Annotated in this window: 56 protein-coding genes, 2 tRNA genes, 1 other RNA gene and 9 pseudogenes (2 of these 68 running past the window's edge); 31 read left to right on the top strand and 37 right to left on the bottom strand. The window is 70.0% G+C overall.

Going from position 1 to position 55,634, the window contains the following annotated elements; genetic code table 11:
* Positions 1-83 carry the 5' portion of a hypothetical protein gene (locus OH809_RS20810; RefSeq protein ID WP_406421010.1) on the bottom strand. The gene continues 82 nt to the left of window position 1, outside the view, so 83 of the gene's 165 nt are visible here — the first part of the coding sequence; the start codon lies at positions 81-83; its stop codon lies beyond the left edge, outside the window.
* 80 nt (positions 84-163) lie between these two features.
* On the opposite strand from OH809_RS20810, the gene OH809_RS20805 reads away from it, so the two are divergent.
* Positions 164-1,063 carry an ATP-binding protein gene (locus tag OH809_RS20805; protein ID WP_406421011.1) on the top strand — a complete coding sequence of 300 codons (900 nt, stop codon included), beginning with the start codon at positions 164-166 and terminating at the stop codon, positions 1,061-1,063.
* Here OH809_RS20805 and OH809_RS20800 read toward each other — a convergent pair.
* The 5 genes from OH809_RS20800 to OH809_RS20780 all read right to left on the bottom strand — a co-directional run bounded on the left by OH809_RS20800 (position 1,021) and on the right by OH809_RS20780 (position 3,300).
* The gene (locus OH809_RS20800) at positions 1,021-1,233 is read right to left on the bottom strand and encodes a hypothetical protein (RefSeq protein ID WP_406421012.1); all 213 of its coding nucleotides are present in this window, start codon (positions 1,231-1,233) and stop codon (positions 1,021-1,023) included. The genes OH809_RS20805 and OH809_RS20800 overlap by 43 nt on opposite strands.
* A 408-nt stretch (positions 1,234-1,641) precedes the next feature.
* A tRNA-Ser gene (locus tag OH809_RS20795) sits at positions 1,642-1,726 on the bottom strand.
* Between the two features lie 91 nt (positions 1,727-1,817).
* On the bottom strand, positions 1,818-2,246 hold the full coding sequence (gene tadA / locus OH809_RS20790; protein ID WP_406425077.1) for a tRNA adenosine(34) deaminase TadA: 429 nt from the start codon (positions 2,244-2,246) through the stop codon (positions 1,818-1,820).
* A 93-nt stretch (positions 2,247-2,339) separates the two neighbouring features.
* Positions 2,340-2,897: a hypothetical protein gene (locus OH809_RS20785; RefSeq protein ID WP_406425079.1), complete on the bottom strand. Its 558-nt coding sequence runs from the start codon at positions 2,895-2,897 to the stop codon at positions 2,340-2,342.
* Positions 2,898-3,084: 187 nt separating this feature from the next.
* The gene (locus OH809_RS20780) at positions 3,085-3,300 is read right to left on the bottom strand and encodes a hypothetical protein (protein WP_406421013.1); all 216 of its coding nucleotides are present in this window, start codon (positions 3,298-3,300) and stop codon (positions 3,085-3,087) included.
* 104 nt (positions 3,301-3,404) lie between these two features.
* Between OH809_RS20780 and upp the strand changes: the two genes are divergently transcribed.
* Positions 3,405-4,040: a uracil phosphoribosyltransferase gene (upp, locus tag OH809_RS20775; protein WP_350988165.1), complete on the top strand. Its 636-nt coding sequence runs from the start codon at positions 3,405-3,407 to the stop codon at positions 4,038-4,040.
* Between the two features lie 93 nt (positions 4,041-4,133).
* Here upp and OH809_RS20770 read toward each other — a convergent pair whose 3' ends face one another.
* Both OH809_RS20770 and OH809_RS20765 read right to left on the bottom strand, forming a co-directional pair.
* Positions 4,134-4,733, bottom strand: coding sequence for a LytR C-terminal domain-containing protein (locus OH809_RS20770; RefSeq protein WP_406425081.1), 600 nt, complete (start codon positions 4,731-4,733; stop codon positions 4,134-4,136).
* A 160-nt stretch (positions 4,734-4,893) separates the two neighbouring features.
* Positions 4,894-5,190, bottom strand: a complete 297-nt coding sequence (locus OH809_RS20765) for a type II toxin-antitoxin system VapB family antitoxin (RefSeq protein WP_003955420.1) — start codon at positions 5,188-5,190, stop codon at positions 4,894-4,896.
* A gap of 103 nt (positions 5,191-5,293) precedes the next feature.
* Between OH809_RS20765 and OH809_RS20760 the strand changes: the two genes are divergently transcribed.
* Entirely contained in the window at positions 5,294-5,449 is a 156-nt protein-coding gene (locus OH809_RS20760) for a hypothetical protein (RefSeq protein WP_406425486.1), read from the top strand.
* Here the strand turns inward: OH809_RS20760 and OH809_RS20755 are convergent.
* A pseudogene (locus OH809_RS20755) lies at positions 5,433-5,814 on the bottom strand (M28 family peptidase); the annotation flags it as partial. The gene OH809_RS20760 and the pseudogene OH809_RS20755 sit on opposite strands and share 17 nt — an antisense overlap.
* Positions 5,813-5,884 (bottom strand): annotated as a pseudogene (locus tag OH809_RS20750) (Fe-S cluster assembly protein HesB); the annotation flags it as partial. The pseudogenes OH809_RS20755 and OH809_RS20750, both read right to left, overlap by 2 nt.
* 98 nt (positions 5,885-5,982) lie before the next feature.
* On the opposite strand from OH809_RS20750, the gene OH809_RS20745 reads away from it, so the two are divergent.
* From OH809_RS20745 to OH809_RS20725, 5 genes are all read left to right on the top strand, one after another.
* A complete protein-coding gene (locus OH809_RS20745) occupies positions 5,983-6,777 on the top strand; it encodes an alpha/beta fold hydrolase (RefSeq protein ID WP_406421014.1) in 795 nt (264 codons plus the stop codon).
* Positions 6,774-8,060, top strand: coding sequence for a cytochrome P450 (locus OH809_RS20740; protein ID WP_406421015.1), 1,287 nt, complete (start codon positions 6,774-6,776; stop codon positions 8,058-8,060). The genes OH809_RS20745 and OH809_RS20740 overlap by 4 nt, the downstream gene beginning before the upstream one ends.
* Before the next feature lie 124 nt (positions 8,061-8,184).
* Positions 8,185-8,430: a hypothetical protein gene (locus tag OH809_RS20735; protein WP_406421016.1), complete on the top strand. Its 246-nt coding sequence runs from the start codon at positions 8,185-8,187 to the stop codon at positions 8,428-8,430.
* Positions 8,427-9,128 carry a response regulator transcription factor gene (locus OH809_RS20730; protein WP_406421017.1) on the top strand — a complete coding sequence of 234 codons (702 nt, stop codon included), beginning with the start codon at positions 8,427-8,429 and terminating at the stop codon, positions 9,126-9,128. The genes OH809_RS20735 and OH809_RS20730 overlap by 4 nt, the downstream gene beginning before the upstream one ends.
* A complete protein-coding gene (locus tag OH809_RS20725) occupies positions 9,125-10,756 on the top strand; it encodes a sensor histidine kinase (RefSeq protein ID WP_406421018.1) in 1,632 nt (543 codons plus the stop codon). The genes OH809_RS20730 and OH809_RS20725 overlap by 4 nt, the downstream gene beginning before the upstream one ends.
* Before the next feature lie 29 nt (positions 10,757-10,785).
* Here OH809_RS20725 and OH809_RS20720 read toward each other — a convergent pair whose 3' ends face one another.
* The 6 genes and pseudogenes from OH809_RS20720 to OH809_RS20695 all read right to left on the bottom strand — a co-directional run bounded on the left by OH809_RS20720 (position 10,786) and on the right by OH809_RS20695 (position 17,894).
* On the bottom strand, positions 10,786-11,997 hold the full coding sequence (locus tag OH809_RS20720) for an ABC transporter permease (protein WP_406421019.1): 1,212 nt from the start codon (positions 11,995-11,997) through the stop codon (positions 10,786-10,788).
* Positions 11,994-12,704: pseudogene (locus OH809_RS20715) on the bottom strand (ABC transporter ATP-binding protein). The gene OH809_RS20720 and the pseudogene OH809_RS20715 overlap by 4 nt, the downstream one beginning before the upstream one ends.
* Positions 12,705-12,718: 14 nt before the next feature.
* A complete protein-coding gene (locus OH809_RS20710; RefSeq protein ID WP_406421020.1) occupies positions 12,719-14,095 on the bottom strand; it encodes a peptidoglycan-binding protein in 1,377 nt (458 codons plus the stop codon).
* A gap of 23 nt (positions 14,096-14,118) precedes the next feature.
* Positions 14,119-14,532, bottom strand: coding sequence for a hypothetical protein (locus tag OH809_RS20705; RefSeq protein WP_406421021.1), 414 nt, complete (start codon positions 14,530-14,532; stop codon positions 14,119-14,121).
* A gap of 475 nt (positions 14,533-15,007) precedes the next feature.
* Positions 15,008-16,954 (bottom strand): YncE family protein, encoded by a 1,947-nt coding sequence (locus OH809_RS20700; RefSeq protein WP_406421022.1) that lies wholly within the window; start codon positions 16,952-16,954, stop codon positions 15,008-15,010.
* 238 nt (positions 16,955-17,192) lie between these two features.
* Positions 17,193-17,894 carry a YcxB family protein gene (locus tag OH809_RS20695; protein ID WP_406425488.1) on the bottom strand — a complete coding sequence of 234 codons (702 nt, stop codon included), beginning with the start codon at positions 17,892-17,894 and terminating at the stop codon, positions 17,193-17,195.
* Here OH809_RS20695 and OH809_RS20690 point away from each other — a divergent pair.
* Positions 17,801-18,043 carry a BBE domain-containing protein gene (locus tag OH809_RS20690; RefSeq protein WP_406421023.1) on the top strand — a complete coding sequence of 81 codons (243 nt, stop codon included), beginning with the start codon at positions 17,801-17,803 and terminating at the stop codon, positions 18,041-18,043. The two genes, OH809_RS20695 and OH809_RS20690, sit on opposite strands and share 94 nt — an antisense overlap.
* A gap of 141 nt (positions 18,044-18,184) precedes the next feature.
* Here OH809_RS20690 and OH809_RS20685 read toward each other — a convergent pair whose 3' ends face one another.
* From OH809_RS20685 to OH809_RS20675, 3 genes and pseudogenes are all read right to left on the bottom strand, one after another.
* Entirely contained in the window at positions 18,185-19,276 is a 1,092-nt protein-coding gene (locus OH809_RS20685; RefSeq protein WP_406421024.1) for a hypothetical protein, read from the bottom strand.
* A gap of 428 nt (positions 19,277-19,704) precedes the next feature.
* Positions 19,705-19,803: pseudogene (locus OH809_RS20680) on the bottom strand (type II toxin-antitoxin system VapB family antitoxin); the annotation flags it as partial.
* Positions 19,804-20,033: 230 nt separating this feature from the next.
* Positions 20,034-20,810: a calcium-binding protein gene (locus OH809_RS20675; protein ID WP_406421025.1), complete on the bottom strand. Its 777-nt coding sequence runs from the start codon at positions 20,808-20,810 to the stop codon at positions 20,034-20,036.
* A gap of 148 nt (positions 20,811-20,958) precedes the next feature.
* On the opposite strand from OH809_RS20675, the gene OH809_RS20670 reads away from it, so the two are divergent.
* The gene (locus OH809_RS20670; protein WP_406421026.1) at positions 20,959-21,432 is read left to right on the top strand and encodes a hypothetical protein; all 474 of its coding nucleotides are present in this window, start codon (positions 20,959-20,961) and stop codon (positions 21,430-21,432) included.
* Between the two features lie 187 nt (positions 21,433-21,619).
* Here the strand turns inward: OH809_RS20670 and OH809_RS20665 are convergent, their stop codons facing one another.
* Positions 21,620-22,297 carry a sensor histidine kinase gene (locus OH809_RS20665; protein ID WP_406421027.1) on the bottom strand — a complete coding sequence of 226 codons (678 nt, stop codon included), beginning with the start codon at positions 22,295-22,297 and terminating at the stop codon, positions 21,620-21,622.
* A 529-nt stretch (positions 22,298-22,826) separates the two neighbouring features.
* On the opposite strand from OH809_RS20665, the gene OH809_RS20660 reads away from it, so the two are divergent.
* Both OH809_RS20660 and OH809_RS20655 read left to right on the top strand, forming a co-directional pair.
* Positions 22,827-23,918: a PP2C family protein-serine/threonine phosphatase gene (locus OH809_RS20660; RefSeq protein ID WP_406421028.1), complete on the top strand. Its 1,092-nt coding sequence runs from the start codon at positions 22,827-22,829 to the stop codon at positions 23,916-23,918.
* An 84-nt stretch (positions 23,919-24,002) separates the two neighbouring features.
* Positions 24,003-24,171: pseudogene (locus OH809_RS20655) on the top strand (site-specific integrase); the annotation flags it as partial.
* A gap of 36 nt (positions 24,172-24,207) precedes the next feature.
* Here OH809_RS20655 and OH809_RS20650 read toward each other — a convergent pair.
* From OH809_RS20650 to OH809_RS20640, 3 genes are all read right to left on the bottom strand, one after another.
* Positions 24,208-24,633: a hypothetical protein gene (locus tag OH809_RS20650; protein WP_406421029.1), complete on the bottom strand. Its 426-nt coding sequence runs from the start codon at positions 24,631-24,633 to the stop codon at positions 24,208-24,210.
* On the bottom strand, positions 24,630-24,911 hold the full coding sequence (locus OH809_RS20645) for a CopG family transcriptional regulator (RefSeq protein ID WP_406421030.1): 282 nt from the start codon (positions 24,909-24,911) through the stop codon (positions 24,630-24,632). Before OH809_RS20645 ends, OH809_RS20650 begins: the two co-directional genes overlap by 4 nt.
* 78 nt (positions 24,912-24,989) lie before the next feature.
* A complete protein-coding gene (locus tag OH809_RS20640; RefSeq protein WP_406421031.1) occupies positions 24,990-26,240 on the bottom strand; it encodes a plasmid pRiA4b ORF-3 family protein in 1,251 nt (416 codons plus the stop codon).
* Between the two features lie 116 nt (positions 26,241-26,356).
* Between OH809_RS20640 and OH809_RS20635 the strand changes: the two genes are divergently transcribed.
* From OH809_RS20635 to OH809_RS20615, 5 genes are all read left to right on the top strand, one after another.
* Positions 26,357-27,079, top strand: coding sequence for a hypothetical protein (locus OH809_RS20635; protein ID WP_406515440.1), 723 nt, complete (start codon positions 26,357-26,359; stop codon positions 27,077-27,079).
* Between the two features lie 256 nt (positions 27,080-27,335).
* Positions 27,336-27,461 carry a hypothetical protein gene (locus tag OH809_RS20630; protein WP_406421033.1) on the top strand — a complete coding sequence of 42 codons (126 nt, stop codon included), beginning with the start codon at positions 27,336-27,338 and terminating at the stop codon, positions 27,459-27,461.
* A 158-nt stretch (positions 27,462-27,619) separates the two neighbouring features.
* Positions 27,620-28,621 (top strand): DUF2231 domain-containing protein, encoded by a 1,002-nt coding sequence (locus OH809_RS20625; RefSeq protein ID WP_406421034.1) that lies wholly within the window; start codon positions 27,620-27,622, stop codon positions 28,619-28,621.
* Between the two features lie 508 nt (positions 28,622-29,129).
* Positions 29,130-29,414, top strand: coding sequence for a hypothetical protein (locus tag OH809_RS20620; protein ID WP_030973973.1), 285 nt, complete (start codon positions 29,130-29,132; stop codon positions 29,412-29,414).
* Positions 29,396-29,809, top strand: a complete 414-nt coding sequence (locus tag OH809_RS20615; RefSeq protein ID WP_359109520.1) for a DNA-binding protein — start codon at positions 29,396-29,398, stop codon at positions 29,807-29,809. Before OH809_RS20620 ends, OH809_RS20615 begins: the two co-directional genes overlap by 19 nt.
* 131 nt (positions 29,810-29,940) lie before the next feature.
* On the opposite strand, the gene OH809_RS20610 is transcribed toward OH809_RS20615, so the two are convergent.
* From OH809_RS20610 to OH809_RS20600, 3 genes and pseudogenes are all read right to left on the bottom strand, one after another.
* Positions 29,941-30,216 carry an IS1096 element passenger TnpR family protein gene (locus tag OH809_RS20610; protein WP_406421035.1) on the bottom strand — a complete coding sequence of 92 codons (276 nt, stop codon included), beginning with the start codon at positions 30,214-30,216 and terminating at the stop codon, positions 29,941-29,943.
* A 106-nt stretch (positions 30,217-30,322) separates the two neighbouring features.
* Positions 30,323-30,898, bottom strand: a complete 576-nt coding sequence (locus OH809_RS20605; RefSeq protein WP_406515439.1) for a plasmid pRiA4b ORF-3 family protein — start codon at positions 30,896-30,898, stop codon at positions 30,323-30,325.
* 365 nt (positions 30,899-31,263) lie between these two features.
* A pseudogene (locus OH809_RS20600) lies at positions 31,264-31,497 on the bottom strand (protein kinase domain-containing protein); the annotation flags it as partial.
* Positions 31,498-32,056: 559 nt separating this feature from the next.
* Here OH809_RS20600 and OH809_RS20595 point away from each other — a divergent pair.
* Positions 32,057-32,764, top strand: a complete 708-nt coding sequence (locus tag OH809_RS20595) for a response regulator transcription factor (RefSeq protein ID WP_359109529.1) — start codon at positions 32,057-32,059, stop codon at positions 32,762-32,764.
* On the opposite strand, the gene OH809_RS20590 is transcribed toward OH809_RS20595, so the two are convergent.
* Positions 32,750-34,393 (bottom strand): sensor histidine kinase, encoded by a 1,644-nt coding sequence (locus tag OH809_RS20590; protein ID WP_406421037.1) that lies wholly within the window; start codon positions 34,391-34,393, stop codon positions 32,750-32,752. The two genes, OH809_RS20595 and OH809_RS20590, sit on opposite strands and share 15 nt — an antisense overlap.
* A 354-nt stretch (positions 34,394-34,747) precedes the next feature.
* Between OH809_RS20590 and OH809_RS20585 the strand changes: the two genes are divergently transcribed.
* Positions 34,748-35,113: an SH3 domain-containing protein gene (locus tag OH809_RS20585; RefSeq protein WP_359109527.1), complete on the top strand. Its 366-nt coding sequence runs from the start codon at positions 34,748-34,750 to the stop codon at positions 35,111-35,113.
* Between the two features lie 210 nt (positions 35,114-35,323).
* Here OH809_RS20585 and OH809_RS20580 read toward each other — a convergent pair whose 3' ends face one another.
* From OH809_RS20580 to OH809_RS20565, 4 genes are all read right to left on the bottom strand, one after another.
* Positions 35,324-36,505 (bottom strand): ABC transporter permease, encoded by a 1,182-nt coding sequence (locus OH809_RS20580; RefSeq protein ID WP_359109652.1) that lies wholly within the window; start codon positions 36,503-36,505, stop codon positions 35,324-35,326.
* A gap of 164 nt (positions 36,506-36,669) precedes the next feature.
* Positions 36,670-37,380, bottom strand: a complete 711-nt coding sequence (locus OH809_RS20575) for an ABC transporter ATP-binding protein (RefSeq protein ID WP_359109526.1) — start codon at positions 37,378-37,380, stop codon at positions 36,670-36,672.
* Complete coding sequence (locus OH809_RS20570; protein ID WP_359109525.1) at positions 37,377-38,663, bottom strand: peptidoglycan-binding domain-containing protein; 1,287 nt, start codon at positions 38,661-38,663, stop codon at positions 37,377-37,379. Before OH809_RS20570 ends, OH809_RS20575 begins: the two co-directional genes overlap by 4 nt.
* Positions 38,664-38,665: 2 nt before the next feature.
* Positions 38,666-39,253 (bottom strand): hypothetical protein, encoded by a 588-nt coding sequence (locus OH809_RS20565; protein ID WP_359109523.1) that lies wholly within the window; start codon positions 39,251-39,253, stop codon positions 38,666-38,668.
* 399 nt (positions 39,254-39,652) lie between these two features.
* Between OH809_RS20565 and OH809_RS20560 the strand changes: the two genes are divergently transcribed.
* Both OH809_RS20560 and OH809_RS20555 read left to right on the top strand, forming a co-directional pair.
* Complete coding sequence (locus OH809_RS20560; RefSeq protein WP_406421038.1) at positions 39,653-40,162, top strand: hypothetical protein; 510 nt, start codon at positions 39,653-39,655, stop codon at positions 40,160-40,162.
* Between the two features lie 25 nt (positions 40,163-40,187).
* Positions 40,188-40,556 (top strand): annotated as a pseudogene (locus tag OH809_RS20555) (transposase); the annotation flags it as partial.
* On the opposite strand, the gene OH809_RS20550 reads toward OH809_RS20555, so the two are convergent.
* A complete protein-coding gene (locus tag OH809_RS20550; RefSeq protein ID WP_406515438.1) occupies positions 40,553-40,750 on the bottom strand; it encodes a hypothetical protein in 198 nt (65 codons plus the stop codon). The pseudogene OH809_RS20555 and the gene OH809_RS20550 overlap by 4 nt on opposite strands.
* 6 nt (positions 40,751-40,756) lie before the next feature.
* On the opposite strand from OH809_RS20550, the pseudogene OH809_RS20545 reads away from it, so the two are divergent.
* Both OH809_RS20545 and OH809_RS20540 read left to right on the top strand, forming a co-directional pair.
* A pseudogene (locus OH809_RS20545) lies at positions 40,757-41,101 on the top strand (putative immunity protein); the annotation flags it as partial.
* Positions 41,102-41,150: 49 nt separating this feature from the next.
* Positions 41,151-41,693, top strand: a complete 543-nt coding sequence (locus OH809_RS20540) for a hypothetical protein (RefSeq protein WP_406515437.1) — start codon at positions 41,151-41,153, stop codon at positions 41,691-41,693.
* An 818-nt stretch (positions 41,694-42,511) separates the two neighbouring features.
* Here the strand turns inward: OH809_RS20540 and OH809_RS20535 are convergent.
* The 4 genes from OH809_RS20535 to OH809_RS20520 form a co-directional block, all read right to left on the bottom strand.
* The gene (locus OH809_RS20535; protein WP_406515436.1) at positions 42,512-42,730 is read right to left on the bottom strand and encodes a hypothetical protein; all 219 of its coding nucleotides are present in this window, start codon (positions 42,728-42,730) and stop codon (positions 42,512-42,514) included.
* 410 nt (positions 42,731-43,140) lie between these two features.
* Entirely contained in the window at positions 43,141-43,710 is a 570-nt protein-coding gene (locus OH809_RS20530; protein ID WP_406515435.1) for a hypothetical protein, read from the bottom strand.
* A gap of 686 nt (positions 43,711-44,396) precedes the next feature.
* Positions 44,397-45,077 (bottom strand): YdcF family protein, encoded by a 681-nt coding sequence (locus tag OH809_RS20525; RefSeq protein WP_406515434.1) that lies wholly within the window; start codon positions 45,075-45,077, stop codon positions 44,397-44,399.
* Positions 45,074-45,868 (bottom strand): GntR family transcriptional regulator, encoded by a 795-nt coding sequence (locus OH809_RS20520; protein ID WP_406515433.1) that lies wholly within the window; start codon positions 45,866-45,868, stop codon positions 45,074-45,076. The genes OH809_RS20525 and OH809_RS20520 overlap by 4 nt, the downstream gene beginning before the upstream one ends.
* Before the next feature lie 384 nt (positions 45,869-46,252).
* Here OH809_RS20520 and OH809_RS20515 point away from each other — a divergent pair.
* A pseudogene (locus tag OH809_RS20515) lies at positions 46,253-46,453 on the top strand (site-specific integrase); the annotation flags it as partial.
* Positions 46,454-46,517: 64 nt separating this feature from the next.
* Here the strand turns inward: OH809_RS20515 and OH809_RS20510 are convergent.
* Positions 46,518-46,605: transfer RNA gene (locus OH809_RS20510), tRNA-Ser, on the bottom strand.
* 109 nt (positions 46,606-46,714) lie between these two features.
* Here OH809_RS20510 and ffs point away from each other — a divergent pair.
* From ffs to OH809_RS20475, 7 genes are all read left to right on the top strand, one after another.
* Positions 46,715-46,811: signal recognition particle sRNA small type (gene ffs / locus OH809_RS20505), an RNA gene on the top strand.
* A gap of 115 nt (positions 46,812-46,926) precedes the next feature.
* The gene (locus tag OH809_RS20500) at positions 46,927-49,095 is read left to right on the top strand and encodes a DNA polymerase III subunit gamma and tau (RefSeq protein WP_406515432.1); all 2,169 of its coding nucleotides are present in this window, start codon (positions 46,927-46,929) and stop codon (positions 49,093-49,095) included.
* An 81-nt stretch (positions 49,096-49,176) separates the two neighbouring features.
* Positions 49,177-50,427 carry a phosphoribosylamine--glycine ligase gene (gene purD, locus OH809_RS20495; RefSeq protein ID WP_406421060.1) on the top strand — a complete coding sequence of 417 codons (1,251 nt, stop codon included), beginning with the start codon at positions 49,177-49,179 and terminating at the stop codon, positions 50,425-50,427.
* 273 nt (positions 50,428-50,700) lie between these two features.
* Positions 50,701-52,470, top strand: a complete 1,770-nt coding sequence (locus tag OH809_RS20490) for a hypothetical protein (protein ID WP_406515431.1) — start codon at positions 50,701-50,703, stop codon at positions 52,468-52,470.
* A gap of 348 nt (positions 52,471-52,818) precedes the next feature.
* The gene (locus OH809_RS20485) at positions 52,819-54,282 is read left to right on the top strand and encodes a N,N-dimethylformamidase beta subunit family domain-containing protein (RefSeq protein WP_406421062.1); all 1,464 of its coding nucleotides are present in this window, start codon (positions 52,819-52,821) and stop codon (positions 54,280-54,282) included.
* Between the two features lie 198 nt (positions 54,283-54,480).
* Positions 54,481-54,894, top strand: coding sequence for a hypothetical protein (locus tag OH809_RS20480; RefSeq protein WP_406515430.1), 414 nt, complete (start codon positions 54,481-54,483; stop codon positions 54,892-54,894).
* 110 nt (positions 54,895-55,004) lie between these two features.
* A protein-coding gene (locus tag OH809_RS20475; RefSeq protein ID WP_406515429.1) for a hypothetical protein crosses the window boundary here: on the top strand, positions 55,005-55,634 show its 5' portion. It continues 228 nt past the right edge of the window; 630 of the gene's 858 nt are visible here — the first part of the coding sequence; it begins with the start codon at positions 55,005-55,007; its stop codon lies beyond the right edge, outside the window.

The raw sequence follows: 55,634 nt of genomic DNA, 5'->3' as shown, positions 1-55,634 counted from the left end.
GCGGCCCGTTTGGGGGAGTGGATGATCGTGTACAGCACGAAGACGACAACCATGTAGAGCGCGATTTTCTTCGCTTGCGCCATCAGCCCCTACCTCCCCTTCGATCCCCTGTGCGATCGCGCGATTCTATCCGCACGAATGGCCGTATCCGAGGGGGGTTTCGATGAGGTTTCCGATCACACCCCCGACCCGATGCCTCGGCCTGGCCGAACCCGAACGTGCCGCCCGGCACGGGGTCATACCGCCGCGCGCCATCACGCTGTTCGGTCCGCCGGGGACGGGCAAGACCACCCTCGCCCGAGCCATCGCCTCCCGCATCGGCTGGCCCTTCGTCGAACTGCTGCCGTCCCGACTGGCGGACGAAGGCAATCTCGCCGCCGCTCTGCGCACGGCCTTCGCCCGGATCGGGGAACTGCAGCGGGTGCTGGTCTTCATCGACGAGGTCGAGGAGATCGCTCCCGTACGCGGCGCACGCCCGGAGCCCGGGATGCACGGCGTCACCAATGAACTCCTCAAGCTCATCCCCGGCTTCCGCGAGCGCGACGAGCGGCTGCTGGTCTGCGCCACCAACTCCATCCGCTCCCTCGACCCGGCCTTCCTGCGTCCCGGACGGTTCGACTACCTGATCCCCATCGGCACCCCGGACCCGGCTGCCCGCGCGGCGATCTGGTCGCGCCGCTCCGCCCGGCGCGACGATGTCGACCTGGACGCGCTCGTCGCGGCCGGCGAGCTGTTCACCCCGGCCGACATCGAGCACACGGCCCGGATCGCGGGCCCAGGCTGCCTTCGAACGCGACTTCGCCGAGGCGGGCGCGCACACCGACGACTACCGCGCCGCGCTCCGCCAGTGCCGTCCGACAGTGACCCCCGCCGTCATCGCCGAGTTCACCGCCGACATCACCACGCACGCCCGAGTCTGAACCCGCAGCGCCCCATCGAGGCACTTCTGCCGGGAGGAGCGTCTTTCCGGTCTCGCTCCACCGTGCACCATGACGGCGTGGATCTCCGGCCCTGGTGTCGTCAGTGCGGGTGCCGGTCCCGCTTGCTCGTCCACGAGTCGTAGGCTTGGGCGCCGATTTCGGGATGGACCTGCTCGATCCTGATCCTTCGCTGGTCGAGCGGCTTCATGAAGTCCTCGTACTGATAGCCGTCGTCGAAGCCGATCCGGCGTGTGTCTTCCAGGTCGCAGCTGAAGTACACCGCATCGATCCGGGACCAGTAGATGGCGCTCATGCACATCGGGCAGGGAGCGCCGCTGATGTAGATCGAGCAGTGATTCCTGTCCGGCCGCCGGGGGTGAGGCCGGGGAAATGACCGGGACGGCGTGTCGGTGGGAGGGAGGGTTCGATGTCGGGGAACGCCGGCGATCCTCCACGAGAGCCCCGACAGGGCGACGGAGACCGTCAAGGAAGGCAACCGCCAGGGGCGCACGGATCGGCCGTGGGCTGGATACCGCATCCGGTGTGTCGCTGCCCCGGAGCGATCCTGGCCCCACTGGCCGACCGTCGGCGTCGGGCACGCCGGCAGGCGGTCCGACGTGCCGCCTTCCTCGCGCAGGGTGTGGCACGGCGTGTTGCACACAGGGACACAAAAAAACCGCCCCCGATCTGCTTTCACAGGATCAGAGGCGGTCTTTTGAAGCGGTAGCGGAGGGATTTGAACCCTCGGTGAGTTTCCCCACACTCGCTTTCGAGGCGAGCTCCTTCGGCCGCTCGGACACGCTACCGAGAGAGAGTTTAGACCATCCCGGCCGTGGGTTGAAATCCGATTCTCCCGCGTGTGCGGAAGCCGGGTCGGAGGCTGGGCGCGCCGCCGGGTCAGCGGTCGCGGAAGAAGGCCGTCAACTGGGCGGAACAGGCGTCCTCCAGAACTCCGTGGATCACTTCGGGGCGGTGGTTGAGCCGCCGGTCCCGTACGAGGTCCCAGAGCGAACCGGCCGCGCCCGCCTTTTTGTCCCGTGCCCCGTAGACGACCCGGGCCACCCGGGACTGCACGAGTGCGCCCGCGCACATGGTGCACGGCTCCAGGGTGACCACCAGCGTGCAGCCGGTCAGCCGCCATGCGCCGAGCGCCTCGGCGGCCCGGCGGACGGCAAGGATCTCGGCGTGCGCGGTCGGGTCGCCGGTCGCCTCGCGTTCGTTGTGTCCCGTGGCGAGCAGGGTGCCGTCCGGGCCGAGGACGACGGCGCCGACCGGCACATCACCGGCCTGCGCCGCGCGTGCGGCCTCGTCCAGGGCGCGGCGCATGGCCGCCCGCCATGGGTCCCGTACGGGATCGTTCGTCGGGGCGTGGGGTTCTTGCGGTCCGTGCGGGCCCGGTGGTGCGGTCACCCGCGGACCCTAACGGACGGTCTCCAGGACCTCGGCCGCGCCCAGCGCGTCCGCGATCTCCACCAGGGCGTCCGTGCGCAGCATCAGCAGCTCCTTCTCGGGAAGTCCGAGATCGGACAGGATCCCGGTGTCTCCGAGCGGACCCGTCGGTACGGCGTCGGCGTCGAGCCCGTCGTTGTCGTCGGCGTCGGTCTGATTGTCGGTGGCGTGATCCGGCTCGCCGTCCTCCGTACCGTCGAGGCCGACGAGCTCTTCGAGGGCGGCAATCGAGTCCTCGGCCTCGGGTTCGCGGCCGAGCAGTTCATCGGTGAGCAGGATCTCCCCGTAGGAGGAGCGGGCGGCGGCGGACGCGTCCGAGATGTAGATACGGGGGTCCTCCTCACCGTCCACCCGGATGACGCCGAACCAGGCGTCCTCCTGTTCGATGAAGACGAGCACCGTGTCCTCGTCCACCGAGGCCTCACGGGCCAGATCCGTCAGATTGGACAGGGTCTCCACATCGTCGAGCTCCGTGTCGCTCGCTTCCCACCCGTCTTCGGTGCGCGCGAGCAGTGCGGCGAAGTACACCGTGACTCTCCCACTGGTCATAGGGGTGTCGGTCCGGCGGGAGGGCATCCGGTGATCCGGCTGCCCTGCGTCCCGCCCATCGGAATCGTGGCAGAAACCTAGCGTTCACGAGAGTAGTTCGACCGTTGCGTCGTGGATCAGTTGTCGCGGACACTGCTCCGAAGGGGCTGTCCGGCTGCTCGGAGCGCTACCAGCGGAAGGTCCGCATCCGCATGGCTTGGCGCATTCGGGCGGCCCGGGCGCGGCGCGGCTTGACCCGGTCGCGCAGCGCCTTCGCCTCATGAAGCTCGCGGAGGAAGTGGGCGCGCCGTCTGCGGCGCTCCGCTTCGGTCTCGGTCTCCGGCGCGTCCTGCGCGTCCCGCGGGGCCGGCTGGTCCCGCTGCTGCTGCTCCCCGTCCGCCATTCGCACATCACCCCAAGCCTGGGTCCGTATGCCCCCACCTTCCCTCCGAACGTGCGGTTGATGCCAGCGCACAGGTGCGAGGGAGCCCGGTTACTGTTGAACCCATGCGGATCCACGTCGTCGACCACCCGCTGGTCGCGCACAAACTCACCACCCTGCGCGACAAGCGCACCGACTCCCCGACCTTCCGGCGGCTCGCCGACGAGCTGGTCACCCTGCTCGCGTACGAGGCCACCCGGGACGTGCGCACCGAGCAGGTCGACATCGAGACCCCGGTCACACCGACGACCGGGGTCAAGCTGTCGCACCCGCGGCCCCTGGTCGTGCCGATCCTGCGAGCCGGTCTCGGCATGCTCGACGGCATGGTGCGGCTGCTGCCGACCGCCGAGGTGGGCTTCCTGGGCATGATCCGTGACGAGGAGACGCTCCAGGCGTCCACGTACGCGACGCGCATGCCGGAGGACCTCTCGGGCCGCCAGGTCTACGTCCTGGACCCGATGCTGGCCACCGGCGGCACGCTGGTCGCGGCGATTCAGGAGCTGATCAAGCGCGGTGCGGACGATGTCACCGCCGTCGTGCTGCTCGCGGCGCCCGAGGGCGTCGAGGTGATGGAGCGCGAGCTGGCGGGTACGCCGGTGACCGTGGTCACCGCCTCGGTCGACGAGCGGCTGAACGAGAACGGCTACATCGTGCCGGGGCTCGGCGACGCGGGCGACCGGATGTACGGAACCGTCGGCTGAGTCGCGGTTTCGACCAGGGCTTTCGGCCCGTGCGCCCCGAGGCCCTGTCGTCGAACCGGCGTCTGCTGCGCGGCGTGACGACGGGACAGCCTCTCAGCGGCAGGAGGAGGGCGCCGGGGCCGGCTTGTTGAGGGCGGCGAGGGCCGCGGCGGCTTCCTTCGGTGTGTTCAGCTTCTTGAACGCCGTACCGATGATCAGATCGACGTCCGCCGTCCTGCGCGCGTCGGTCTTCGGCGTGGCGCCCGTCAGCTGCGTACCGAGGACAGGGAACGTGCCGTTCGTGGCCGTCGGCGCCCCCAGCAGTACCCCGGGCCCGGGGACCTTCTTGTCGTACGCGGCCGAGGCATTGCCCACCTTGCCGATGCGGAAGCCGCGCTTCTTCAGCTCGTCGGCGGCGGCCTTCGCCAGTCCGCCGCGCGGCGTCGCGTTGTAGACATTGACGGTGATCTTCGCCGGTGCCGGCAGTGCCCTGGCGGGCGTGGATGGCTTGGGCGTGGGGCAGTCGGCCCTGCGGTCCGCGGCGCTGGCCTGCTTGTCGCCGCCCGTGAAGACGTCGATGAGCTGCATCGTGCCCCAACCGGCCAGCCCTAGGGCCACCACGGAGGCAATGGACGCGAGGACCAGTGTGCGGCGGTGCCGGGGGCGGCGCATGCGCGGGTACTTGTCACCCGTGATGCGGTACTTTCCGCCCATGCCGGGGGGAGTGAGCATGCTCATGGGCGCAGCGTAGTGCGACCCGGTGAAGATACGTACTAAATGATCAGCGGATGGCGCCCGTCCGGGTGTGAATGCACCCGAAAGCACCCGGTGCGGCGAAGTACGCGGACCGTCGGCTCACCGAGCCGCTGGACCGTCAGCCGAGTTCCAGGACGCGGGCGTGCAGCACCTGGCGCTGCTGGAGTGCCGCGCGGACCGCGCGGTGCAGCCCGTCCTCCAGATAGAGGTCGCCCTGCCACTTCACGACGTGGGCGAACAGGTCGCCGTAGAACGTCGAGTCCTCGGCGAGGAGGGTTTCGAGGTCCAGCTGACCCTTGGTCGTCACCAGCTGGTCGAGGCGGACCGGGCGCGGCGCGACATCCGCCCACTGCCGGGTGCTTTCCCGGCCGTGGTCGGGATATGGCCGCCCATTTCCGATGCGCTTGAAGATCACACGGAAAGCCTACCGGTCAAGAGCCTCCGGGCGCAGCCATGGAGCGGTACTGCGATGCTGGCCAAAACGTCATGAATGCAGGCATTTCGGAATAGGGGCCGCGATGAGTGACAGCGACGGCACGGGCGGGGGTACCGAAGCGGGCACGGGAGCGGGCGCCGGCGAGGGTGCCGGCGTACTGCCGCAGCAGGCCCGGGAGATCGCCGACGGGTACGCCGTCGGCGCGCCGACGGCGGTCGCCGGATGCCGACGTCGATGAACGGTCCGTAGTCGGAGCGTCCGGTGAAGTCCGTGCCCTCGTGCGGCGTGCCGGTCCGGTCGAGGAAGTCCGCTATGTCGCACTCCAGTTGGGCGGAGCCCTCGGGGCCGGGGCCCGAGCCGACCCCGTCCGAGTCGTCACCGTCGAAGACGAACTGGGCGCCGTTCGGCGAGGCGATCATGTCGAAGTTGAGGTAGAGCGATCTGCTTCTGCTGGGCCGGGTCGAGCTTCGCGACGTACGCCTCCGATCCCTTGAGCCCGTTCTCCTCCGCCGACCACCAGGCGAAACGCACCTTGTTGGCCGGGGTGCGGTGGGTCTTGGCGAGCTCCAGGGCGACTTCGAGGAGACCGGCCGAGCCGGACCCCGTACGGACCCGCCGCGGCGCGCCAGCCGGTCGGCCGGACATCCAGCTGCTTGCCCAGCAGCGCGAGGCACTTGCGTGGGGCCTTGCGCGAAAACGGGGTTGCCTCCACCGTGGGCGGGGTCGGGCCGGTGACCGACCGGTCCGATCCGTACGGTGACGGGAGTCAGCGTGACCGCATTGCCTGTTCTGCCGCATGGACTGCACGGCGACGGCCCGCACAAGGTGATCGCGGTACACGGCTGGCTGGCCGACCGCTCCGCGTACGACCCGGTGGTGGCAGACCTCGACCTCGGTTCGTTCCAGTACGCGGTCGTGGACCTCCGGGGATACGGCGAGGCCAAGGACGCGAGCGGTGCGTACACGACGGCCGAGGGCGCCGCGGACGTGGTCGCGCTGGCCGACCGGCTCGGCTGGGAGCGGTTCTCGCTGATCGGCCATTCGATGGGCGGCTCCGTCGCTCAGCGGACGCTGGCCATCGCGCCGCAACGGGTGCGCAGAATCGTCGGGGTGTCGCCCGTCCCTGCGTCCGGCCTGCCGCTCCCGCCCGACCAGTGGGAACTCTTCTCCGCGGCGGCGCACACCCCTCAGAACCGTCGGACCATCCTCGACATCACCACGGGAGGCCGGCGCCCTGCCGGCTGGCTGGACCGCATGGTGCGTCGCTCGCTCGAACGCAGCGATGCCAAGGCGTTCCGCGCGTGGCTGGATTCCTGGGCGGGGGAGGACTTCCACGACCGGATCGACGGTTCGCCCGTGCCGGCCCTGGCGGTCGTGGGCGCGCTGGACCCGGCACTGTCGGCCGAGTTGCAGCGCGCCACCTGGATGCGCTGGTTCCCCCGGGCCGAACTGGTGGAGCTGCCCTCGTGCGGCCACTACGCAATGGACGAGGCCCCGCTCGACCTGATCCGCGTGGTGGAGGACTTCCTACGGGCCGATACGGAGGACGGTGGGGCGAGGGCATGAGCGGGCCCGCCCCCGAAGCGCCGGAGCGGACGCCCGTACCGGACGTCTTCGACCCGAGGCAGTACGCGCAGGGCATCCCCCACGACCGCTACCGCCACCTGCGCGATCACCACCCCGTGGCGTGGCAGGAGGAGCCGGAGGTACTCGGCTGGCCGGCGGGCCCCGGCTTCTGGGCGGTCACCCGGCACCGGGACGCTGTCCGGGTACTGAAGGACTCCTCGACGTACTCCTCGTACCTGGGCGCCACTCAGATCCGTGACCCGGACCCCGCCGACCTGCCGTTCATCCGCCGCATGATGCTCAACCAGGACCCACCGCACCACCGGCGACTGCGTGTGCTCGTCAGCCGCGCTTTCACGCCGAAGCGCGTGGATCGCTTCGAGACAGTCGTCCGTGAACGTGCTCGTTCCCTGCTCACCCGGGCGGTCGCCCAGGCGCGGGCCACCGACGGCACCTGCGACCTCGTCGCACACGTCACCGACGACTACGCCCTGCTCAACCTCACCGACCTGCTGGGCGTGCCGGACAGCGACCGCGGACTCCTCCTGCACTGGACCCGGCGTGTCATCGGCTACCAGGACCCCGACGAAGCCGGAACACCGGTACTGGGCCCGGACGGCAAGCCGGTCAACCCGCGATCCCCGGCATCTCTGCGTGACATGTTCGACTACGCGCACGCACTGGCGGCACACAAGCGCCGACACCCCGGCGACGACGTGATGACGGCCCTGGCCACGGACCCCGAACTCGCCGAGCCGGAGTTGGAGATGTTCTTCTTCCTGCTTGTGGTGGCAGGAAACGACACGGTACGCAGCGCAGCCCCCGGCGGCCTGCACCTTCTGGCGGGAAACCCTGACGCCTACCGCCGCCTGCGCAACGGCGAGGTGGAGCTGACCACCGCCATAGACGAACTGCTCCGCCGCCACCCCCCGGTCCTGACCTTCCGCCGGACCGCCACCCGGGACACGGATCTGGCAGGCACGCGCATCCGTACCAGCGACAAGGTGGTCGTCTTCCACGCCTCCGCCAATCACGACGAACGCGTCTTCCCGGACCCGTGCGCCCTGGACCTCTCCCGTACCCCCAACCCCCACATCTCCTTCGGCGACGGCCCCCACGTCTGCCTGGGCGCCCACTTCGCCCGCCTCCAGCTGCGTGCCCTGTACGACGAGGCCTGCCGCACCCTGCCTGCCCCACTCCACCTCGCGGCCCCACCGCGCCGCCTGGTGTCGAACTTCATCAACGGCCTGAAGTCGCTGCCCGTGCGGCTGTCCGACGTCTGACGGCCGTCGGTCCTGATGGCGCACGTCCGGGGACGCCGTCGGGTCAGGCGGTCGCCGCCGTCGCCGCTCGGGCCCGGCGGCGGAGAGTGGCCACGCCGGTGCCGCAGGACGCAGAATCGACCGTATGACGACGCAGGAGACCTCGGCCGCGCCTCTCGGTCTGCGCGAACGCAAGCAGCAGAGGACGCGGGAGCGGATTCGACGGGAGGCGTACCGGTTCTTCGCGGGGGACGGGTACGAGGCGACCACGGCGGACCGGATCGCGGACGCGGCGGAGATCTCGCCGGATCCGGCTGGGCTGTACGGCCGTCACCTGTCGCCGCTGTCACGCAGGCTTCACGTGACGTTCCAGCCGGAGGAGTCTCGTTGACCGCTCGCATTCTGGTCGCCGAGGATGACGTGAAACAGGCGCGACTGATACGGATCTACCTGGAGCGGGAGGGGAACGAGGTCCAGATCGTCGCCGACGGCCGCTCGGCGGTCGACCGGGCCAGATCCTCCCGGCCCGACCTCATCGTGCTCGACGTGATGATGCCGAACGTCGACGGTCTCGACGTGTGCCGCATCCTGCGCGCCGAGTCCCAGGTACCCATCCTGCTGCTCACCGCGCGCGCCACGGAGGAGGACATGCTCCTCGGCCTCGACCTCGGGGCCGACGACTACATGACCAAGCCGTACAGCCCACGGGAGTTGACCGCGCGGGTCAGGGCGTTGCTGCGGAGGGCGAAGGCGGCCGGGCGCACGGAGTCCGCTGTGCTCACGGCCGGGGACCTGGAGGTCGACACCTCCCGCTTCGAAGTTCGCGTGGTGGGGGAGCCGGTGGTGCTGACCGGCAAGGAGTTCGCGATCCTGACCGTGCTCGCGGGGGAGCCGGGGCGGGTGTTCACCAGGGCACAGATCATCGACCGGGTCTTCGGGTTCGACCAGAACGTCCTGGAGCGCACGGTCGATGCCCATGTGATGAATCTGCGGCGGAAGCTGGAGAAGGGCCGTGGGGGCACGCGGTATGTGGAGACCGTCTACGGGCGGGGCTACCGGCTGTCGAACGAGTCCGGTGAGGTGCGGTGAGTTTCCGGCTTCGGGTCCTTGGCCTGCTGATGCTGGTCGCCATGGCCGCCACGGCGGCCACAGCGTGGCTGACATTACGTCAGATCACCAGTCAGGTACGTGAGTCCGACCGTGCGGGGCGGCAGGAGGTGTCCCGGATCACCGGCGAGCTCCGTTCGTACGGATTCGAGCACGGCACCTGGGAAGGTGTCGCGCCGACGGTGGGTGAGCTGGAGAGGGACACCGGGCAACGCATCCGGGTCACCACGGAGTCCGATGTACTGCTGGCCGATTCCGACGCCCTCGCGGGCCGCGAGCCGCGCGCGGTGAGCAGTCGGCCCCCGGTCCTGGTCGACCCCCGCCCCGGGCTGCGGTTACCCAAGGGGAAAGTGCCGCTGGCCTCGGTCAAGCTCACCGTGGCCGCGATCGGTGAGTACCGTGCCGTGGCGGCGTACCAGGCCTGTCTGACCCGGGCGGGCGTCAAGGTGACGTCCCGGCCGAACAGCATCGGCATCCCCCGGATCATCAGCACGGACCGTCGTTCACCCCAGTGCAGGGAGCCGACAGCCGAGGTGAATCCGCGCGCCGCCCAGGATCACGACGCCGCCTTCAGGTGCGTGTCCGAGGAGCGTCTCGCCGCGTGTCTGCAGCGCGTTTTTGACGAGCGGACCGTCTCCGTCGCGCCGTCGCGCCTTCAGGTCCGCCTCGGCGTACGGGACGAGTCGCCGCCCACTTTGGCCGCCGCGCCCACGGTGGTCGTCGCGGTGGGCGTCAGCCTTGCCGTCATCCTCGGCGGGCTGCTCCTGAGCAGGGCCGTGCTGCGCCCGATACGTGCCCTGACCCTGGCCGCCCGGGGGCTGGGGGAAGGAGATCTGGAGCGACGGGTTCCCGTCTCCGGCCGGGACGAAATCGCCGAACTCGGGCGTGCCTTCAACAGGATGGCCGACTCCGTCCAGGCCGGCGAGGAGCGTCAGCGCCGCCTCACCGGCGACATCGCACACGAGCTGCGTACCCCGCTGGCCAACCTGCGCGGCTATCTGGAAGCGCTGCAGGACGGGTTTGTCGAGCCGACCCCCGAACTGCTCGACTCCCTCCACGAGGAGGCGATGCTGCAGCAGCGGATCGTGGACGATCTGCAGGACCTGGCGCTCGCCGAGGCCGGTGCGCTCACCTACCACCACGCTGTTGTCGATCTGCGCGATTGCCTGGAAACCTGCCGTGCGGCCCATCGGGCCCAGGCCGAAACAGCCGGCGTGGTCCTGGAGCTGGAGGCGCCGCAGCAGGTGTTCGTGGTCGCCGACACGGACCGGCTACGTCAGGTCGTCGGCAATCTCGTCGGCAACGCGCTACGGGCCACGGCACCGGGCGGCACCGTGAGGCTGGTTCTGGTCCGGCACGGCGACTCGGCGGTCCTTCAGGTGCGGGACACCGGCAAGGGGATACCGGCCGAGCATCTGCCCCACCTCTTCGACCGGTTCTGGCGGGCGGATGCGGCCCAGGGCCGCGCCACCGGCGGCAGCGGTTTGGGGCTCTCCATCGCCCGGCAGATCGTGACCGATCACCGGGGGACGATCGACGTGGAGAGCACGGTGGGTGTCGGGACGATCTTCACCGTCGTGCTCTCCACGGCTCCGGCAGACGCGCACTGACCTGCCCGGCCCGGGGTGCTGCGGTGGGGTCAGGAACCCGCGAGCGCCTGTGTGGGCGCCAGGCGCCCGGCCCGCACCGCCGGGTACAGCCCGGCGATCGCCCCGATCAGCAGCGTGACGGCGATCCCGGCTGCCGCCGCCCACACCGGCACCTCGGTCGGCCATTCTCGTACGTATGCGTACCCGGCGGTGATGGCCGTGCCGAGGACCGTTCCGCCGAGCCCGCCCAGTGCGGACAACAGCAGCGATTCGGAGACGAACTGGCCACGGATCTGGCCGCTGGTGGCGCCGAGCGCCCTGCGCAGGCCGATCTCCGGGCGGCGTTCGAGCACCGAGATGACCATGGTGTTGCCCACGCCGACCCCGCCCACCAGGAGCGCGACCCCGCCGAGGCCGAGCAGCAGTCCGGTCAGCGCCGACTCCGTGGCCTCCCGTGCGGCCAGCGCGTCGGAGGGCCGGGAGACCAGCACGCCACTTGGCTTCTCGGGGTTCGCCGTCGCCGCGAGCACCCCCCGCACCGCCGCCACCTGGTCGTCCCGAGCGCGCACGTAGACGGTCGACGGGTGGCCGTCGAAGCCCAGATACGTCTCTGCGGCCTGCCAGCCGACCAGCGCCGAGCTGTCGACCTCCGGCGCCAGCGGCATCGGTTCGAGTACTCCGACCAGGGAGAACCACTTCCCGCCCAGCCACAACCGCGTCCCCGGCGTTTGGACGTCAAGCCTCCGGGCCGCCTGAGCGCCGAGCACCACGGCCGGATACTCCTCGGTCGCCGACTCGAGCCACCGGCCGGTACGCACCCTTCCGCCGATCGCCGGCAGCAGCTGCGACCCGGCTGCGGCGACCTCTACGCTGCTGGTCCGCCCGACCGGCACATGCTCGTTGCGGTAGACCGCGGCGCCTTTGACCGTGCCGGTCGCCGCCACCTGCTGCACCGGGCCGATACGCCCGATCATGGGCACCGCTTCCTTGGGAAGGCGGGTCGTTTCGCCCTCGGGGGTCTGCCCCGGGGCGACGCGCAGCATGTTGGTGCCCAGCTGGTCGAGTTTGCGGTCGACCTCGGCCCGGCTGGAGCTGGAGATGCCGACGACGGCGACCATCGCCGCCACGCCGATCGCGATGCCCAGCGCGGACAGGAACACACGCAGCGGCCGGGTCCGCAGCCCGGTCCCACCGAGCCGGACGATGTCGGCGGGGCGTAGCCGGGCGGGGCGCAGCACGGCTGCCCGGCGCCTGCGGCTCATTTCGGAACTCCGGTGCCGGGCACCGGGGGGAGACCGCTGTCGGCCACGATCCGGCCGTCGCGCATTTCCACCTTCCGGTCGAGCGCCTCGGCCATCTCCCGGTCGTGCGTGATGACCACCACCGTGGTGCCGGCCGCGTGCAACTCCCGCAGCAGCTCCAGGACCGCCGCGCCGGAGGCCGAGTCAAGGTTGCCGGTGGGTTCGTCGGCGAGCAGCAGGGCCGGTTCACCGATCACCGCGCGGGCGACCGCGGCCCGTTGCCGTTCGCCCCCGGAGAGCTGGTGGGGGAGGTGGTCGAGCCGGTGGTCGAGCCCGACTCGGGTCAGTGCCTGCGCGGCCTTGCGCCGGCGTTCCCGCAAGGGCACGCCCGCTTACAGCAGGCCGTCGGCGACCGTGTCCAGCACCGGCACGCCGACGGCCAGGTGGAACTGCTGGAAGACAAAGCCGATCCGCTGTGCTCGGTGCGCGGAGACCTCACGGTCGGACAGCTCGGCGATCTCGTGACCGTCAATGGCGATCCGGCTGCTGGACGGCCTGTCCAGGGTGCCCATCAGATGGAGCATCGTCGACTTGCCCGACCCGGAAGGGCCGACGACACAGGCCAGTTCTCCGTACGGGATGGCCAGGTCGACCCCGCTGACCGCCGATACACGGCCGGGGTAGGTCTTCGACACGGCGGTGAACTCGACGACAGGGGTATCGAGCATGCCTGGAGGCGAGGTCACTCGGGGATCCTCACCTTCATGCCTTCGTGGACCCGGGGGCCGCTCACCTCGACCTTGCCTCCCGCGTACAGACCGGTCTTCACGGGCGCGAAGCGGCCGGCACCGCTGTCTCCGCCACCACCGTCCTCACTTCCTCCGGCAAGTTCCAGGCCGTAGCCGCCCTCGGCCAGAGCCACCAGGGCAGCGACCGGAACGGTCAGCACCCCCTTGCGCTCCTTGACCACGTGGCGGACCGTCACCGGGCCGCTCTCCAGGCTGCCCAGCGCGTCCTGGTCATCGAAGGTGATCACCACGGACACGGTGGCCGCCTTGCCCGCCGAGCCGCCGCCACCGTCGGCGCCGCCCCCTCCCGCGCCGTCCACGCCGCCCGAGGCGCCGGACGACGACGCATCCTTGCCCACGCTCGCGATCTCGCCCTTGACCGAACGCCCGTCCGGAAGGTCCACCGCGACCTCGCTGCCCCGCTGAGCCCAATTCGTGTCCGTGGCAGGCACGTTCACGGTGACCATGCGCGACGTGGTGGTGTACGTGAGCGGATTGCCGGAAGCTGCGGCTCCGACCAGCGCACTGGTGCCCGCGATCCGGACAGCGCCGGGCGCGTAGACGATGTCGCCGGCACCGACCCTGCCTGTCTGGGGCAGGTCGAGGTCCTTCTGCCAGCGCTTGACCGCGTTGGCCGTCAGCGCGGTGTACGACTCGTCCACGGTGAAGCCGGAGTAGCCGAGGGCGCTGAGGTTGCTCTCGAACTGCTTGACGTCCATGCCGTGCAGCGGCGTCGGCTGCCGCGGTGTCCCGGCTGCTTGAACCGTCCCGGCGCTGTCGGCGTTCGTCGCGCCGCCGCCCGTGGCACCGCTGTCGCTGCCACTGTCCTGGCCGGACCCGGTGCCGCCGTCCTGACCGTCCTTGCCACCGTTCGCGACGTCGCCTTCAGGCTCTGCTTCTGTCACTCCCAAGTCGCGGTACATGGGCAGGCTTCCGTAGAGCAGGACCACCGGGCGGTCGTCGACCCGCAGTACTTTCTCCCCGCGCCGCACCGTCCTGCCGGTCGCCGGCAGCCAGGTCACCGTTCCCTCCGCCTTGATCTGGAACGGAACCTCCGGGCCATGGCCGAGCTGGCCGTCGACCTCGGTCTGATCGGTCAGCGTGTCCCGGGTCACCTGCACCACTTCGCTGCTTCTGCCCGGCGCGGAGCCCTTGTCGTCCGTACCGCCTCCGCCGAGCCCCAGGGCTCCGACCGTGCTGACCACGGCGACCAGAAAGAAACCGGCCGCTATGAGGAGCGGGCCACGCCTGCGCCTCCCCGTTCTCCTGCCGTCGGCACGGTCGTCCGCCCCGTCTTCACCTTCTGCCCGCCCCTGTCCCGCATCCCTCATGACATCCACGGTTGCTCGTCCCGTCAGCCCTGGGGCGTGGGCGCGTCGTCCGGGATGCCGATGATCGAGGCGCAGGCGCGCGTGGCCCGCTTGGCACCCGTCGATGTCGAATCCCATGTGACGTCACGGAAGTGGCCGTCCGCACCGGTGTCGGGGAAGTCCGGGGCGCCCTGCTCCTGCATGCACTGCGCGTACTGCTGGTTCTTCCGGATCTCTCCCTTGGAGAGCTCGGGCTGCTGCGCCTTCTCGACGCTCTCCGGGACGGGCACGCTGAGGTCCGCGCACTTCTCCTGTGCCTTGAGGGCCTTCGGGTCGCGCTTCCACTTGGACTGGTCGCCGAGGTCGACCTTGCCCTTGGCATCAGGATCAGGAGCGTCGAGGCCCTCGCCACGCAGGCACGTGACCCACGTGCGCTGCGCCTCGACGTACTCGGCCAACTCGCTCGAACCGCTTGTGGACGCCTTGTCGCCGGTCTTGCCGCCTCCCGCGGACGCGACCTCGTCCCCCCGTTCCCGCCGCCTCCGCAGCCGGTGACCACCAACGCCACCACCGACGCCATCCCGGCCAGCACCAGCCGGCCCCCGAACCGCCGACGCGAACTCATCCTCATGGGTTCCTCACACTTGGGTCGCCGTCCGGCCCCCGTCGTGGCCGGACGGGAAGGAATGTAGGACCGCTCCTATGAAGGACCTATGAAGAAGCCATCAAGAACTCTTCCCGTGGGCTGCATCGGGCTGGGCTGCGGCAGCGTCGCCGGTCGTCATGCCCGCCTCGGGTGTCGATGACAGGGCGAAGCTCCGCGGCGACGGGGGCGCGTCCCGTCGCCGTGCAGCGAACATCGAAGGGCCCCACCGCGAGCGGTGGGGCCCTTCATGAAACATCGGGTCCGCGAGGTGATCCGGGCGGAACGGCCTAGTTGGAGAAGTACAGGTACTTCCAGGACCCGTACGTCGTCGTGTTCACCGTGTCACCGGACGATCCGTTGACGTACACGGATCGCATGCGCGCCTTGATCCCGGACGTCCCCGGCGCCTCCAGGCGTACGGCCGACTTTCCGTTCGTGCCGAGCGCGAAGTACTGCGAGCCGGCGGAGTACCACTTTCCGCCCGAGTAGACCTGCAGGTCGAAGCGCTGCTTACGCCCCTTGTAGTAGGTCATGGTCGTCGTGAGCAGCGGGTCGGTGCTCTTGTGGAACCAGTAGTACGACGTCGAGCCGATCTTGGCCGTCTTGTAGTGCTTGGAGACGGCGGTGGACACCTTGACCCTGGCGTACGCCGTGGACTTCACCGTCCTGGGCGCGTAGCGGGCGTCACCCTTGAAGACCGCGGTGATCTCCGTGTCCCGCGTCATGTCCACCGTCGCGGAGATGTTGCCGCTGGAGTTGACCGTCCCGGTCTTCAGCAGTTTGTTGGGCTTGTCGCCGCCGAAGGGGTTCGCCCAGATCTCGACCGTGCGGTTCTTGTACGTCGAGCCGAGGTGCGCGGTGAAGGAGACGTCGGCGCCGTAGTTGTAGACATTGCCGTTCTTGTTCAGGGTCAGCGTCGGCTTCGCACGGGAGACCGTGACCTTGTCGGACGCCTTGGCCGCCGTGTGCTCGGCGTCGCCCGCGTAGGTGGCCTGGTACGTGACCGTGCCGCCGGCCGGCGGGGTGTCGGTGAAGCTGTACGTGCCGTCCGCCTTCACCGTGACGGCGGGCAGCGCCTTGCCGCTGGGGCTGTCCAGGTCGGTGCGGGTGACTGCCAGCCTGGTGCCGGCCGGCAGCGGCACGGTCGCCGAGAGCTTGCCGGTGACGGTGAGCTTCGTGGCGCGGGGGGCGGTGGCGGGGGCGTTCAGCGTCAGGGTCGGGACACTGAGCGCCGGGTCGGTGAGCGCCTTGAGGGTGTAGCCGCTGGGCGAGCTCACGAGCGCGAAGATCCGGGAGGCGTCCGGGGCCCAGGCGAGGGCGGACGTGTCGGCGGTGTATGTGCGGATGGGCTTGGTCGCGCCGGGCCGGTAGACCGCCACGTTCGTGCCGCTGATCTGGGCGACCAGACCGTTCGGGGCGATGTCCGCGCGCTGCCCGGCCGGGTAGGCGCCGGCGGCGGTGAACTTCCCGTCCGCGTAGGAGTGCCGGTCCGTGCCGTCGACCAGCACCTGCGGGGCGCCGGGCACGAGGTCGATGTCGCTGACGTGGTTCAGCGAGTAGTCGCCGTTGTGCCAGGCGGTCACCTGGGGTGTGGCGCCGGAGACGTCGACGACGGCCATCAGGTCCTTGGCCGGGTCGAAGAAGTCGGTCGCGCCGACGGCCAGTAGTCCGGGCGCGGACGGGTCGGTGTCGAGGAGCGCCGGGCTCCCGACTCCGGAATCCCCCGGGAGTTGCCCGAGCGTCACCGGGTCGGTCCCGCCGGCCGGGTCCACCGCAGGGTCGACCGAGCCCAGGTTGCCGTCGCCGTCCGACTGGTCTTCGTAGGTGAACCAGGCCTTGCCGCCGGCGAATTCGACGTACAGCGGGCCGATGCCGGTGGCCACGGGGTACCGGGCCTTGATGTCGAGGGTGGCCGCGTCGATGGCCACGATCTCGTGGCTGCGCCGCGCCGCCGCGTACAGGGTGGTGCCGTCGTCGGACAGGGCCAGGTCGAAGATCCCGGCGATGCCGCTCACCGAGTCGACAAGGTTGCCGTTGTAGTCGGCGGCGATGATCCTGTCGTTCGTGTCGTCGCCGACGAAGACCCGTTGGCCGACGCCGTCGACGACGATGCCCGCGGGCGAGCCGACGGTCGCGGTGAGCGCCGACGCGGGACCGGCTGCGGCGACGCTCAGTACCGCCGAGCTGAAGAGGACCGCGAGCGCTGTCGCGGTCGAGATGCTGCGCGTGCGCACAGTGTTCTACCCCCACAGGAAAACCCGGTGGATGACCGGGAGTTGAGAGCGCCGCGCAGCACCCGGACGTGACCGCGTACGTGCGGTGACGCGCGCGGCGCGGCTGCTACCGGGCAGCGTATGGCATGACAGTGACAAACAAGGGGGAGTTTTCCGTGCGGAGACGGCGCGGTGGAGAGCCATGCGGCAGCGGACGCCGTCGGATCGACTGTCCCGCGCTGGGCGCCTTTTACGTGTGTCACACGCGACTGGTGTGCTGGTCCAGGATGGCCCGCAGCCGGTCGAGGTCCCCGGCCTCATGCACCCCCCGCTTGGGCATGACACCGAGCCACATGATGTTGGGGTCCCGGCTGAGCAGGACGAAGTGGCCGGCCGTCTCCCGGTACCCCTGGAAGACGGACCACTTCTGGACCAACGTGCTGTGGTCGTTACGGCAGGTGATCCCGGCCGGAGACACGGTGGCGCGGTACTCGCCCTGCCATCCGATGATCCGCTGCACGTGGGCGGCCTGTAGCCGCGGGTACCCCCACACCACCAGGGTGACGAACAGGACCAGAACGGTCGAGACCACGTCGATACTCCCACGGCCCACGGCGGCGAGCAGCCATTGCCCTACCCACAGTGCGAGGAACACGCCCCGCAGCAGCAGCCCGGTCCGCTTGATCCGCTCGCGGACCCGCAGGCCGACCAGTGCGTCGGCAGACTGGGGCCGGTACACCAGCTGGACCGCGGTCTGTTCGTCCACGACGTCGGAGGTCTCCGCGCCGTTGTTGGTGCCTTCGGTGCTGCGGCCCTCGGCCATGATCCCTCCCCGGTACGACGACCCGCGGATCCTACCGAACCTCAGTGCCGGGGCGGACGGCCGCCGTTGGCGGGGCAGGTGGCGGTCGAGTATGCCGCGCAGCAGGTCGGTGTCGTTCTTGTCCTGTCCTGCCGCCACCGACCACGCCGGGCGGGTCCGACCAGGACGACGAGGATCGCGTCCAAGCCGATGACAGACAGAACTACGACCGGCTGACGGCGATGAAGCGGCGCTGCGACCCCGGCAACCTGTTCCGCCTGAACCACAACATCACGCTGGAGGCGTAAAGACATCCTCACCACGACCGCACAACGCAGAAGGCCCCGGCCGGATTCCTGGCCGGGGCCTTCAAGTGCCCGGAGAGTGAACCGCTGACCTCGGATCAGGTTGTGGGCTGTGCCTTCCACGACCATGCCGAGGCGGAGGGATCAGGGCTGGGTAAGTCGCTGGAAGAGCTTACCGATCTGGTCCTTGTCGGCGATCAGTGGCAGCGTGTCGAAGGAGAGCTCCCACTCACCCCCGGGGCCGAACCGCTCGACGATCCCGAAGGGGACGTCAGCCCCCTTCTCGCTGGTTACCGTGCCGTGCCACTCGACATAGGTCGTGGTCCCGCCGAACGCGACCTGGCCCGCCTTCAGCTGGACGTCCGCGTGATCGAAGAACCTCTTGAGGTACGCGGTCTTGCCCGCGTTCGTACTCAGTGGCCGGGACAGCCCCGGGGCGGTCAGCCGGGCGTTCCCCATCCGGCCGGCCAGCGCGGAGACGTCCCCGTTGTTCCATGCCGCCAACCGGGCCGTGATCTCGTCGGCCCGGAACCGCTCGGGTGCACCGCCGGTCCCTCTGCGGGTCGAGGGATTCGCGTCGGCGATCCCCTTGAAGAGTGGCCGCAGTTCGGGGGCGATCGGCTTGACCAGCTCGTAGCGGTCGTAGTAGCGCCGCGCCTGAATCGTCTTGCCGTCGTCGGAGAGCACGTTCCGGGCGATCTGGGGAAAGGTCACCTTGTGTCCCTTGATCGTGACCTCGTTCTGCTGGCCGAACATCATCACCGCGCCGTCGGCCACCACGGAGGTGCCCCGGTACCGCAGGTCGGGGGCGAACTGGAGCGATCTGGTGATCGAGTCGCCGATCGCCGTGTGTCCGCGCTGCGGGTCGCCGCCCGCCTCCCAGAGGGTCGACTCGTCGTCGAAGATGTCCAGGTAGGCCTTGACTCTCGGGTGGTTGAGATCGCCCAGCGCCGGCGGTGTGCCGGTCGGTATCTCACCGAAGGCGATCTGCCGCTTGATGAACGCGCACGCGTTCGGGGTGATCCGGCCCTCCAGCCTTTCGACCTTCTCCTGGACCCCCGCGCATCCGCTCTCCTGCGAGACGGCTGCGGCCGCCGCGGGGGTCGCGGCGGCGGACACGGACGGTCCAGCCGCCACCGCGCCGAAGGACAACCCGGCGGCCATTGTCGCTGCGAGCAGTCCGGTCTGCCCCAGTGTCGTCTTCTTCGTGCGCCGTGCCCGCTGTATTGCCACCATGGCGGTACCCCATTCTTGATCCCTGTTGCCTGCTGCGGCCCGACCCGGCCTGGGTGCGCAGCGCGCCCCGCCCGGGTGAGACCACCGTTCCAGCCGGCGTGCGGAGTATCGATTACCGTGCAGGTAATGCCGGGCCGGGGCAGACCCGGCGGCAGGAACTGTGCGGCGCTCACCCTGCGAGGAGGCCGTCGTTCGCTACGCCGCGGTTCGTGGCCGAGAGCAGCGTGTTTCTGCGCGCCCGCGAGCCCTGTCCCGCGGGTGTTCCAGGGACAGGGCCGGGCGTCAACGTGACGAGAGCGGCCCGGAGGGCTCCCAAGAGTCTCGTTGAGACTGCGAATGTCGAAGGGCCCACCGCAAGCGGTGGGGCCCTTCGACGTATTGCCCGGTGAGAGCAATGGCGCTGGTGTCGATCAGGAACTGTGCCGCGTTCACCGCCGGTAGGTCCTCTTGTCCTCGAACAGCTCCAGGTCGAAGGCACCCTGATCGGCGGCGGCCCGGAGCCGGGTGAGGGCCAGGGCGCGGCGCCGGATTACGTCGGCATGACGTTGTGGATGCGGGAGAGCGTGAAGACGCGCTCGTCGCCTCGTAGGTGGCACCAGGCTTCGAGGTAGGGCGGGTCGAGTTCGAGGCGGCTGAGGGAGCGTACCGTGCGTCGAAGGGCTGAATCCTGTCGCTGCGTATCGGAAACACATGGGCCGCGGCGGAAACTGAGACGGCCCGGCACGAGGCCGGACCGACTCCACCCGGCCATCGAGTGCTATTGCACGTCCACGTAGTCGCCTGTCGCCGAAACGGCCGGGGTGGTCGAGGTGCCGGCGAAGTTCCAGCGCCAGTAGCCGTCCACGGACGCGGTGGTCGTGGTCTTCAGGTCACCCGTGCTGGAGGTGTTCACCGTCTTGATGGTGGTGTAGGTGCTGGTGCCCGCCTTGCGGAACTGGAGCTTGACCGGCTGCGCGGTGTAGCCCGCGTAGACGTCGGTATCCCAGTTCGCCCGGGTGAGCTTGCCGGTGATCGTGAGGGTCTTGTCCTTGGCTATCGGTTCCGGACCGGCGTTGACGGTCAGCTTGGAAAACCGCTGGAGGCGGGTGGTCGCGTAGGCGTCCCGCTGGGTCCAGCTGTCGTCGTTGGCCCATACGTCGACTCCAACCTTCCAGGTTCCGGCGTCGGCGTTGGTGAGCCACCAGCCCGGTTCGAAGGTGAAGGTCTTCGAGCAGGTGGAGGTGGTCGCGCTGGAGGCCACGCAGTCCGCGGGGGTGGTGTCCTCATCCGGCGTGATGTAGCCGCCAGGGTTGTTGGGATCCGTTCCGCGCCACAGGTGGAAGTCCGCGTCCCAGATGCCCGACGGATCGGTGGCGGTCACCGAAACCGTGACCGTCTTGTCGGCGAGGCCGACAGCGATGCTCTTGCCGCCGTTGACGGAGACGTTGGTGATCTGGATGTCGCCGACGGTCTCGTCCGCGTACGCGGCAGGGCCGATGAATCCGCCGAGCGCGGAGGCGGAGGCGAGCACAGCTAAGATTGCGCGCTTGCGCATGAATCTCCCCACAGTGAAGAAGACGCACCCGCCGGATACATGACACGGCGGGTGGATGAGGGGCCAACTGTAAGCAGTCGAACGTCTCTTCACAACGGCAGGTTGATCATTCCGAATCCGTCAGAGGCACGGCGGCGGGTCCGGGCCCGTGACGCCGGGCGGCACCGCGATGGCGGCGTGGACGGAGATCCGCGACGAAAGCTCGTACGCGGTCGCCCGCCGCCTCAAGCTCGACGGAACGCTCGGCGCACCCATCACTCTCGGCTCGGGCTCGGCCGAAAAGCCGGCCATCGGCGTAGACCGCAACGGCCAGTTCGTCGTCGCCTGGGTGCGCGGCTCCGAGGCCGTGGCCCGGCGGATCAAGCCGGACTCCGTCTCCGCGACGAAGGTCCTCACCTCGTCGATCGCGTCGTACGGCGGTTTCGGCATGGTGCGTGTCGGCGTCGACCGGGACGGCGACGCGGTCATCAGCTACCACTCCGGCGGTGGTGCCCGCCCGCAGGTCTGGGCCTCGCGCTGGAGCCGCACCGGCACGCTGGCGGCCCCCTGCGCATCTCGGCCTCCACGGACAACGTGGGCTTCCACCAGGCCCTCGCGACCGACCTCGACGGCGACTCGATGATCGTGTGGACCCGCTACAACAGCAGCGGCAAGCTTGAGTTGCTCGGCCGTCGGCTGTCAGCGGGCGGTACCCGCGGCACCGTCACCACCCTCGGTCTCGGCGACCGGCCCGACCTCGCCCTCGCCGACGACGGCGACGGCATGCTGGTCTTCCACACCGTCGTCCCCACGTCAACGATCCCGTACAGCTACACGAAGAGCAGCGCCCGCCTGGTCAGCCGTTCCGGCACCTTCGGCACCACGAGAACGCTCACGTCGGACGGCCGGGTACCGCAGGTCGAAGCCTCCCGAGCTCCCGGTTCACGGTGATCTGGCAGCGGGCCACCCACCCGGGCACGATCAAGTCCATCACCGGTCCCTGACCGGCGTCGGGGCGGGCCCGGGACGGACGTTGTGCAGGACACGCGGCGCGAAGCCATGAGCCACACGGATCGGCTGCTCAGGAGGGTGCGCGGTGGGCCGTCGCCCTGGCGCTCGGCCAGTCCGGGCAGACCGTGGCCGGAGGTCGGGAAGGCCCCCGGGCCCGTCCGTGCCCCGGTCCGGTTGACCACCGTGAGATCCAGTCCGTCCGGCCCGGCCGCCACCTTGATTTCGATCGGGCCGCCCGCCCCGTGGCGCAGCGCGTTCGTCAGCCCCTCCTGGAGGATCCGGTACGCCGCCCGGGAGAGCGTCCCCTGCACCTGCGCCAGCTCGCCCGACAGCTCCGGTTCCACCACCGCCCCCGCGTGCCGCAGGCGGTCCAGCAGCTCGGGGAGGTCGGCCAGGGTCCGGGTCGGCGCCGTCCCCGACTGTTCCTCGCGCAGCACTCCGAGTACGTAGTCCAGGTCCTCCAGCGCGGCCCGCGTCGACTCCTCGATGCTGCGCATGGCGGCCCGCGCCGCCGCCGGGTCGGCCCAGCAGCCGTGGCGCCGCCTCGGCGTGTGCCGTCGACCAGAGCCAGCGGCGGCGACCAGGCCGAGTCACAGCCGGCTCGGGCACCGGCAGCCCAGCGATTGGCGTCGGGGCCGGAGCCCTTACGCGACAACGGTGCATTGCCCGCCAGGCCCGCGAAGTCTGAACGCCAGGGACGTCTGGGCCGCGGGTGGAGGAGCGCCGCTTCGATCCGCCGTCGTCCGGCGACGTTGATGTCAGCGGCTGATGTCGGACTGTCCGGCTGCACGCCAGGGGCAATGCCACGCCGCGCCACGGTACGGCGCCTCTCGTATCGGCCACGCTTCGCCTACGCCAGCCTGATCAGGATGCGTGGTGGCTGCTGTCATCGGTCTCCTGCGGTCGCGGGGCGATCCGTAGCGGTGCAGTGTGGAAGGCGTGGGCTCCAGGCAGGGACGTGTGGGTTTCGGGCAGCCGTGGCAGCCGAGCCACCTGCTGCTACTGATCCCTGTTGTGCTCATCGTTGTGATCACTGCCACGGACATCGTGAGTGGGCCACACATCGTTCTCGGCCCCCTGCTGGTGGTCGCGCCCACGCTCACCGCGTGGTTCGCGGGCCCCTGGACGACGGGCGGCATCGGGGTCCTGGCCATGGCGGGCGAGGTGGTCAGCGGCTGGCGCACCGGATGGCTGACTTCGCGGAACGTGGTGGTGGAGGTGATCGCTATCGCGGTGATCACCTCGTTGATCGTGTTCCTGTGTGCAGTGCGCGACCGGCGCGCACGCCAGATGGCCCAGGTGCGGTCGGTCGCCGAGGCCGCCCAGAACGTGCTGATGTGGCCGTTGCCGAGTCGGCTCGGCCCGCTGCACCTCGCCTGTCTCTATCTGGCTTCCGAGGAGGAGGCCGATGTCGGCGGCGACCTGTATGCCGCCACCCGCACCGACAACACGGTCTGCGTGATGATCGGCGACGTACGGGGCAAGGGCCTGCCCGCCCTCGGTGAGGCCGCCCTCCTGCTTGGCGCCTTCCGCGAAGCCGCTCACCAGCACGCCTCCCTGCCGCAACTCGCCGCCGCGCTCGAGCGGAGCATGACCCGCTACCTCGCCGACTTCGAACCCGAGACAGAGGCAGGCGAACGCTTCGTCACCGCCCTTCTGCTTGAGATCCCCGACAACGAACCCATCGCCCGCATGACCAGCTGCGGCCACCCGGCACCCCTGCTCCTCGGCCCAGACAACACCGTCACCATCCCCCACCTCCACCCCGCACCCCCACTCGGCGTCGGCGTCACGGACCCCGACAACCACGCCGTCGACACCCTGCCTTTCGCTCCCCAAGACACGCTGCTCCTGTACACCGACGGTGTGGCCGAGGCCCGTGACCCAAACGGCGTCTTCTACCCGTACGCGGAACGTGCGGCCCAGTGGGCCGACCACCCTCCCGAGGCCCTGCTCCACCGCATCGAGCGCGACCTGCTAGCCCACACCGGCGGACACCTCGGCGACGACGTCGCCCTCCTCGCCATCCGCCGGGCCCCCGTCCCGCACCCGGACCACCACCTTCAGCGCGTCCAGCGCGACACGCCGGCGTCAGCGGGCCGCAGCTGTGGGACATAGCCGCCGAGGGCCTCGGCAAGGTCTACTTCTGTGACCGCGGCCGTCGCGCGCATGGTCTGCTGGCGGATCGCGGCCGGTGCGGACTGGGAGGGCAAGGGGTACGTCTTCGCCTCGCCGATCGGCGGGCCGTTGAGCCCCCACCGACTTTCACGTCTGGAAGCGGCTTCTCCGGGACGCGGGTGTACGAGACGGCCGCCTCCATGACGCTTGCCACACCGCTGCGACCGTCCTCCTGATCCTCGGAGTCCCGGAGGGTGGATGAGACCAAAACTGAGACCGGAGTGCCGGGTCACACCTTCTTGACGACGATCGACTCCGGAACCAGCCTCTCCAGGTCGTCCACGTCCGAGGTGAAGACGGTGACCTGCCCCTTCTGCTCTCGCGCGATGACGGCGAGCACCGCGTCCATCGCGTACTTGTGGCCGAGCAACTTGGCACCGGCCAGGAGGCGGCGGGCCCGGCGGGCCTCGTCCTTTCCGATGTCGGTGACCTTGAGCCGGGAGATCACCCAGTCCCAGCGCTGCTCGGTGGTTCTGCCGTCGTACGCCTCGACCAACGTCATCGGAGACGTCACCACCTCGGCCTCACCCCGGGCCGCGAGGTCGAGCCAGGCGATCATCTTCCGGTCGCCGCGCACGGCCAGGGACAAGGCTTCGCAGTCGAGTACGAAGACGCGCTGTGGCCGCTGCCTGTGCTCGGCGGCCCGCTTCTTCAAGCGGCCTCTCCGGCGCTGTGCTTTCCAGTGGCGCGGCGGCGCTCGTGCTCGGCGTCGAGATCCTCCAACTCCTCGAACGCTGCCGTGCGTTCCTTCTCGGTGAGGGCGCCGTGTTCCTCCTGCAGCCAGTCCGCCATTTCCCGCAGCCGGTCCCGGTCGCGCTTGAAGCGCAGCGCCTCAGCGACGTACGCCGACAGGCCCCGTTCCGCCGCCTCTGCGCGGATCTCGTCAAGGAGATCCGCGGGGATCGTCACCGTTACCTTCTTGGTCGTCGCCATACAAGAGACCATACTCCTGGTATTGACTCCCTTACCAGGGCGTGCCGCGAACGGTGGCGTGGCCGGACGGCTCGTCTTTCATGGTGCCGTGAGACGCAGCAGCCGCGCGTTGGCCTCGCCCGGCGCGAAACGGTCAGGGGCGAATTCCGTGGCGGACCGAAGTCCGAGCCACACCAGCATGGCGTGGTGTTCCTCATGTGCCGAGTCGGCGAGGATCACTTTGAGATCGCTGTAGCCGGGGGCGCCGCCGCAGTCCTCGGGCGGGCACGCCCCGGCACCGTCCACGCAGTGCGGATAGTGCAGCCCGACAGGCTCTGAGGCTGTCTGGACCTGTTCCACGGTGATGACATGCTCCCAGGAGTCTCCGAAGTCGTACGTGTACACGAAGTGGGCGCCCGGTTTGAGCAGGGCGGTCAGTGTGGCGGTGCGCTCGTCGCGGAATCCGAGTTCACCGCCGGAACGGCCGTACTGGACTCCGTCGATGGTGAACGCGTGCATGTGGCAGTTCTGCCGGCCCATCGCGGTCTGGATCACGGAGTGAAGCCGGTCCAGGCGGATCGCGGCGGGCACCAGCAGCTGCCGCCAAACCGGGGGGTCGTCCACGTCGGCGAGCTCGACGAGGATCCGCAACACCGCGTCGCCGGGCTCGGGCTCGCCGCGCATCCGGGCCGTCTCGGTACGGCCGTCCGCCGTCAGTTCGGCGGTGTCCTCGGTGAGGAGGACAGTGCCCAAGGAGGCCATGGCCTTCAGGACACGTTGGACGTCGTGGTCGCCCGCAGCACGCAGATGCTGGAGGCGGTCGGGAGACAGGTCGTCGAGCACGTACAGCGGGCTGACCGCCTGCCACACCACCTCGTACAGGTTGCTGAGCGGCACCGGGGCCCTGGCCGTGTACAGGCAGTGCAGCAGCACATGCAGACCACGGTCGTACTCGTGTGAGAAGAGTGACTCCAGCCAGCCGGATACAGTCACGGCCGGCCCGATGCGCGGCAGCGCGGCGAACAGGGTGCCACGCAGTTCGTCGGGGCGGTCCAACAGCTTGGCGTTCTTCTTCACCAGCAGCAGGCGCCCGCCCGCGACTCGCAGCAGCCGCGCAGCCTTGGCCCACTCGACCAGCAGCGTGAGGTGGTACAACTCCTCGCTGGACTTCGTCTTGAACGTACGCTCCCCGATCACCGGGTCCATCCGGTCGCCGGTGCCCAGAACCTCCAGAAGCGCCCGTGCGTCGGCGAGCGTCACACGGCCGGTCGGCGTCAGCCTGCGGCCCGCGCCGACCCAGCCGACCAGCGCTCGCACCTGCTCGACGGTCCTGCCCCCTGCCTCACCCACGCTGAACCACCCATTCCCGTCCGCGTCCTGCTTCTCTCCCGAGTTCAGGATGGCAGCACCGCAGGCACAGCCCATGCTGTGCATCGTGGTGACACGCGAGGTGGCAGACTGTGACGGTGACCAAGCACGATGAGGAACTGCTGACCCGGGTCCGGGAGATGAGGGAGCGCGGCAGCGCGCCGAAGCAGATCGCGAGGGCACTGGGGCTGCGTCCGGCCCAGGCCACCGCGCTGGTGCGGCGGGTCGCCGAGGCGGCACAGGCGCACACCGCACCGGATGAGCGGCCGGTGGTGGGCTGCTGGGTCAACGCGGGCTGGAGCGCGGGACTGGACATGGCCCGAGCCCCGGACTGGGCGGCGGCCGACCGACTCGCCCGCGACCCGGATTCGGAAACGGGCGGTTTCGCCCAGGTGCTGCTGGCCCGCCAGGAACGTGCCAGCAAGGTGACCGTCACCGGGTTCCTGGTGGACGTGTACTGCCTGGGGGTGAAGAACGTCACCGGCCCTGAGGTGATGGGGTCCGGCTCCCTGGCCGGTTACGTACCGACGTACTACTCGGCCTTCGACCACCCGCCGCTGTCGATCGGTGTGGAACAGGCCCAGGCGATCGTGCATGACGCGGTCGCTCACGCCCGCAGCCTCGGCTTTGAGCCGGCAGCCGACTTCGCTGGCGCCGCCGTGCACCTTGGCGCTCCGCCCGGCGACCGGCCGACCATCGGCTTCGGTAAGGACGGCAAGCCGTTCTACTTCTCCGGTCCCTACGACGACCCGCGCAAGGTGGTCCGGACCCTGGAACGCACCTGCGGCACCGGCAACTACCACTATGTCGCTCATCTGTAGGAGCGGGGCGAAGCGGAACGAGTCATGGGGGTAAGGGCAGTGGCACAGGGGCACACCGACGCACCGCGGGTCCGGTGCACCGAGCACGAGGCACAGGCCAATCTGCTTGCAGTGTTGCGCCTGTGCGCGGCAGGGGAAGCTGCGATGCAGTGAGAAGACCCGCCGCCCCGGTACCGCCACCGTCGCTGCGGTCGGCCACGTCCTGGACGGAGGCGACTTCTGCCAACACGAGGCCATCGCTGCCTTCGCCTGGCCGATGCTGCTTCAGGCAGGCGGCCTCGCCGAGCTCACCGGCGGACGGCTGACGCCGACCGCGCGCGGGCGGGCCGCACTGACCCAGCCGCCGCACCTGACCCTCGCCGGCTCTGGCAGCGCTGGCTGAACAACAGCCTCCTGGATGAGTTCTCCCGCGTAGAGGAGATCAAGGGCCAGCGCGCGGCGAACGTCCTGACCGCCGTCAAACCGCGCCGCAAGCTCATCGGCCAGGCGCTGGCCGGCCTCATACCCGGGTGAACATCCGTCGACGGTCTGTTCACGGATGTGCGTGCGGCCGGTCTCGACCCCGCCGTCCACCGTAGCGAGCGCGCCCTGTGGAAGCTGTATCTGCAGGATCCCCAGTACGGCAGCCTCGGCTACGACGGCCACCACGGCTGGTCCCTTCTCCAGGGCCGGTACTGCCTGGCGGTGCTCTTCGAGTACGCCGCCACGCTCGGCCTCGCCGATGTGGAGTACGTCCCGGCGCCGGGCGCCCGCGACGACTACCAGCACAACTGGGGCGGCGACTACCTCGACCGGCTCAGTCGCTACGGCGGCCTGTCCGCGCTCCGCCTCAACCCCCTCGGTGCCTATGCGGTTGCAAGACTCGAATCCACTGCTTTCCGGAAGGGCGCGGGTTCAGAAGAACCTGAGAGATTCCTGTGCCAGGCTGACGCACCCGACCGGCCGGCACGCGGAGACGAGCCCGAGCCGACTCCTCATGGTCGCTTTCTGGAGGAACACCCGATGAGCCTCACCGTTGTCAACGGTCTGCCCGCACACGTCCTGATCGTGCACTTCGTCGTCGTGCTCGTTCCCCTGAGCGCACTGGCGGTGGTGGTCGGCGCGATATGGCCGAGTGCCGCCCGGCGCATGGGGATTGTGCTGCCGGTGCTGGCCCTGCTGACGCTGGCGAGCGTGCCCCTGGCCACGGATGCCGGCGAGTGGCTGGAGGAGCACGTCGACAGCAACGCCCTGGTACGCAGGCACGCCGAACTCGGCGACGGGTTGCTCCCCTGGGCCGCGGGCCTGTTCGTGCTGGCGACGGCGGTCTGGTGGACGACCCGCAGGTCGGCTGCGGCACAGGCCGCTCCCGGGGAGCAGCGAACTCGGTCGGCCTCGTCCCGGTCCGCGCTGGTCGTCCGCGTGGCGGCGGCGGTGCTGTCCGTCGGGGTTGCCGCGGGCGCCGTCGTGGACGTGTACCGGATCGGCGACTCGGGGGCGAAGGTCGCCTGGCAGGACGGGTTCTCCAAGACCGCGACGAGTGACCGGGGTCACAACGACTGACGCGATCGGCTCACCGTTGGAGCGGACACGCGGGCATCGGAAGCCGTGCAGCCACGCAAAACTCCGCTCCCCCGCCGGCGGCGGGCGGGGATCGAGTCGGTCACGGTCGGTCCACTCCCCCGCGTTCCGCCCGAGGCTCTGCCGACCTGTGGCTGGAACGGGAGTTCCCGACCGTCCAGTTCGAACGCCACGCACGTCGAAGGGCCCCGCTGCAAGCAGCGGGGCCCTTCGACGTGTTGCCCGGTGAGAGCAATGGCGGAGGATACGAGATTCGAACTCGTGAGGGGTTGCCCCCAACACGCTTTCCAAATGTTCGTTTAGGGGTTCGGGGAGGGAAAGGGGCGTCCTGACCTGGGGCGGAGTTGACTGTTCAGCGGCGTCCGGACGCGGCTGAATGTAGGCGAATGAGACCAGAACTGAGACCACGAGGTGCCGGATGGGTGGCTCGCGTCGTTCGGCGGATGCTGCGCCCAGGCAAGATTCCTACTTGTTTGATAATGTCGGTTCCATGAGCGAGATTCCTTACAGCGTCGGCGAAGGACCGGCCACCAGGGTCAGTCTCTCCCTCCCCGAGGGGACGGCGGAGGCGATTCGCCGACGGGTCGGCAAGCGTGAGTTCTCCGCGTTCATCACCGAAGCGGTGGAGCGCGAGCTGCGCGGTCAGATCTTGGATGAGTACCTGGCCGACTACGAACGCCGTCAGGGGCCGATCTCCGAGCACGAGCAGGAGCGGGCACGCCGGGTCTTCGACGAGGTGTTCGCCGAGGAGGGGCAGTGGCCCGCCGCAAGCTGAGCCACGAAGGCGCCCTCGTTCTCGACTGCGAGGGCCTGTCGAAGTTCGTCAGTGATCACGAGCCCGTCGTCGCCCTCATCGCCGAAGCCCGCAAGCGGGGCATGGAGGTGGTCATCAGCGCACTCACCATCATCGAAGCGGTGCATCGCCGGACAGACAAGGCGCGGCTCGCCTGGGTCCTGTCCGGCGTGCGAATCGTGCACATCGGCGACGAGGAGGCCAAGGCCGCCTCAGCCATGCTGATCAACGCTGGGCTGCATGGTCACAAATACGCCATCGACGCTGCCGTGGCCGAGACGGCGCTGCGTCAGCGCCGCCCGGTCGTCATGCTCACCTCAGACATTGACGACATGACGAAGCTCTGCGGCGACAGAGTGCGCCTCGTCGCCGTGTAGCCGGCGCCCAGGACCCGAACGCCGGGGACGGAAGGGCGGCCCGTATGTCCTTGTCCGAGCGCGGCGGGGCCGGTGGATCAGTCGGCAGCACCCAGGGCCGTGAACGGCTGCGTGGCCGGACGGCTCGTCTTTCATGGTGCCGTGAGGTGCAGCAGCCGCGTGTTGGCCTCGTCCGGCGCGAAACGGTCAGGGGCGAATTCCGTGGCGGACCGAAGTCCGAGCCACACCAGCATGGCGTGGTGTTCCTCATGTGCCGGGTCGGCGAGGATCACTTTGAGATCGCTGTAGCCGGGGGCGCCGCCGCAGTCCTCGGGCGGGCACGCCCCGGCACCGTCCACGCAGTGCGGATAGTGCAGCCCGGCTGAGAGCCTGTCGGGTGACCTTCGATCGGAGAGCGGACGCGGCATGGTGCGTGCGATTCCAAGGCGCCGGGATGGCCTTGTAGCGGAGCTACCAGGGCATTTCGGCAACGCCGGAAGCGTGCGTGCCAGGGCGTGGCCGCCCGATCAGAGGTCACCCGACAGGCTCTGAGGCTGTCTGGACCTGTTCCACGGTGATGACATGCTCCCAGGAGTCTCCGAAGTCGTACGTGTACACGAAGTGGGCGCCCGGTTTGAGCAGGGCGGCCAGTGTGGCGGTGCGCTTGTCGCGGAATCCGAGTTCACCGCCGGAACGGCCGTACTGGACTCCGTCGATGGTGAACGCGTGCATGTGGCAGTTCTGCCGGCCCATCGCGGCCTGGATCACGGAGTGAAGCCGGTCCAGGCGGATCGCGGCGGGCACCAGCAGCTGCCGCCAAACCGGGGGGTCGTCCACGTCAGCGAGCTCGACGAGGATCCGCAACACCGCGTCGCCGGGCTCGGGCTCGCCGCGCATCCGGGCTGTCCCGGTGCATCCGTCCGCCGTCAACTCGGCGGTTTCCTCCGTGAGATGGACAGCGTCCAGGGAGGCGAGGGCCTTCAGGACCCGTCGGACGTCGTGGTCGTTGGCGGTGCGCAGATGCCCCAGACGGTCGGGAGACAGGTCGTCGAGCACGTACAGCGGGCTGACCGCCTGCCACACCACCTCGTACAGGTCACTGAGTGGCACCGGGGCAGTGCTCGCGTACAGCCGCTGCAAGCGAAGCCGGGTGCGCCGACGGTGTGCTGACCACGCGCGGACGGGCCGCGCTGACCCGGCCACCGCACCTGACCATTCCTCAGCTGTGGCAACGCCGGCTGAACAACAGCCTCCTGGACGATTTCTCCCGCGTCGAGGAGATCAAGGGCCAGCGCTCGGCGAACGTCCTGACCGCCGCCAAACCGCGCCGCAAGCTCGTTCCCAGTGCGTCGGCGGATTGCCCTCTCACCGTATGGGCCCCTGGACCGCGCGCATGTCGGCGTGTGCGCACGCTGCTCCGGGGAGGCGTAGGCGACCGTCATGCCGCCCGACGGCACCAACACGCTGACCCCCGGCGCCGTTTCGAGGCCCGCCGGGGCCACGGCGGCCTTGGACCGGGCGAGGCCGAAGTCGGTGATCTTCGCGGCGCCCGCGCCGTCGAGCAGCACGTTGGCCGGCTTCACGTCCTGGTGCACCAGATCTCTGCGATGGGCGTGCTCAAGCCCGCGGGCCGCTTGGACCGCCGTTTCGAGTACGCGGGCGAGGACCTGCCGAGCGTCCCGGCATAGAGCTGGCCCTCGCCGATCCACTCGGCGAGGCTGCCGCCCTCGACGTACTCGGCGAACACGCGGGGGACACCATCGATCACCCGCACGTAGTGGCAGGCGCAGACGTTCGGATGCAGCCCGAGGGGCACCCGCGCCTCGGCTTCCCTGACGAACAACTCCTGATCGCCGGGGCGGCGGAACAGCTCGGGCCGCGAGCTCTTCACCGCCATGTCGATGCCCCAGGCGAGATGCCGGACCCGATGCACGATGCCCATCCCGCCCCGGCCGAGCTCACCGATCACCCGATACCGACCGTCGACGGTCCCGCCGGACGCCCAAGCGGCTGACGTAGGTGCGTTCACTGCGATTCCCCCCTGCTGGTGACGACCGGCGCCGGGGTCGGCTCGTGACGGCATTGCCGTGGACGTCCCTTCCGCCGCCGAGGCGTTCACGGTCACCGGGGCTGTAGAAGTCGCCGCGCACAGCCGCCAGTTGACGTCTCCGGCCCCACGCCGGATGCGGAACTCGCCTGCGGGCCCGGATCCTCGTCCATTCCTGTATTACGGTACTGGAGTGTGCGGGCCTTGCTGGGGGAGAGTTGTTGAACGCTCGAATTCTGGTCGCGGAAGATGACGAAAAGCAGTCTCGACTGATCCGGATCTATCTGGAGCGCGAAAGCCACGCGGTGCAGGTCGTGGCCGACGGCCGTGCGGCGCTGGAACGGGCCCGTTCGGTGCAGCCGGATCTTATCGTTCTCGATGTGATGCTGCCCCTGGTCGACGGACTGGATGTGTGCCGCATCCTACGTACCGAATCGGATGTTCCGATTCTGCTGCTCACCGCGCGCTCGACCGAGGAGGACATGCTTCTCGGCCTCGACCTCGGCGCCGATGACTACCTCACCAAGCCGTACAGTCCGCGCGAACTGACCGCACGGGTACGGGCGTTGCTGCGCAGGTCCAAGAGGGGCGGCAGCGCGGTGGAGCCCGCCGTGCTGCGGGTGGGCGAGGTGGAGCTGGACATGGCACGCTTCGAAGTCCGGGTGGCGGGGCGGCCGGTGGCACTGACCGCGAAGGAGTTCGCCGTCCTGGAGACGCTGGCCCGTGAACCGGGCCGGGTCTTCACCCGGGCGCAGATCATCGAGCGCGTCTTCGGTTTCGACCGGGATGTCCTGGAGCGGACCGTCGACGCGCACGTGATGAACCTTCGACGGAAGCTGGAGACGGACCCGAGGCGGCCCCGCCATCTGGAGACGGTTTACGGGCGGGGCTACCGCCTCGCGGACGGTGGCGGCTCAGCCTCCTCCTGACCTGCCGCCATGGCCCGAAGCCGCGGGCAGGGTGATCGTGAACGTCGTACCCAGCCCGACCGTGCTGTGCACGTCGATCCCCCCGTCGTGGTCGGTGACGATCTGACGCGCGATGGACAGCCCCAGCCCGCTGCCGCCGGTCGCCCGCCCCCGTGACGGATCCGCCCGCCAGAAGCGGTCGAAGAGATGCGGCAGGTCCTGTGCCGATATCCCTTTGCCGGTGTCCCGGACTTCTACGACGGCCTGCTCGCCGCGCCGGATCAGAGCCAGGGTCACCGTGCCACCGGGCCCCGTGGCGTGCAGCGCGTTTCCGATGAGGTTGCCGACGACCTGGCGCAGCCGGTCCGGGTCGGCGGTCACGTACACCTGGCACGGCGCCTCCAGCTCCACCGCGACGCCCGCCGTCTCGGCCTGGGCACGATGGGCGGTGCGGCCGGCGTCGAGCAGCTCGCGCAGGTCGACCTCGCGGCGGTGGTACGTGAGCGCCCCGGCCTCGGCCAGGGCCAGGTCCTGCAGGTCGTCCACGATCCGTTGTTGGAGCAGCGCCTCCTCGTGGAGGGAGTCGAGCAGGTCGGGCGTCGGTTCGACGATCCCGTCCCGCAGGGCTTCCAGATAGCCGCGCAGGTTGGCCAGCGGGGTGCGCAGCTCGTGCGCGACGTCCCCGGTGAGGCGGCGCTGGCGCTCCTCGCCGGCCTGGATGGAGTCGGCCATGCGGTTGAAGGCGCGGCCGAGCTGTGCGATCTCGTCCCGCCCGGAGACGGGGACGCGTCGCCCCAGATCGCCCTCACCGAGCCCCTTGGCGGCGTGCGTCATGGCCCGGACCGGGCGAAGGACCGCCCGGCTCAGGAGCAACGCGCCGAGGACGGTTGCGAGGGCGACTCCGATCGCGACGGCGACGGTGGGTGCGGCGGCGAGGCTGGGCGGGGACTCGTTCCGGTAGCCGAGGTGGATTTCCAGGCGGGGCGGGGCGACGGAGGCGGTCCGCTCGTTGAAGACCCGCTGGAGGCAGGGGGTGAGGGGCTGTGCGGAGTCGCAGGCGCGGAGCGCGTCGAGATCCTGCGGGGTGTGCGGGTCGGCCCCGCGGGGCGGCTCTGTGCAGTGCGCGGGCCGGCCATCCGTGCTGATCCGGGGAATGCCCAGGTCGTCCTGCCGGGCGGTCACCTCGGCGCCCACCCGGGTCAGGCAGGCAGCGTACGCGGCCGAGGAGCGGTAGTTGGCGATCGCGGTGGCCGCCAGCTTGACCGAGAGCCGGGGTGTCTGCCCGTCGGGGAACCGCAGGACGGGCCGCGCGTCGACCAGTACCGGGGGCCGGCTGCTTAGTGGGCGGGGCCCGCGGCCCGCGAGGGCGTCGGAGTCGGCGAGCGGGGCGCCGGTCTCGGTCACGACCCGGATGCGCTGCCCGGTGGCCTTGGCGAGTTCGCCCACCGTCGGTGCGAGCCCGTCCCAGGTGCCGTGCGCGAATCCGTAGGTGCGGAGTTCACCGGTGATCAGGGAGACCTCCCGCTGTCCGGCGCTGACGGTCTCCTGGACCTGACGGTTCGCCTGACGCAGGGTGAGCCAGGCGGTGGAGGCGGTGGCGGTCAGGGCGACCAGCATGAGCAGGCCCAGGACCCGCAGCCGGAAGCTCATCGCGTTCCCCTTGTCCTGGCTGTCGGGACGCGTGCGCTCAACGGGGCTCCTTCGGTCGGGTTTCCCCAAGTGCGGGATGACGGGATATTTCGGCGTGCGGCTGGGGCCTGCTCGGCAAGAGCGCCGATTCGGCCGGTACGCCGCAGGAATGGCCGATTCCGCCCTGAAGTCAATTTCGGTCCCCAATGGAAGGAAAGTGGCCAGTTGGCTGCGGAATGCTTACTTCAGCACTGTCGGCCTGTGAGGGTACTTACACCTCTCGCATCCCGATGGATGCGGTGGCAGCACCGTTCGCTCCGGTGCCTCCCGGTACTGGGGTCGCACTACTAACGAAACGACACATGGGGGTACAACTTGAAGCGTCGACTCGCAGCGATCATCCCTGCCGTCGCCGTGGCTGCCCTGGCCGTCCCGATGGTCACCGCCACCTCGGCCTCCGCGAACGCGTCCTGCGGTACCACGGTCAGCGACAAGGACGGTTCGGCCTGGGGCGTCTACGCCAACGATGCCAACGAGCGCAGCGGCTCCAGCACCGGCTGCGGGATCAACGGCCTCGCCGACAGCAACGACAGGCTCGACTACCACTGCTACACCGTGGGCAGCGACGGCCACACCTGGACGTACCTGCGCGACGAGAACGGCACTAGCGCCGATGTATACGGCTGGGTCCGTGACGACCTGCTGAGCAACGGCGGCAGCTACGTCTACTGCGGCTTCTAGCAGCACCGGGGAACTGCCGGCCGAGCCGGAGCAACAGCACACCAGGGGCGGTCTCGTGCGAGGCCGCCCCTGCCTCGTGCGGCACCGGAACGGACACGGGCCCGCCGCCGTTCCGCCCACACCCGCGGTGGTGGCCCCGCCCATCCCGCTCACCTCTCTCCCCACCCGCCGCGGCCGGGCCTGTGGCCGGCGTTCCCGTGGCCGTACGGCTCAGGAGCTGGACAGCGCCTCCGTCGGCGACAGCTTGCTGGCCCGCACCGCCGGATACAGTCCGGCGGCCATGCCGATGAGCAGGGTCGATCCGATGCCGGCCGCGCTCGCCCAGGCCGGGACGACCGTCGGCCAGCCGCGGCCGACGGCGTACCCCGCCGTGATCAGGGTTCCGAGCACCGTACCGCCGAGCCCACCGATGAGGGACAGCAGCAGCGACTCCGTCACGAACTGCGTGCGGATCTGACCCCGGGTCGCCCCCAGGGCCCGGCGCAGACCGATCTCCGGCCGGCGCTCCAGGACCGAGATGACCATCGTGTTGCCCACACCGACCCCGCCGACCAGCAGAGCCACTGCGCCGAGGCCCAGCAGCAGGCCGGTGAGCGCCGACTCGGTGGCTTCGCGGGCCGCGAGGGCGTCGGAGGGCCGCGAGACCCGGACCTCGCTCGGCTTCTCGGGGTATGCCGTGGTCGGCAGCACCGCCCGTACCGCCGCGACCTCACTGTCCTCGGTGCGGACGTAGACCATGGAGGGGTGGCCGTCGAAGCGGAGGTATGTCCGGGCCGCCGACCAGCCGACCAGTGCCGCGCTGTCGAGTTCCGGCGCGAGCGGTACGGGATCGAGGACGCCGATCAGCGAGAACCAGCGGCCGCCGATCAGGACCCGGGTTCCGGAGGTGTACACGTCGAGCCGCTGGGCGGCCGTGGCACCGAGCACGACAGCCGGGTACTTCTCCGTCGCCGCGTCCAGCCAGCGGCCCTCGCGGACCTTGCCGCCGACGGCCGGGAGCAGGTCCCGGTCGGCCGCGAGGACGTCGAGGGAGCCGGTGCGGCCGATGGCGATGTGGTCGTTGCGGTAGATGTGCGCGCCGGTCGCGCCGGTGGCGGCGACCTGCTGCGCGGGCGGGATCCGGCGGATCATCGGCACGGCCTCGTAGGGGAGTCTGGCTTTCTCGCCGGCCAGGCTCTGGCCCGGTGCGACCCGCAGGAGGTTGGTGCCGAGCGCGTCGAGGCGGCGGTTCACCTCGGCCTGCCCGGAGCCGGAGATGCCGACCACCGCGATCATGGCGGCGACGCCGATGGCGATGCCGAGCGCGGAGAGAAAGACCCGCAGGGGCCGGGTCCGCAGTCCGGTGCCGCCGAGGCGTACGACGTCGGCGGGCCCGAGGCGTGCGGCGCGCAGCCGTGACCGTGACCGCTCCGGGACCGGAGCCCCGGCGTCCGAGGACTCGGGGCCCGGGGAACGGAACGGCGGGGTCTCCGGGGCCGGACCCCGGGCGTCCAGGGAGCCAGCCGCTGTGGGACGGGAGTCCGGGGTCTGCCAGGAGGAGTTCGTCGTACGGTCCTTCACCGGGGTGCCCCGATCGTCGTGCTGCGGGCCGTGTCGGCGACCAGGCGTCCGTCGCGCATCTCGATACGGCGGGGGAGTTCGGCCGCGATCTCGCGGTCGTGGGTGATGATCACGACCGTGGTGCCGACCGCGTGCAACTCGCGTAGCAGGGTCAGTACGGCGGCACCCGACGCGGAGTCGAGGTTGCCGGTCGGCTCGTCCGCCAGCAGGACGGACGGTTCGCCGACCACCGCGCGAGCGACCGCGACCCGCTGCCGCTCGCCTCCGGAAAGCTGCTGCGGCAGGTGGTGGACACGGTGGCTGAGCCCGACCCGGGCCAGCGCGGCGGCCGCCCTGGCCCGGCGGCGGCGCATCGGGACGCCCGCGTAGAGCAGCCCGTCTGCCACCGCGTCCAGCACGGGCACGCCGACCGCCAGGTGGAACTGCTGGAAGACGAAACCGATCCGCGTGGCCCGCAGCGCGGACACCTCCCGGTCGGACAGCTTCGCCACGTCGTGGCCGTCGACCAGCACCCGCCCCGAGGAGGGGCGGTCGAGGCTGCCCATCAGGTTCAGCATGCTGGACTTTCCTGAGCCCGACGGGCCGACGACGGCGACGAGTTCCCCGCGTCCGATCCGCAGACTCACGTCGCGGACCGCGGCAACGCCGCCCGGATACGTCTTGCAGACCGCGTCGAACTCCAGAACCGCCGGGGACACACCGCTCACGCGATCCTCACCTTCATGCCCTCGCGGATCGCTGTGCCGCTCACTTCCACGTTGCCGTCCGCGAACAGCCCCGTCTTCACGGCGAGGAACCGGCCGTCCTCGGTTTCCAGGCCGTACCCGCCCTCGGCGAGGGCGACCAGCGCGGAGACCGGAACGCTCAGTACGTCCTTGGCCTCGCGTCCCACGTACTCGACCGTCACAGGGCCGCTCTCCAGCCGCCCCAGGGCCTTCTGGTCCTGGACGGTGATGGTCACGGGGATCGTCGCGTCGGCCTCTCCCGATCCGCCCTCGCTGCCACCCCCCTCGGGCGTGCTCGCCTGCTTCCCCACCGACGCCACCTTGGCCTGCACGGACTTGCCATTGGGCAGCTTGACCCGGACGTTCGTGCCGCGCACCGCCCAGGCGGCGTCCGCGGCCGAGGCGCTCACGACGACCTTCCGCGACGTACCGGTGTAGGCCAGGGTGTTCTCGCCGGCCGCGGAGCCCAGGCGTGCCCCCGCATGGCCGATCCGCACCTTGCCGGAGGAAGAGATGACGTCCCCGACGCCGACAGTCCCGGACTGGGGCAGCCCGAGCGACTTCTGCCAGCGCTTGACCGCTTGGGCGGTGGCGGCGGTGAACCTCTCGTCCACGGTGAAGCCGGTGTAGCCCAGAGCCGCCAGGTTGGACTCGAACTGCATGACGTCCATGCCTCTGAGCTCACGCGGGGCCTGAGTCGAGCCGGTGTCCCCGCCGGTTCCGGCGCCCCCCGGCGCCGGTGACCCGGAGGGGCTCGGGGACGTGCCGTCCGCGTTCTTCTGCTGCTGGTCGACGGAGCCCTTCTGCTGCTGGGCGTCCGAGCCCTGGTCACCCTCCTGGGCGGTCAGGCCGAGGTCCCGGTACATCGGCAGCGTCCCGTACATGAGCACGACCGGCCGGTCGTCGACGCGCAGCAGCGTGCCGCCGCGCTCGACCGTCGCGCCCTGCTCGGGCAGCCAGGTCACGGTACCCGTCGCCTTGACCGGCAGCGGGACCTCCGTTCCGTAGCTCAACTTGCCATCCACCGCGGTCCGTTCGGCCAGTGTGGTCCGGGTCACCGGGACGACGGAACCGGAGCGGGGCGGCGCGCTCGGGCCCTTGTCCTGGCCGCCGCCGAGCCCCAGTGCGCCGACCACGGCGACCGCCGCCACGCCGACCACGGCCGAGGCGATCAGCGCCGTACGCCGGCGGTGCCGGCGGCGCGGCGGAGGCGGCAGGGGGGCCGTCGCGTGCGCGTCATCGATGTGCGTCACCGTCTCGGCCATGATCAGCCCTTGCCGGCCGGCGGGTTGGTCGGTTCACCGATGATCGGGGCGCAGACGCGGGTGGCTCGCCGGGCGCCGGCCGAGCTCTGATCCCATCCGGGTTCACCGGAGTTGTCGTCGCGGCTCCCGTTCGGATCCGGGTCCGGGAAATCGGGGGCGCCGTTCTTCTGCATGCAGGCGGCATAGTCCCGCTGCTTCTTCATCTGCGCGGGAGTGAGTTTGGGCTCGCTGGGCTCCAGGTCCTGGGGGACCGTAGCGTTGAACTTGGCACACTTCTTGCTCGCGTTCATGAACTTCGGGTCCTTCTTCAGGGCCAGGCCCTGGCCGGACATGTCGACCTGTCCCTTGGAGTCCGGGTCGGGGAGGTCGACCCCGTTCGTCCGCATGCACGCGACCCACTTGCGCTGGCTCTCGACGTACGCCGCCACATCGTTCCCGCCACCCTGACCGCCCGTCTTACCAGCCGATGCGGCCGAGCCGCCACCACCGGCCGTCGGGAGCTTCGAACCGCCGTCGTCGCTCCCGCAGCCGGTCAGCGCGAAGACCATGACCGACGCCGCCGAGGCCAGCAGTACCCAGTTCGTCCTCATCGCTTTCCCCGCTCCTCCTGTCGGGCCCGGCCGCAGACACGGCGGGCAGGCCGACCGTAAGCCGGAGATGATGAAGAACCTTTGAAGAACCTGTCAGCCGATCATGCGCACTGCAGCTCTTCCGGATCCCCGGGCGCCGCCGCGTTCGGGACCAGAACTGAGACCAGGCGCCGGTCATACCCGCGACCGTCGGTACCGCTCGCTCCGGTACCGACTGCCATGCCGGCTTGCTCACACCTGGCCGTAGAGGCTTGTCAGGTCGACGAGTTGAATGCTCGGTGAGGTCTCAGAAGCTGTTGTTTCCGGACTTGAGGACGACGTTTTCGCTGGTCAGACATAAGGGTGGTGATTCCGTGGGAGTCGTGGCCTGTCGTGTTGTCGCTCCCCCGGAGATCGCGGATGCCGTCGGTTGTTGGACTGCTGGAACAGCACGAGCTCGCCGCTCGCCGTCGGGTCGACGGGCTGCGTGAGGAGGCCGACCGCATCCAGGCCGAGCTGGCCGTGGCTGAGCAGGAATGGCAGGAGTGGGCGATCGCTCGCAGGCGGGTCGATACGGTGCTGGCTCCGGATGGCGGCGGCACCGCCGACACGGAGGACGCCCCGGGTCCGCGGGATGCGGCGAAGCCGAAGTCACAGGTGCCGGTGTGGCGTGAAGGCCTTTCCTGGTCGGTGCTTTCGGTGGACTACCAGCGCATCCTGCAGAACCTCGCGGACCGTCTCCGGCTCGGGCAAGGTCCGCTGACTTGCCAGGAGATGGCGGCCATGTTCGGCATGGAGGTGGTGCCGGCACGGGTGGAGGCCCTGCGATCAAAGGCGAAACGCCTGGTCGCGCGCGGCTGGCTGGCCGAGCCGGCGCCGGGCCGGTTCACGCTCGCGCAGGGCGTGGCCGGGCCAGACGGCGCGTCATGAGCAGGATCGTCGACCAGTAGACCATCGACTCATGAAACAGACGCTCGGCTGGACCGCCCCGAAGGTCCGTCACGCGGACACCGCCGACCTGTGGACCTGGCTCATCATCGCTGCCCACACCCAGCTCCGCCTGGCCCGACCCCTCGCCGAGGACCTCCGCCGGCCCTGGGAACGACCGACCGGGCCCCGCCGACTCACGCCCGCCCGGGTGCGGCGGGGGTTTCGCAACGTCCGCGCGGCCGCGGCCGGTCCGGCGGCCGCACCGAAACCATCCCGGTCGGGACCCGGCAGGCCTGCAGGCTCGAAGAACAAACACCAGGCCAGGCGCCACGGCGTCGGCAAGACGGTCAAACGCGCCGAGTCGATCAAGGAACACCAAGCCCGCCCACGTTAAACGCCAAGCTCAGCGGCGGCGTATGCCTTGTCGTTGAAGCCTGCTCCGCTGAAGCACAGCAAGCGAGTGCGGCTGGTGTCGTAGCGGCCGGCCAGGTCGGCGACGGTGTCCAGCAGCGGCTGGAACCGCGTGGTCTCTCCGGTCTTCTCGCCGACGTCGAGCTGGGCCAGGACCAGGCCGCTGGCGTGATCCACGGCGGCGAGCATGCCCGGGCCTGGGTGCGTGGTGAGGTCAAGATGATGCAGGCTCGCGCGGCGGGCGGCCATGCGATGGGGGCAGCCAGAGACCTGCGTGGGGCGGCACGGCATGCCGCGTACGCCGCCGGCCAGGCCGGGGCCGTCGCCCACGTCGCCGCGCATGAGCTCGGCGCGGTCGCCTACGCGATCAAGGCCGCACGTGCAGCGGCACCGGAAGGCGAGAGTGAGACCGCGGGACGACTCGAGTGCCGGTGGCAGCGCGATCAGCTCCCGGAGGCGATCCGTGAGCTCGTACTTGATGACCAGAGGCTGCGCAACGACATCTGCTGGTCGGTGTTCGACTGCTGAGTCGGATCCTGCTGCGCCTGCCGTGGGGGTCCGTCTATGATCCGTCGCCGTGCGGATACGCCGCCGGGTCGTGAAGGGTGCGGGGATGTCGGAGCTGGAGCGGACCACAGCTCGCCGGAGCGAGCTGGACGCGCTCGCCGAGGAGCTGGGCAAGCGGCTTCAGGAAGTCCAGGCGGAGCGGGAGGAGTTGGTGATCGCCGAGCGGGTTCTGCACCGGCTGGCCGAGCAGGACCGGGTCGAGGCGGAGGCCGCCGTGCTGGAAGCCCCGGTGAAGGTACAGGTGGCGGGGCGTGTGGTGCTGCTGGTCCCGCACTGTGGAGACAGCCCGGACGAGAAGGCGCTGCCTGGTGACTACCGCCGGATCCTTCAGATCGTTCGGGCCGCCGATGGTCCGGTCCAGGTCAGGGCGGTGGGCGAGGAGCTGGGACTTCAGGTGGCGGTGCGCGGGAAACTGGAGCCGCTGCGGGCGAAGTTGACCAAGCTCGCGGACCGCGGCTGGCTGCAGCGTCCGCCACTGCCTCGTCAGCGAGGGTGGCGGTCACTGTGGCGCGATTCACGCCGACTGGTTTGTGCCCGCGCTGTGCGTGCCTGAGAAGAAGCCGGTCTACATCGAAGACCTGGTCTTGCAGAGCGCTACGGGGGAGAGCGTCCCGGTCTACGTGCCCAGCCGCGGCAACGGCCGGGCCGGTCGGCACATGTGGGTGTCGGCGGACGACCGCACGCTGTGGGAGGAGATTGTCGGTGAACGGACGCCTCTTCCCCCAGCCGCGGCCGAAGAGGACGACGACGTGATCACCTTTACCGAGCAGGAGAAGAAGGGTGGTTCGTCAGCGGCGCCCGGCCCATCCGCAACCTCGGCCAGCCGACCGGTGGCATCACCCTTCCCCGCATGCCCGTGCAGGGCTCTCGTGACCCGATGCGGATCACTCCAGTCGAGCGGGCCGCCGCCTCCGCCGCACTGGGATGCCCAACGTGGGAGCGGGGGCCATGCGCCGGGTGCGGCCAGCCGATGCGCAGGTAACGGGCGGTACGCGGCGATGTACTGCCGAGCGTGCCGGGCCGTCCTCAACGGGTGCTAACCGGGAACTGCAACCAAAACTGCAACCACGCAATGACGAAGGCTCCGGCCGCGATGCGGTCGGAGCCTTCGTTTGCCCAGGTGGGCGGCTGCGGAGGATACGAGATTCGAACTCGTGAGGGGTTGCCCCCAACACGCTTTCCAACTATGCGCGCGACCGTACGGACAGGTACGTGCGCGTTCACTGGGCAGGTCAGACGGGGTTCGCGTACGACGGTGATCGTTAGTGCACTGGACAATGACCAGGACAACGAGTGTCCGAGGGATGGCGCAACTTCCGCTCCGGTGCGGTGGTGTTGCCGCCCTCTCCCTTCCCGCGGTTGTCCGCGATGTCAGTCACGGACGTCGGCGACCCCGGCCCCGCCCTGCCGACGTCGCCTGACCAGATCCCGCACCAGGTCCCAGGCGGTCCCAGCACCGATCACCAGCCACACCACACGCACCCACGCCGCACTGCTGCTACTGGCAGCTCCCCACACAGCCGCGACGAGACGCACCACCGTCCAGCCGTTGCTGTCGAGAAAGGACCGATCCCGCCCCTGCGACACCACCTGCTCCCTCCTACGCCCAGCCGACGGACGTACCCCTGAAACGGCGTGCGAACGCCGACCGTTGCCCCCCATCATCCAACAGGCCCCTGAAACGCAAGAGGCCCCGGATCACTCCGGGGCCTCCGGCCTGCTGTGCACTCGGCAGGATTCGAACCTGCAACCTTCTGATCCGTAGCTCTGTAGAGATCGGTCATTGAAGGTCATACAGGCTGCCGGGAAGCCCATGGGGGCCAGCGTGGGGCGCTGCCGGTTGCTGGAGTTGCTGTACTTCTCTGCTGTACAGCCGTGGTCCGGTGGGAACTACTCAGGACGCCGATAGCGCACGCCACGCTCGTACGGCCACCCCGTGGGCCGCCTCTTGTACCTCTCACCTGCCGCAGTGGTCCGCCGGTGGGCCGTGCGCGTATCGGTCAGAAGGGAGGTTCGAGATCGCCGCGGCCATCGCTGTGTGGCCCCCAGTCCCAGGGCTCCTCCCGGAAAGGCTCAGGGTCGGGGACGTCGTGGCCCCATGCTTCGAGTGCCTTCCGGGCAACACGCCGGTTGGGGTCGTCGCTGCTGGTGTCCAGGATGGCGCGCGCGTGCACGGCGAGGTGATCGCGGTGCTCGGCGAGCGCGGGGTGCTCGGCGAGGATGAGCGCGGCTATAACGGCGGCTTCGCGCACGTCCTCGTGGCTGTCTCGGAGGAAGGGCGCGACGGCCCGATAAAGCATCGGGCGCAGGTCCCGGAAGGCCGCCACGATGGTGCCGGGGGTGAGGAAGCCAGGGAAGTACTGCTCCGTGCGGCCCACAATCTCATCGGAGGCGTCGTAGGCCGTGGAAACCAACCAGTTCAACAGCGTCGCGCGGATGGGGACGTTGCGATAGGGCCGGAGGGTCATGGCCGCCGGGTGGGTGAGGATGCCGGCGACATACATGGCGACGGGGGCGGTGGCCTCGTAGATGGTGTTCTGGTGGCCGACCAGCTCACCCAGCTCCGACAAAGCGGAGACCTGAACCTTGGGATCGGGCTCCAACAGCCGTGCCAGAACCCCGGGAAGGTCCTCACCGCTCCCGAAAGCCGTCTGGAGCGATTCCCAATCAGTCTCGGCCAGGACTACCTGGTAGGGCGGCAAGTCAGGCTCGTGGGGCGCCCCGGCGTTGGGACGGCTGTGGTTCACAGGCCAAACCTAGACCAGACTTCTGACACGATTCCCTTCCGGGGCGGAATATCCTCCTCAACCCACCACTTTCCCCAGCTCCCATCCCGTCCGCCGTCGACCCACACACCGTGGAGCGGGCGTGGTTCCTGGCGTCCAGGTGGAGCGCGCCACTGTACGAACGACCTGGACGCCAGGGGCCGCGTCTGCTCGGCTCTGCCTGGGTCGGCGGCGGACGGGATGGGAGCTCCCCGCGCACGCCACTACGCGCCCGCAGTCGGCGACGGCGCCCTCTCCATCCCGGTGCCGGCCGATCCCCCGCCGGAGGCATTGCCTTGACCGCGCGCCGCTCTATGCGGTGCTCGCCTCATGGCCTCCGGCCCTATCCACGTGTGGGCGCGCGTCGGCGCAGCGCGGGCGGAGCGGGCCGAAGGCAGGAGCGGCGCCCGAAGCGGAGCCGGGAAGCGCGCCCGGCGGAGCGGAGCGCAGCCGGGTCTTGATGAAGTAGAGAAAGTTCTACCGCGCTGGGATCAGGAGGGTTTCTTAAGGACGTGCCCCACACCGTCCGGTACGAGCCGACTCGTAAAGCCTGCGCTGCGTAGTCGCTCGTACGCTGCCGCCACGTCGTCCGGCACCGACTGGCTGACCATGAACCCTTGTTCCGGGTAGATCAGCAGACGCTGGAGCGCTCCGACAAGCATGTCGAGCACCAGGCGGGCGTCTCCGATGGAGTCGACGTAGTCGTCGAACGTCATCGGCGTGGACGCACTCACGATCTCGACTTCGGGCCACAGTTTGCGCGCCGTCGCATAGGCGCGCCGTTCTTCGTATGGCTTGCTGATGAGCAGGACAGACGAGACATTCGCACCCGACTCTTCAAGAAGGGCTTTGGAGAAGCGGATGTTCTCGCCGGTATTGCGCGCGTTCGGTTCAACGAGCACGTTGGAGCTCGGTACGCCGAGCTCCAACGCCCTTTCGCGGTAGTGAACTGCTTCGCCGCGCGGCATCCGTTCCCTCGTAGTGCGACTGGTGGCCCCGGTGAAGACGATGAGCGGCGCCATTCCGCGTTTGTAGAGGTCAACCGCAGCATCGGCCACGCCGAGGTCGTGACTGCCCAAACCGACCGCTACAGAGCACGGCCGCGGCTCGTGGTGCATCTGGTGGAAGTCCCACAGGCGACGCGCATCTGCCCATGACTCTGTCGAGATCACTGCTCTGCCTCTCGGTCCTGTGCTGAATCGGGCACCTTGAAGTCGTACTCCCACGCGAAGCGGGACGCCGCGTGGACACCGATCGCGTACTCCACCACGGTGCCGTCGGCCGTGTACGTGGTCCGGTGCAACTCGACGACCGGCTCACCCCCGGGAAGTTGCAGGAGCTTCACTTCGTCAGCCGTAGGGATACGGGCGAACAGCTCCTCCTTCATGTGGTCGATCTCGTACCCGGCGTCGTAGAGCACCCGGTACCCACCACCACGGCCAGCCGGTCCCGGAGTCGGGTCGACGAGGCGCGTCCCCTCGACATGCTCAGGCCGGTAGTAGCTGGTCAGGGTGTGTGTGGGCTGCTCACCCTCCTTTACGAGACGTGCGCGGGCGTACACCTCAGCACCGACAGGCAGTCCGTGCGCCTCAGCAACGGCCGGCGGAGCCTCAACCCGGCTGACCTGCTGTGTCTGCTCGCCGCGGCGGTATGCGCGCCCAGTCGCGACGCGGTCAGCGATGAACGCCACCTCGTCGCCATCGCGCCACTTCGCCTTGTCATACCGGCCGATGCCAAGCCGCTTGAGCGGAGTCTGCTGCCGAACGACCGTGCCGTGCCCGCGGGACGAGGTGACCAGCCCTTCGGCCTCCAGCGCCTTGTATGCCGCGTGGACCGTGGACTTGGAACCCTCGCCTGCTTCGACGAGATCCCGAATATGCGGCAGTTGCTGTCCCGGCGCGTACTCCCCGATCGCAATTCGAGCGGCCAGCTTGTCCGCCAGCTCTCGCCACTTCGGTGCCATGCAGAGCTCCTCTCGATGCCACCAGTGAAGCACAGTCCCAGGACTGTTGACAGTCCTGGGACTGTGGGTCATTGCCTTACCGGGCGGTTTGCAGTCCTAGGACAGCGAGTCGCGAGGCCCTTCTTTGGGCTGGCCAAACCACCGCAAAAGGGGCCCCGGGCAGATGGGGCCGAGGGAACCGGACCCCTGGTCAACCGGATGGCACGAGACCGAAAGGTCATGTCTCTGCCTACAACGGATTCGCGGCTCTTCCTTGAAACGGGAGTCGCCTCCGAAGGAGACACGCACGTCCAACCCACCGCATGCGCTTCGGCGCTGCGGCCGGTTGCCTCCTCCGCCCGTCTCGTACGGGCGGGGTCGAGGGGAGCCGGAGTTTCCGACCCCGTCCTCATGCTGCTTGGCGTCCCGGACCGCGTGATCGATCAGATCATGGGCTGGGAGGCAGGCACGTCCGCCCGGATGCGCGCGCGGTACCTGCATGTGCCCGACGCCATGCTGAAGGACGTGGCGCGGAAGCTCGCGGACGCCATCTGGGGGCCCTCACCGAACGGCCTTGTGGACAAAGACCAGAACAACGAGGGCTGAGACAACGTCGAAGGGCCCCACCGCAAGCGGTGGGGCCCTTCGACGTATTGCCCGGTGAGAGCAATGGCGGAGGATACGAGATTCGAACTCGTGAGGGGTTGCCCCCAACACGCTTTCCAAGCGTGCGCCCTAGGCCACTAGGCGAATCCTCCGCGGCAAACAATACAAGACGTTGAGCAGTGCTCGCGAACCCGTTCCCCGGAGAGGGGTCGGGAGGGCGGGCGGGTGGACTCGACCGGGTGGGGATCGGCTAAGGTGGGCATCAGCCCCTCACGTGGCGCTATCTGACTGAACTCCCCCAGGGCCGGAAGGCAGCAAGGGTAGGTTGGCTCTGGCGGGTGCGTGGGGGGCCCTTGCGTGTTCGGGCCCGTGGCGTCGATTCCTGTGGCTTCCGAGCCTTTGCGGCCGCTCCTTCCCCGGCGGTGTCCCCGGTCCGGGGCCGGTTGTCAGTCCGCCCCGATAACCTCGTATGTGTGTCGTCCCTTGCGCTGTACCGCCGCTACCGCCCCGAGTCGTTCGCCGAGGTCATTGGGCAGGAGCATGTCACTGACCCGCTGCAGCAGGCCCTGCGGAACAACCGGGTCAATCACGCGTACCTGTTCAGCGGTCCGCGCGGTTGCGGGAAGACGACCAGCGCGCGGATCCTCGCCCGCTGTCTGAACTGCGAGCAGGGCCCCACGCCGACGCCGTGCGGGGAGTGCCAGTCCTGCCGGGACCTGGCGCGCAACGGGCCGGGATCGATCGATGTCATCGAGATCGACGCCGCATCGCACGGTGGCGTGGACGACGCCCGTGATCTGCGGGAGAAGGCGTTCTTCGGGCCCGCGTCGAGTCGTTACAAGATCTACATCATCGACGAGGCGCACATGGTCACCCCGGCGGGGTTCAACGCCCTGCTGAAGGTGGTCGAGGAGCCGCCGGAGCATCTCAAGTTCATCTTCGCGACCACCGAGCCCGAGAAGGTCATCGGCACGATCCGGTCGCGTACGCACCACTACCCGTTCCGCCTCGTACCGCCGGGGACGCTGCGCGAATATCTCGCCGAGGTCTGCGGCAAGGAGAACAGCTTCGTCGAGGACGGCGTCCTGCCGCTGGTCGTGCGGGCCGGCGCCGGTTCCGTGCGTGACTCGATGTCCGTCATGGACCAGCTGCTGGCCGGAGCGGGCGACGACGGTGTGACCTATGCCATGGCGACCTCGCTGCTCGGTTATACGGACGGCTCGCTGCTCGACTCCATCGTGGACGCGTTCGCGGCGGGCGACGGGGCCGCGGCCTTCGAGGTCGTGGACCGCGTGATCGAGGGCGGCAACGACCCGCGGCGCTTCGTCGCCGACCTCCTGGAGCGGCTGCGCGACCTGGTGATCCTGGCCGCCGTGCCGGACGCCGGGGAGAAGGGGCTGATCGACGCACCCGCCGACGTGGTCGAGCGGATGCAGGCCCAGGCGTCCGTCTTCGGCGCCGCAGAGCTGAGCCGCGCCGCCGACCTCGTCAACGAAGGGCTTACGGAGATGCGCGGGGCCACCTCGCCGCGTCTCCAGGTCGAGCTGATCTGCGCCCGGGTGCTGCTGCCCGCCGCCTTCGACGACGAGCGTTCGCTGCAGGCCCGGCTGGACCGGCTGGAGCGCGGTGCTTCGTTCGCGACCGCCGGGGCCGGGCCCGCCATGGGGTACGTACCGGGGCGGGAGGCGGAGGCGCATGCGCCCGTGGCCATGGTTCCGCCGGGCGGCGGCGTCGCCGCGGTGCGGGGAGACGTACCCGAGGCCGCGCCCGTGCCCGCCGCGCCCGCGGCACCGGTCGCGCCTGCGCAGCCTGTGCAGTACGTGGCACCCGCCGCCCCCGCACCGCAGCCGCCCGCCGAGGCTCCCTCCGGCGGTCAGCGTCCCGGGGCCTGGCCCGCCGCGGCCGCGCCGGAGCCGGGACGCCGTCCCGGTGGCTGGCCGACCGCCTCCGCCCCCGGTCAGGCGCCCGCCCCCGTCACGCCCGCGGCCCCCGCCCCCGCTCCCGTGCCCGCCGCCGCGCCCGCTCCCGGTGCGGCCGAGCCGAGTCCGGGGATGGCTCAGGGCGCCGCACAGGTGCGGAACATGTGGCCCGGCATCCTGGAGGCCGTGAAGAACCGGCGCCGGTTCACCTGGATCCTGCTCAGCCAGAACGCGCAGGTCACCGGGTTCGACGGCACCACCCTGCAGATCGGCTTCCTCAACGCCGGCGCCCGCGACAACTTCGCGAGCAGCGGCAGCGAGGACGTGCTGAAGCAGGCACTCGCCGAGCAGTTCAACATGCAGTGGAAGGTCGAGGCGATCGTCGACCCGTCGGGCGGCGCGGGGCAGCCTCCGCAGACCGGCGGCGGCCGGCCCTCCGCCGCAGCCGCACCGCAGCGTCCGGCCGCGCGCGCCCCGCAGCAGTACGAGTCCCGGCCCGCGCCCGCGCCGGCCCCGCACCAGCAGCCGGGCACCGGTCCCGCACCCGCAGCGGCGCCCGCACCCCAGCCGCACCATGCCCCCGAGCCGCCGCGTTCGGTCGCGCCGGAGGACGACACCCCCGAGGCGGACGACCCGGACCTGGTCGACTCCGCCCTCTCCGGCCACGAGCTGATCGTCCGGGAGCTGGGCGCCACGGTCGTCGAGGAGTTCACCAACGAGTAGCGGTCCGGAAGCCGCTCCACGGGGTGTCCACGGAGCGGCGCCCGTCAAGGCGGCCGTGCCCCGGCGGCTAGGCTGCACCCCGTGAAGGTCCTCGTCATCGGCGGCGGCGCCCGCGAACACGCCCTGTGCCGCTCTCTCTCCCTCGACCCCGACGTCACCGATCTGTACTGCGCTCCCGGCAACGCCGGCATCGCAGAGGTGGCCGAACTGCACCCGGTCGACGCACTCGACGGCGCCGCCGTCGCGCGCCTCGCCACCGAACTGGGCGCCGAGCTGGTGGTCGTCGGCCCGGAGGCGCCGCTTGTCGCCGGGGTCGCCGACGCCGTCCGCGCCGCGGGCATCCCCTGCTTCGGCCCGTCCGGTGAGGCGGCCCAGCTGGAGGGGTCCAAGGCGTTCGCCAAGGACGTGATGGCCGGGGCAGGTGTCCCCACCGCCCGCAGCTATGTCTGCACCACCCCCGCCGAGATCGACGAGGCCCTCGATGCCTTCGGCGCCCCGTACGTCGTCAAGGACGACGGACTCGCCGCGGGCAAGGGCGTCGTCGTCACGGACGATGTCGAGGCGGCCCGCGCCCACGCGCTGGCCTGCGACCGCGTGGTCATCGAGGAGTTCCTCGACGGCCCCGAGGTGAGCCTCTTCGCGATCACGGACGGCACCACCGTGCTGCCGCTCCAGCCCGCCCAGGACTTCAAGCGGGCCCTCGACGGCGACGAGGGCCCGAACACCGGCGGCATGGGCGCGTACTCCCCGCTGCCGTGGGCCGACCCCAAGCTGGTCGACGAGGTCATGCAGTCGGTCCTGCAGCCGACCGTCGACGAGCTCCGCCGCCGCGGTACCCCCTTCTCCGGGCTGCTGTACGCGGGTCTCGCGATCACCTCGCGGGGCGTCCGGGTCATCGAGTTCAATGCTCGCTTCGGCGACCCGGAGACCCAGGTGGTCCTGGCCCGGCTGAAGACCCCGCTGGCCGGTGTTCTGCTGGGCTCCGCCAACGGCACCCTCGACGACCTGCCCCCGCTCACGTGGCGCCACGACGCCGCGGTCACCGTGGTCATCGCCTCGCACAACTACCCGGACACCCCGCGGACGGGTGACCCGATCGGCGGCCTCGACGACGTTGCGGCGCAGGACGCTCCGCACGCGTACGTCCTGCACGCCGGGACCAGGCGGGACGGTGACACGATCGTCAGCGCGGGCGGCCGGGTGCTGTCCGTGACCGCGACGGGCGAGGACCTCGCCACCGCCCGGGAGCGCGCCTACACGGCGGCCGCCCGGATCCGGCTCGACGGCTCGCAGTTCCGTACGGACATCGCCCGAAAGGCCGCCGAAGCCTGATCGGCCGGTCCGGTACCTCCATTTCGCCCCCTCGGGCCCGAGGGGGCGACGTCATGCCCTTGCCCCATGGGTACCGGCGCGTCAGCACCTTTACCCAAAGCCATTCCATCGAGTGACGGCTGGGCTATCCGGATGACGTCCGCCGAGGCCCCAACTAGGGTGCGGCGCAAGCGTTCCGGCACTTGGCCCACCGGCATTGCGATGTCTGTGACGAGTGCCACAGTGGGGGAGTGAGCAATACCGCCGCGGGGGCAGAGGGGGTGACGTCCGGCCGTGTCCGGTACCGGTACTGGTGAGGAGCTGGGCGCGGAGGCTGCGCGCGCCCGAGCTCTCGCCCTGCTGCGCATTCGCAGCAGGGCAACGGCCGCGGCCCTGCTGCCGGCGGCGGTCGCCGTCGTGCTGCTCGTCGCGGGTGCGCAGGGCCGTATCGGCGGTGGCGGCTGGTACGCCGTGCGCTGGGCGGTGACGGCCTGCGCCGTGCTCGTGCTGCTGGGCGCCGTCGCCGTCTCGGTCGCGATCGTGCGGGCGAGACCCGCGGTCAGTCCTACGGTCCCGCTCAGCGAGCAGGCCGCCCCCGATCTCTACCGGCTGGTCCGGGATCTCGCCGACCGGCTCGGCGTCCCCGCGCCGTCGGCCATAGCCCTCACGCCCGACTGCGACAGCTGGCTGGAGGACCGCACCCACCCCGCCGCGCAGCCCGCCGGGGGCTCCGCGGGCCGGCCCGCCGTCTCCGGCGGCCGCCGTCATGGCGTGCAGACGGCGCCCGTGCTCGTCATCGGCTCGCCATTCCTGTGGTGGATGCGGGTCGCGGAGCTACGGGCGGTGCTCGCCCCGGTCGTCGCGGGCACGGGCCCCTCCGCCCATCCCGACATAGCCGCCGCCCGCCGTTTCGTACGGGGACTGGACGGCGCGGTCGCCGACGCGTCCGCTCCCGTGCCCGGACCGCTCGCGACGCTGCGCAGAGTGCCGCGCCGCTTCGTCGGCCGGATCGCACGGCTGCTGCTCCGCACCTGTCGTGGTCATGCCGCAGCGATGGAGCGGGCTGTCGCCGCCGCCGCGTCCGAGCGTGCACAGGCTGTGGACTACGGTCTGCGGATCGTCGCCCAGGAGCAGGTCGGTCTCGCCTACGCGGGCTGGGACCGGCTGCTCACCCGGGTCGCGCTGCCCGCCTGGCGGATGGGCCGCTGGCCGTCCCGGCTCGACGCCGGCGTCGTCTCCGCCCTCACCGAGCTCTCCCGGCGCGACCGGCTCGCCGAGGGCTTCACCTCCCGGCTCGGTGAGCGCCCCGCCTGCGACCTCCTGGAGGAGCCCGGAGCGGCCGACGAAGCCGCTTCGCTGCTGGCCGCCCGGCTCTTCCACGGCGGTCCGGCGGAGACCGGCCCCGACTGGTCTCCGGTCGACTGGCAGCAGTACCCGGAAGAGGTCGTCGACCGGAAGTGGCGCACCGAAGCGGCCCGTCTGCACCGCGTCCTGGACGCGCTGGGCGTACGGCATGCACCGGCGGCCGCGGAAGAAAACGGGGCCCACGGGGCGCACGGATCGCACGGCGCCGATCCCGTGGATGTCGCCGTGCCCACACTGGCCCGGGTCGTCGAGCATCTGGCCGGCCGGAGCGGCCGCAGCGAGGAGCTCGCCGCCGGGATCAGTGCCGCGGTGGCCCGCGAGGAGGCCGCGGCCCCGCTGCTCCCGCCGGGCCCCCCGGCAACCGGTGTCTCCGGTGCCTGCACTGCCTCCGGCGGCGACGTCCTGGACTTCTGGGGAGCCGACCCGCTGCCGCTCTTCCCGCTCCAGCCGCCCCGTACGGGTGCGGAGCTGCTCGCCGACCATGTCGCGGCGATGGTCTGCTGCGCCGCCGTGGACACGGCAGGTGCGGCGCCCGGCCTGGACTGGCTCGACGGACCCGCGCTGCTGGTCGACGGCGAGCGCCGGGCCGATCTGGGCAGCCGGGTCCTCAGCCTGGTCGAGGACGGCGACGCCGGACCGCTGCGTTCGTGGCTCGCCTCGGTGGGCGTCCGTACCGACAAACCCGTCCGCCTCGTCTGAGACCGACCGGCAATTGGGGGGCGGCGTCACGGGGCTGGGGCACGTACCTCGCGGCGTTGTCGTCCATCACCATGTTCCCCGAGCTCTCGGCTTCGCTCGAGCAGGGGAGGCCCCATTCGCCATGGCTCAATCCTCCGCCTTGCGATGCACGCACCCCAGCCCCGCTCCTTCACCCCCCCCAATTGCCGGTCGGTCTGACCCACGGACCGGCGGGAAGCGTTCTGTTCACCTCAATTCGCGACGAACGGTGACGGAGTGCATGCGTTATGTGATGTGCTGGGGATCGACGCCGACAGTCAACGCACGACTGTTGTCTCGGGGGACTTGAGCTTGAGGGAGGGGAGCGCCATGGGGGCGGAGCAGATTCGCCGATGGGAATCGGGTGCCCTTGCGCATGCCGTCTCCGACCCGTTCGGCCAGGGCCCCCTGCCCTGGCTCCGCGGCAGTGAGAACTACTTCGACGACACCGGCCAGGTCGTCCCCTGGTACGCCGATCCCACCCTGGCCCGCGGCTCCACCGGCGGAGGCACCCGTACCGCCGACGACGTCCACCGCCAGATCAAGGGTTTCACCTCGACCGGCGCCGCGGCCCCCGGTGAGGCGATCGACTTCCACATCACCGTGGACCCGCCGCAGCAGTTCACCGTGGACATCTACCGGATCGGTCATTACGGGGGCGACGGCGCCGCCAAGATCACCACGAGCCCGCGGCTCTCCGGCATCGTCCAGCCCGCCCCGCTCGCCGCCGACCGCACGGTCTCCTGCCACCACTGGTGGCAGTCCTGGCGGCTGCAGATTCCCACCTACTGGTCGATCGGCGCCTACGTCGCCGTGCTCACCACGGTCGACGGCTACCGCTCCCACATCCCGTTCACCGTCCGCGACGATCACCCGGCCGATCTGCTGCTCGTCCTGCCGGACATCACCTGGCAGGCGTACAACCTCTACCCCGAGGACGGCCGCACCGGCGCCAGCCTCTACCACGCGTGGGACGAACAGGGCCGGCTGCTCGGCGAGGAGGACGCGGCGGTCACCGTCTCCTTCGACCGCCCGTACGCGGGTGCCGGGCTGCCCCTCCACGTCGGTCATGCCTACGACTTCATCCGCTGGGCCGAGCGGTACGGCTACGACATCGGGTACGCCGACACCCGCGATCTGCACGCCGGCCGGATCGACGTCGGCCGCTACCGGGGCCTGGTCTTCCCGGGCCACGACGAGTACTGGTCGGTTCCGATGCGCCGCACCGTGGAAGCGGCGCGCGACGTCGGCACCTCGCTCGTCTACCTCTCCGCCAATTCCATGTACTGGCAGGTCAGCCTCTCCCCGTCACCGTCCGGTGTCCCGGACCGCCTGCTCACCTGCCGCAAACGCCGCGGCCCGGGCAGGCCCGCGCTCTGGCGCGAGGTCGACCGGGCCGAGCAGCAGCTCCTCGGCATCCAGTACGCGGGCCGGGTTCCCGACCCCCACCCCCTGGTCGTACGGAATGCGGAGCACTGGCTCTGGGACGCGACCGGGGCGGACGAGGGCGACGAGATCGACGGACTGGTCGCAGGCGAGGCCGACCGCTACTTCCCGCGCACCGCCCTCCCGGCGCACGACAGCCGCATTCTGCTCGCCCACTCCCCGTACCAGGACAGCGAAGGCGCGACGCGCCACCAGGAGACGTCCCTCTACCGCGCCCCGTCCGGCGCCCTCGTCTTCGCCTCCGGCACCTTCGCCTGGTCCCCGGCCCTGGACCGCCCCGGCCATGTGGACACCCGTATCCAGCGCGCCACTGCCAATCTCCTCGACCGCATCTGCAAACGCGACTGACTTAGTCAGTAGATCTACACATATCCTTCATCTGATCTTGTCGGGTGAGCACCTTGCGTGTAACTTCCGTACGGCTGGGGCCTGTTGGGGCGTACGTGCGGGTCTGCGGCCGCCCAGGCGGATTTTCCTGATGCTTTTGCCTGTTTCATTCCTGAAATCGAGCCTGTCGCCAGGCTGTTCAGCAAGGAGCGCAAAGCAATGGGGTTCAAGAGATCTGCTTTCACCCGTGCCACCACAGTGGCCGCGCTGTCGGTAGCGCTGGTGGCGACCGCGACCGCCGAGGCGGACGGGGACGGTGACTGCACGGATGCCGGAAACATCTGCGTATTCGACTACCAGCAGCCCACCAGCTACACCTACGGCTATTACGACCTGAATGATCCCCACCCCGACTTTCATGGCATGTACTACAAGATCGACCCTTCCTATCTCGGTGACTCCATAGGTGCGGCCTTGAACGACGCCAACACGTGGACCGCCTGTGCCGGATTCACCTTCTACTGGGACACCGGATACGGCGGCACGAAGTACTTCGCCAGCAGGGACTTCAAATACCTGACCTTCTACGACAACAACAACGAGTTCTCCTCGTTCCGGAAGACCGGGTGCTGAAAAAGGTGACAGCGTTTTCACGCATCGCCGGGCCGACAATGTTGCTGGCCCTCGCGCTGTGTGCCTGCTCGTCCTCGGTGGGTGGAGGCACGGAGCCGACGCTCGGCTCCGTGCCCACCCCCGGGCATCTCGACCCGGCGCAGATCACCACCCCGCTCGATGCGTATCTCCCGACGCCCGAGGAGAACTACACGCTGAAGAAGGCGCGGGTGCTGCTGGTCAACGCATGCATGCGTGAACTGGGTTACGCACAGAATCCGCAGCCTCTGGGACGGTTCACCGGCAAGGCATACCTGGAGCACAGCGAATTCCATGTCGTGCCGATCGTTCAGGCGGAACGCTACGGGTACAAGCAGCCAGTCGATCCGAAGAGCACAGACTCGGCCACTGAAGCGCGGTACTCCGAGAACGCCACGGAGACCCAGGGGCAGCTGCTGTCCGGCAAGGTTGCCACGTACAACGGTCACAAGGTCCCGAAGGACGGCTGCGAGGGCGAGGCGCTGCGAACCATCACAGCCGGAGCGAAGACCGCCCAGGAAGTGAAGTTCCCGGACGGGTCCGTGGCAGGAGCCGGAAGAGGTGGATTCGGCGAGGGATACGCGGAAATGGTGGTGTCGTCCGCTGGTGGAAAGGCCATGGCCAGGACCCGGGACGACAGCCGTTTCCGGGACGCCGCCGCGCGGTGGTCGGACTGCATGAAGAAGCAGGGTTACGACTACGACAGCCCTAGCAGCGCGTGG

It is taken from the genome of Streptomyces sp. NBC_00873 (genome assembly GCF_045207415.1).
GTDB lineage: Bacteria > Actinomycetota > Actinomycetes > Streptomycetales > Streptomycetaceae > Streptomyces.
The sequence above is the reverse complement of the archived record's forward strand: the minus strand, read 5'-3'. Positions and strand labels throughout refer to the sequence as shown.

Coding starts and splice junctions, on each gene's coding strand:
- OH809_RS20560 (WP_406421038.1), top strand. CDS start 39,653: ATGCCGTCGGTTGTTGGACTGCTGGAACAGCACGAGCTCGCCGCTCGC.
- OH809_RS20485 (WP_406421062.1), top strand. CDS start 52,819: ATGGGGGCGGAGCAGATTCGCCGATGGGAATCGGGTGCCCTTGCGCAT.
- OH809_RS20480 (WP_406515430.1), top strand. CDS start 54,481: ATGGGGTTCAAGAGATCTGCTTTCACCCGTGCCACCACAGTGGCCGCG.
- OH809_RS20805 (WP_406421011.1), top strand. CDS start 164: ATGAGGTTTCCGATCACACCCCCGACCCGATGCCTCGGCCTGGCCGAA.
- OH809_RS20570 (WP_359109525.1), bottom strand. CDS start 38,663: ATGGCCGAGACGGTGACGCACATCGATGACGCGCACGCGACGGCCCCC.
- OH809_RS20520 (WP_406515433.1), bottom strand. CDS start 45,868: ATGGCACCGAAGTGGCGAGAGCTGGCGGACAAGCTGGCCGCTCGAATT.
- OH809_RS20630 (WP_406421033.1), top strand. CDS start 27,336: ATGCTGCTTCAGGCAGGCGGCCTCGCCGAGCTCACCGGCGGACGGCTG.
- OH809_RS20720 (WP_406421019.1), bottom strand. CDS start 11,997: ATGAGCCGCAGGCGCCGGGCAGCCGTGCTGCGCCCCGCCCGGCTACGC.
- OH809_RS20740 (WP_406421015.1), top strand. CDS start 6,774: ATGAGCGGGCCCGCCCCCGAAGCGCCGGAGCGGACGCCCGTACCGGAC.
- OH809_RS20565 (WP_359109523.1), bottom strand. CDS start 39,253: ATGAGGACGAACTGGGTACTGCTGGCCTCGGCGGCGTCGGTCATGGTC.
- OH809_RS20665 (WP_406421027.1), bottom strand. CDS start 22,297: ATGCGCAGCATCGAGGAGTCGACGCGGGCCGCGCTGGAGGACCTGGAC.
- OH809_RS20675 (WP_406421025.1), bottom strand. CDS start 20,810: ATGCGCAAGCGCGCAATCTTAGCTGTGCTCGCCTCCGCCTCCGCGCTC.
- OH809_RS20590 (WP_406421037.1), bottom strand. CDS start 34,393: ATGAGCTTCCGGCTGCGGGTCCTGGGCCTGCTCATGCTGGTCGCCCTG.
- OH809_RS20760 (WP_406425486.1), top strand. CDS start 5,294: ATGAGTGACAGCGACGGCACGGGCGGGGGTACCGAAGCGGGCACGGGA.
- upp (WP_350988165.1), top strand. CDS start 3,405: ATGCGGATCCACGTCGTCGACCACCCGCTGGTCGCGCACAAACTCACC.
- OH809_RS20645 (WP_406421030.1), bottom strand. CDS start 24,911: ATGGCGACGACCAAGAAGGTAACGGTGACGATCCCCGCGGATCTCCTT.
- OH809_RS20620 (WP_030973973.1), top strand. CDS start 29,130: ATGAGCGAGATTCCTTACAGCGTCGGCGAAGGACCGGCCACCAGGGTC.
- OH809_RS20780 (WP_406421013.1), bottom strand. CDS start 3,300: ATGGCGGACGGGGAGCAGCAGCAGCGGGACCAGCCGGCCCCGCGGGAC.
- OH809_RS20710 (WP_406421020.1), bottom strand. CDS start 14,095: ATGAGGGATGCGGGACAGGGGCGGGCAGAAGGTGAAGACGGGGCGGAC.
- tadA (WP_406425077.1), bottom strand. CDS start 2,246: ATGCGCCGCGCCCTGGACGAGGCCGCACGCGCGGCGCAGGCCGGTGAT.
- OH809_RS20770 (WP_406425081.1), bottom strand. CDS start 4,733: ATGGGCGGAAAGTACCGCATCACGGGTGACAAGTACCCGCGCATGCGC.
- OH809_RS20735 (WP_406421016.1), top strand. CDS start 8,185: ATGACGACGCAGGAGACCTCGGCCGCGCCTCTCGGTCTGCGCGAACGC.
- OH809_RS20800 (WP_406421012.1), bottom strand. CDS start 1,233: ATGAGCGCCATCTACTGGTCCCGGATCGATGCGGTGTACTTCAGCTGC.
- OH809_RS20610 (WP_406421035.1), bottom strand. CDS start 30,216: ATGCCGCGTCCGCTCTCCGATCGAAGGTCACCCGACAGGCTCTCAGCC.
- OH809_RS20685 (WP_406421024.1), bottom strand. CDS start 19,276: ATGGTGGCAATACAGCGGGCACGGCGCACGAAGAAGACGACACTGGGG.